At 48.5% G+C, this 56513-nt stretch carries 43 protein-coding genes and 1 tRNA gene; 30 read left to right on the top strand and 14 right to left on the bottom strand.

The window, feature by feature from the left end:
• The first annotated feature begins 137 nt into the window (after positions 1-137).
• The 10 genes from NG795_RS13600 (at position 138) to NG795_RS13555 (ending at position 13207) form a co-directional block, all read left to right on the top strand.
• A complete protein-coding gene (locus NG795_RS13600; protein WP_367289195.1) occupies positions 138-1367 on the top strand; it encodes a P-aminobenzoate N-oxygenase AurF in 1230 nt (409 codons plus the stop codon).
• Between the two features lie 31 nt (positions 1368-1398).
• Positions 1399-2448 carry a Rieske 2Fe-2S domain-containing protein gene (locus tag NG795_RS13595; RefSeq protein WP_367289194.1) on the top strand — a complete coding sequence of 350 codons (1050 nt, stop codon included), beginning with the start codon at positions 1399-1401 and terminating at the stop codon, positions 2446-2448.
• Positions 2449-2547: 99 nt separating this feature from the next.
• Positions 2548-2835, top strand: a complete 288-nt coding sequence (locus NG795_RS13590) for a 2Fe-2S iron-sulfur cluster binding domain-containing protein (RefSeq protein WP_367289193.1) — start codon at positions 2548-2550, stop codon at positions 2833-2835.
• A 5-nt stretch (positions 2836-2840) separates the two neighbouring features.
• Entirely contained in the window at positions 2841-3863 is a 1023-nt protein-coding gene (locus NG795_RS13585) for an aromatic ring-hydroxylating dioxygenase subunit alpha (protein ID WP_367289192.1), read from the top strand.
• Between the two features lie 26 nt (positions 3864-3889).
• Positions 3890-4615, top strand: coding sequence for a sterol desaturase family protein (locus NG795_RS13580; protein ID WP_367289191.1), 726 nt, complete (start codon positions 3890-3892; stop codon positions 4613-4615).
• A gap of 41 nt (positions 4616-4656) precedes the next feature.
• Positions 4657-5286: an acyl transferase gene (locus NG795_RS13575; RefSeq protein ID WP_367289190.1), complete on the top strand. Its 630-nt coding sequence runs from the start codon at positions 4657-4659 to the stop codon at positions 5284-5286.
• Positions 5287-5470: 184 nt separating this feature from the next.
• A complete protein-coding gene (locus NG795_RS13570; RefSeq protein ID WP_367289189.1) occupies positions 5471-7114 on the top strand; it encodes a GH3 family acyl-acid amido synthetase in 1644 nt (547 codons plus the stop codon).
• 103 nt (positions 7115-7217) lie between these two features.
• Positions 7218-9584, top strand: coding sequence for a CAP domain-containing protein (locus NG795_RS13565; protein WP_367289188.1), 2367 nt, complete (start codon positions 7218-7220; stop codon positions 9582-9584).
• Positions 9585-9951: 367 nt separating this feature from the next.
• Positions 9952-11082 carry a transcription termination/antitermination protein NusA gene (nusA, locus tag NG795_RS13560; RefSeq protein WP_367289187.1) on the top strand — a complete coding sequence of 377 codons (1131 nt, stop codon included), beginning with the start codon at positions 9952-9954 and terminating at the stop codon, positions 11080-11082.
• Between the two features lie 169 nt (positions 11083-11251).
• Positions 11252-13207 carry an alpha-amylase family glycosyl hydrolase gene (locus NG795_RS13555; protein ID WP_367289186.1) on the top strand — a complete coding sequence of 652 codons (1956 nt, stop codon included), beginning with the start codon at positions 11252-11254 and terminating at the stop codon, positions 13205-13207.
• A 123-nt stretch (positions 13208-13330) separates the two neighbouring features.
• On the opposite strand, the gene NG795_RS13550 is transcribed toward NG795_RS13555, so the two are convergent.
• The gene (locus tag NG795_RS13550) at positions 13331-13774 is read right to left on the bottom strand and encodes an aspartyl protease (RefSeq protein WP_367289185.1); all 444 of its coding nucleotides are present in this window, start codon (positions 13772-13774) and stop codon (positions 13331-13333) included.
• A gap of 585 nt (positions 13775-14359) precedes the next feature.
• On the opposite strand from NG795_RS13550, the gene NG795_RS13545 reads away from it, so the two are divergent.
• From NG795_RS13545 to chrA, 7 genes are all read left to right on the top strand, one after another.
• Positions 14360-16366 (top strand): AMP-dependent synthetase/ligase, encoded by a 2007-nt coding sequence (locus NG795_RS13545; RefSeq protein WP_367289184.1) that lies wholly within the window; start codon positions 14360-14362, stop codon positions 16364-16366.
• Between the two features lie 85 nt (positions 16367-16451).
• Positions 16452-16901: a YlqD family protein gene (locus tag NG795_RS13540; RefSeq protein ID WP_367289183.1), complete on the top strand. Its 450-nt coding sequence runs from the start codon at positions 16452-16454 to the stop codon at positions 16899-16901.
• Between the two features lie 346 nt (positions 16902-17247).
• On the top strand, positions 17248-18522 hold the full coding sequence (locus NG795_RS13535; RefSeq protein ID WP_367289182.1) for a dihydrolipoamide acetyltransferase family protein: 1275 nt from the start codon (positions 17248-17250) through the stop codon (positions 18520-18522).
• Positions 18523-18744: 222 nt separating this feature from the next.
• A complete protein-coding gene (locus tag NG795_RS13530) occupies positions 18745-19500 on the top strand; it encodes an ROK family protein (RefSeq protein WP_367289231.1) in 756 nt (251 codons plus the stop codon).
• A gap of 139 nt (positions 19501-19639) precedes the next feature.
• A complete protein-coding gene (locus NG795_RS13525; protein ID WP_367289181.1) occupies positions 19640-20647 on the top strand; it encodes a zinc-dependent alcohol dehydrogenase family protein in 1008 nt (335 codons plus the stop codon).
• Positions 20648-20933: 286 nt separating this feature from the next.
• Positions 20934-23102 (top strand): helix-hairpin-helix domain-containing protein, encoded by a 2169-nt coding sequence (locus NG795_RS13520; protein WP_367289180.1) that lies wholly within the window; start codon positions 20934-20936, stop codon positions 23100-23102.
• 59 nt (positions 23103-23161) lie between these two features.
• Positions 23162-24355, top strand: coding sequence for a chromate efflux transporter (gene chrA, locus NG795_RS13515; RefSeq protein ID WP_367289179.1), 1194 nt, complete (start codon positions 23162-23164; stop codon positions 24353-24355).
• 93 nt (positions 24356-24448) lie between these two features.
• Here the strand turns inward: chrA and NG795_RS13510 are convergent, their stop codons facing one another.
• The 3 genes from NG795_RS13510 to lepA form a co-directional block, all read right to left on the bottom strand.
• Complete coding sequence (locus NG795_RS13510; RefSeq protein WP_367289178.1) at positions 24449-25828, bottom strand: UDP-glucose dehydrogenase family protein; 1380 nt, start codon at positions 25826-25828, stop codon at positions 24449-24451.
• A gap of 290 nt (positions 25829-26118) precedes the next feature.
• Positions 26119-27051 (bottom strand): UDP-glucuronic acid decarboxylase family protein, encoded by a 933-nt coding sequence (locus tag NG795_RS13505; RefSeq protein ID WP_367289177.1) that lies wholly within the window; start codon positions 27049-27051, stop codon positions 26119-26121.
• Between the two features lie 166 nt (positions 27052-27217).
• Positions 27218-29029 (bottom strand): translation elongation factor 4, encoded by a 1812-nt coding sequence (gene lepA / locus NG795_RS13500; RefSeq protein WP_367289176.1) that lies wholly within the window; start codon positions 29027-29029, stop codon positions 27218-27220.
• 635 nt (positions 29030-29664) lie between these two features.
• Between lepA and NG795_RS13495 the strand changes: the two genes are divergently transcribed.
• From NG795_RS13495 to NG795_RS13470, 6 genes are all read left to right on the top strand, one after another.
• Entirely contained in the window at positions 29665-29895 is a 231-nt protein-coding gene (locus NG795_RS13495; protein ID WP_261208161.1) for a hypothetical protein, read from the top strand.
• Between the two features lie 118 nt (positions 29896-30013).
• Positions 30014-31852, top strand: coding sequence for a PAS domain-containing sensor histidine kinase (locus tag NG795_RS13490; protein ID WP_367289175.1), 1839 nt, complete (start codon positions 30014-30016; stop codon positions 31850-31852).
• Between the two features lie 497 nt (positions 31853-32349).
• On the top strand, positions 32350-33711 hold the full coding sequence (locus NG795_RS13485) for a GAF domain-containing sensor histidine kinase (protein ID WP_367289174.1): 1362 nt from the start codon (positions 32350-32352) through the stop codon (positions 33709-33711).
• 618 nt (positions 33712-34329) lie between these two features.
• The gene (locus NG795_RS13480; protein WP_367289173.1) at positions 34330-34980 is read left to right on the top strand and encodes a DUF3386 domain-containing protein; all 651 of its coding nucleotides are present in this window, start codon (positions 34330-34332) and stop codon (positions 34978-34980) included.
• Positions 34981-35187: 207 nt separating this feature from the next.
• Entirely contained in the window at positions 35188-35427 is a 240-nt protein-coding gene (locus NG795_RS13475) for a NifU family protein (protein WP_367289172.1), read from the top strand.
• Positions 35428-35548: 121 nt separating this feature from the next.
• Positions 35549-37783: a glycoside hydrolase gene (locus NG795_RS13470; RefSeq protein WP_367289171.1), complete on the top strand. Its 2235-nt coding sequence runs from the start codon at positions 35549-35551 to the stop codon at positions 37781-37783.
• A 264-nt stretch (positions 37784-38047) separates the two neighbouring features.
• Here the strand turns inward: NG795_RS13470 and NG795_RS13465 are convergent, their stop codons facing one another.
• From NG795_RS13465 to NG795_RS13455, 3 genes are all read right to left on the bottom strand, one after another.
• A complete protein-coding gene (locus NG795_RS13465) occupies positions 38048-38791 on the bottom strand; it encodes an LmeA family phospholipid-binding protein (protein WP_367289170.1) in 744 nt (247 codons plus the stop codon).
• Between the two features lie 224 nt (positions 38792-39015).
• The gene (locus NG795_RS13460) at positions 39016-39864 is read right to left on the bottom strand and encodes a hypothetical protein (protein WP_367289169.1); all 849 of its coding nucleotides are present in this window, start codon (positions 39862-39864) and stop codon (positions 39016-39018) included.
• 258 nt (positions 39865-40122) lie between these two features.
• Entirely contained in the window at positions 40123-41016 is an 894-nt protein-coding gene (locus NG795_RS13455; RefSeq protein WP_367289168.1) for a hypothetical protein, read from the bottom strand.
• Between the two features lie 370 nt (positions 41017-41386).
• Between NG795_RS13455 and NG795_RS13450 the strand changes: the two genes are divergently transcribed.
• Complete coding sequence (locus NG795_RS13450; RefSeq protein WP_367289167.1) at positions 41387-43744, top strand: glycoside hydrolase family 31 protein; 2358 nt, start codon at positions 41387-41389, stop codon at positions 43742-43744.
• A 553-nt stretch (positions 43745-44297) separates the two neighbouring features.
• On the opposite strand, the gene NG795_RS13445 is transcribed toward NG795_RS13450, so the two are convergent.
• On the bottom strand, positions 44298-44441 hold the full coding sequence (locus NG795_RS13445) for a hypothetical protein (protein ID WP_367289166.1): 144 nt from the start codon (positions 44439-44441) through the stop codon (positions 44298-44300).
• A 143-nt stretch (positions 44442-44584) separates the two neighbouring features.
• Here NG795_RS13445 and NG795_RS13440 point away from each other — a divergent pair, with 143 nt between their 5' ends.
• The 4 genes from NG795_RS13440 (at position 44585) to NG795_RS13425 (ending at position 50755) form a co-directional block, all read left to right on the top strand.
• Positions 44585-47719 (top strand): CHAT domain-containing protein, encoded by a 3135-nt coding sequence (locus tag NG795_RS13440; RefSeq protein ID WP_367289165.1) that lies wholly within the window; start codon positions 44585-44587, stop codon positions 47717-47719.
• Positions 47716-48171 (top strand): hypothetical protein, encoded by a 456-nt coding sequence (locus NG795_RS13435; RefSeq protein ID WP_367289164.1) that lies wholly within the window; start codon positions 47716-47718, stop codon positions 48169-48171. The genes NG795_RS13440 and NG795_RS13435 overlap by 4 nt, the downstream gene beginning before the upstream one ends.
• A gap of 139 nt (positions 48172-48310) precedes the next feature.
• Entirely contained in the window at positions 48311-49600 is a 1290-nt protein-coding gene (locus NG795_RS13430; RefSeq protein WP_367289163.1) for a hypothetical protein, read from the top strand.
• A 375-nt stretch (positions 49601-49975) separates the two neighbouring features.
• The gene (locus tag NG795_RS13425; protein WP_367289162.1) at positions 49976-50755 is read left to right on the top strand and encodes a hypothetical protein; all 780 of its coding nucleotides are present in this window, start codon (positions 49976-49978) and stop codon (positions 50753-50755) included.
• Here the strand turns inward: NG795_RS13425 and NG795_RS13420 are convergent.
• From NG795_RS13420 to psbX, 4 genes are all read right to left on the bottom strand, one after another.
• On the bottom strand, positions 50752-51279 hold the full coding sequence (locus tag NG795_RS13420) for a TolB family protein (RefSeq protein WP_367289161.1): 528 nt from the start codon (positions 51277-51279) through the stop codon (positions 50752-50754). The genes NG795_RS13425 and NG795_RS13420 overlap by 4 nt on opposite strands.
• A gap of 47 nt (positions 51280-51326) precedes the next feature.
• The gene (locus NG795_RS13415; RefSeq protein ID WP_367289160.1) at positions 51327-51899 is read right to left on the bottom strand and encodes a TolB family protein; all 573 of its coding nucleotides are present in this window, start codon (positions 51897-51899) and stop codon (positions 51327-51329) included.
• Between the two features lie 140 nt (positions 51900-52039).
• Positions 52040-52849: a Ycf66 family protein gene (locus NG795_RS13410; protein ID WP_367289159.1), complete on the bottom strand. Its 810-nt coding sequence runs from the start codon at positions 52847-52849 to the stop codon at positions 52040-52042.
• 217 nt (positions 52850-53066) lie between these two features.
• Positions 53067-53186 carry a photosystem II reaction center X protein gene (psbX, locus tag NG795_RS13405; protein ID WP_254564417.1) on the bottom strand — a complete coding sequence of 40 codons (120 nt, stop codon included), beginning with the start codon at positions 53184-53186 and terminating at the stop codon, positions 53067-53069.
• Positions 53187-53388: 202 nt separating this feature from the next.
• Here psbX and NG795_RS13400 point away from each other — a divergent pair, with 202 nt between their 5' ends.
• Positions 53389-53673 carry a YggT family protein gene (locus tag NG795_RS13400; protein ID WP_367289230.1) on the top strand — a complete coding sequence of 95 codons (285 nt, stop codon included), beginning with the start codon at positions 53389-53391 and terminating at the stop codon, positions 53671-53673.
• Between the two features lie 244 nt (positions 53674-53917).
• Here NG795_RS13400 and accC read toward each other — a convergent pair whose 3' ends face one another.
• Positions 53918-55267, bottom strand: a complete 1350-nt coding sequence (accC, locus tag NG795_RS13395; RefSeq protein WP_367289158.1) for an acetyl-CoA carboxylase biotin carboxylase subunit — start codon at positions 55265-55267, stop codon at positions 53918-53920.
• A 265-nt stretch (positions 55268-55532) separates the two neighbouring features.
• On the opposite strand from accC, the gene NG795_RS13390 reads away from it, so the two are divergent.
• Positions 55533-55613, top strand: a tRNA-Leu gene (locus tag NG795_RS13390).
• A 188-nt stretch (positions 55614-55801) separates the two neighbouring features.
• On the opposite strand, the gene NG795_RS13385 is transcribed toward NG795_RS13390, so the two are convergent.
• On the bottom strand, positions 55802-56143 hold the full coding sequence (locus tag NG795_RS13385; RefSeq protein ID WP_367289157.1) for a DUF805 domain-containing protein: 342 nt from the start codon (positions 56141-56143) through the stop codon (positions 55802-55804).
• Positions 56144-56513: the final 370 nt, after the last annotated feature.

Raw genomic sequence — 56513 nt, 5'->3', positions numbered from 1 at the left:
TTCTCTTATCTTAGTTCGTAGTAACGACTTCAGTCGTTCTCTTATCTTAGTTCGTAGTAACGACTTCAGTCGTTCTCTTATCTTAGTTCGTAGTAACGACTTCAGTCGTTCTCCCCCATCCCCCATTCATCCAAATTATGAACAACATTTTCAACGAACCCAAACCCAACACCCTCCTAGAACACGAAAAAATCTACCGAAAACTCCAACTCAACTACCACCGCAATCAACAACAAGACCAAACCGCATCCATCGACCAAGCCGCCGGCAAATTCTCCTATCCCAATTGCCAACAAGAATACTGGAACCCCGAAGAATTTTCCCTCCTCTACGGAACCCCCCTCTGGGACCAATCCACCCCCACCCAAAAGCTTATCCTCAATCACCTCTACTGGGTCGCTTACTACTCCCAAATCATCTCCGCAGAAATTGCTACAATCCTGTTTAATCAAACCAGCGCCGCTGGATTATATGCTCAGGAAGACTTTCGCTTAGTCTGCGATATGCTAGATTTAGAATCCGCCCAAGAACGGGCACATATTAATGCCTTTAAAACCATTTCAGAACAAGTAGAAGCAGCATTATTTGGCAAACGCATCTTCACTTACCCCATGCGCGGACCCTACACCGAAACAATGGTTCACGCCGATACCAATGCTTTAAAAACCTGGTGGAAACAACTCCAACTCCGCTACTTTGGAATGCTCTCTTCCGGGAATACATTTCTAGCTTGTCAATACTTTACCGTGCGCGGACTGCGAACCTTAAACGGAAAATTGGTCCAGCATAAGTTAAGCCAATATTACCAACATCACCCAGACCAAGAAAATGCTCCAATCCCGGCTAAAATCTCTTATTATCATTTTTTAGATGAGAGCTTTCATTTTAATAGTTCAACCCTGCTATCCCATGAAGTAGTTAACTGTTTGAAAAAGCCCACCCCATTTGAGGCGTTTGTCGCCAACCTGGGATTGCGCGGATGCCAGAAAGACCACGCTAATTTTTCCGTAGCGATTAATGGGATATTTTGGTACGACCCGGCCCTCTATTCGGCGATTTATGAACTGTTGCGATCGCCCGTCTTTGCCATGAGTGACCCGGATGCCAAACAGATGATGCAAGAGTGCTTTACCAAGGAAACTGAAGGACTCCATCGCAGCTATCAAACCCATCAAGAGGCAAGGGCATCCTATCAATTCTATCTCGAAAAAGTGGACTATGCCTGGAAAAGTAACCGTGAAATGTCTATTATGGCAGCAACTTCGATTCCTCGCTATCTAGCCACGCAGAAAAAAGCGCTCTCTCGGCGTTTTTCGGCCCCTTTTACCCATCCTCAGCGTCCTTTATTGCAAGTTGCTTTAGATTAACATTTATCCCTCTCATCCCCCTTAAAATCCCATGAATTCCCGGCAGAATCAAAACACCCAACCTCGAACCGAGATGCAAATCTTTAATAACTGGGATGTGGTTGCCAAAGGATGGTACATTGCTTGTCCCAGTGAAGAACTGCCCCGAAATAAACCTAAATCCTTGGAAGTCTGCGGACAGCAAGTTGTTATTTTTCGCGATGAAGATGGCAAAGTCCGCGCCTTAGATGCCTATTGTCCCCATCTTGGAACTGACTTAGGAATTGGGCGAGTGGATGGGAATTTAATCCGCTGTTTTTTCCATCATTGGGCGTTTGATGGAGAGGGAAACTGTCAGGATATTCCCTGTCAATCCAGCATTCCGGAAAAAGCCCGATTACAATCTTATGCCACTGATGAAAAATATGGCATGATTTGGGTTTATCCCGATACAAAGGCCCCGGAAGGGGTAGCAGAATTCGATGAACTTAAGGGAAAACAAGTGATTGCTGTTCGCGATCGCCCGTTTGAACGCACCTGCCATCATCACATTTGCATGATGAATGGGATTGATGCTCAACATCTGCAAACGGTGCATAAAGTTAATATTAATATGAAACTGACGTTAGAGGAAAATGAATCCGGTAGTCTGATGGATTTTACCCTCAGTGGGGAATTTCCGAATACCACCCCGCGAGAACAACTAGCGCGGAAATTTTTAGGGGAAAATTATGCCTATAGCATGAGATATCAGAATGCTTGTTTGGGGCTGTTAACCACAATGAAAAATGTTAAATTGCTTCCACCCTTGCACATGATTTATGCTTATCTTCCCGTTGAACCGGGGAAAATTAAGGTGCAAAATATTTATGTAGCCGCCCGTCGTCCGGGAATTTGGGGTTGGGTTGTTACCTACTTTTTATTGTTTTGTACGAAGATGCTTTATTTATTTTTAAAGGGGGAAGATGGGAAGATTTATGACAATATCCGGTACAATCCGAATGCTTTGCTGAGTATCGATCGCCCGTTGGTGGAGTATATGAAATATGTAGAGCGATTAACGCCTTCGGTTTGGTCAAAAGTTCGGGTTGAGAGGGAATAAAAGGTTGTTTGGGGTGGGATTAGCAGGAGGCAGAGCCTCCAATTGAGCATTCCCTGGCAGAGCCTGGGAACGAGGAAATAAACTAAAGGATGGGTTTTTATGAAGTGTTGTTTTGTGAGATTTCCAGGGACCAATTATCCAGCGATCGCCTTACCTCAGCATGACAATTTGGCTAATTATTTGACCGTGCAGAATTCAACGATTTTGTTTGGATGTCGGACGGGAATTTGTGGGACTTGCTTGTGTGTGATTGAGGGAGATATTCCCCCGGCTAATTTGGAGGAAAGAGAGGTTTTAGAAATTTTAGCTCCGGGAAATCCGCAAGCGCGGTTAGCTTGTCAAGTGGATGTGACGAATGATATTGCGATCGCCCCTTTTGAGGAATAGCAATTATGGGATTTGAAGACTTTTGGTATGTGGTGGCCCTCAGTGATCAACTGAAACCCAAAACAGTGCTTTCTCGCACGATTTTGGGCGAATGGTTGGCTATTTTTCGGGATGAACTGGGGGACGTGGTGGCATTACGCGATCGCTGTATGCACCGCAATAGTCGTCTCTCTCGTGGCAAAGTCTGCGATGGGATGCTGCATTGTCCCTATCATGGATGGGTTTATGATAAATCGGGTCAAGTCGTAGCAGTTCCTGCGGAAGGAGAACAGTTTAAAAACCTTGCCTCTCGTCGGACTCATTCTTATCCCACTCAAGAAAAAGACGGCTATATTTATGTCCGATTAGCAGAGAATCCTAATCTCAATCTTGAGCCTTTTCCCATGCCTTATTACGGCAAACCGGGATGGGAAACTGTGCGCGTAATTAACCGATTTCGCAACAATGTCACTAATTGTGCTGAAAACTTTATTGATATCCCTCATACCGCCTCGGTGCATCCTGGAGTTTTTCGTAAACCCCAGCAAAAACAGTTAGAAATGACCGTGGAACGCCGGGATGGTTCGGTGTTTGTCACCTATCGGAATGAAACCACCAATTTGGGATGGTATTCCCGGTTTTTAAATCCTCAAGGCGGGGAAATTTCCCATACAGACCAGTTTTCTATGCCGAATGTGACCAGTGTGGAATATAAGTTTGGAGAAAACCGTCGGTTTTTTATTACCAGTCAGTCGATTCCCGAAGCAGAAGATTCCACGTTAGTTTATACCGATGTGACTTTTAATTATGGCATTTGGAACAAAATCGCCCGTCCTTTTGTGCGCTGGACTGCCCAATATATTATTAAGCAAGATATAGAAATTTTGCGGATTCAGCAAGAGGTGATTGAGAAATATGGCACTCAATTTGCCAATACTCCAGCGGATACCATTCATGTCTTTGTCGAATCCATTCGCAAGGCCATTTCAGCCGGGGAAGACCCGAGATTACTTCCCCAAAAATCCGTAACCGTTAACTTTTGGGTTTAGGGTTTATCCACTACATCAGGAGATTTATGGCTATTTTTATCGCATTTGGCACTTTGGTAATTTTGACGGTAATCCGAACAGAACACTGGGCAAAATTCAAGGAAAAATCTTGGCAAGATTGGCTGCTAGATGGAATTGGCTTATGTTTTCAAGGCATTTTAATTCCGCTATTGCAATTGGTTCTGATTTATCAAGTCTATCAGTATTTTATCCCCGACAGTCGCGGAATGTTTACCTTACATCCTCTCCTCGCATTTTGCCTAAGTTTTGCCGGGGTGGATTACCTGTATTATTGGAATCATCGCTTCCTGCATAGTCGCTGGTTGTGGAGGTTGCATCTGGTTCATCATACCATGACTGACCGGCAAGTTCTCGGGACTTCTCGCAATACTTTATGGACCAGTTTTTTAATCGTTTACCTCTGGATTCATGCTCTATTTATCTATTCGCTACAAGACCCGACTGCCTATATTATTGGGGTAAGTTTGACCTCAATTTTAGATTTATGGCGGCATAGTGAAATCGAACCTTTACCAGGCACGATGTTGCATCGCTTGCTCTCCCCTTGGTTGATTTTACCAATAGATCATGCATGGCATCATGCTAGGGAGTCTGCTGGGGTCAATTATGGAGCAAATTTAAAACTATGGGACCGATTACATGGCACAAATCATGACAGTAACAAGGCACCGAATGCTTTGGGAATCTCTACGGATTTAACCTTAGTTCAAAAGTTAATCTGGCCGTTTTAATCTATGGTTTTAGCCGCGTTTAATTTATAAAATTAACTTCAATGACCTTACTCAGTTTGATTCTTTCCTTCTTTCCAGCGATCGTCATGGGAATGACCGCAGCATCTTTTCTGTGGATTTGTTTCTATCCGGGCATTTTAGGGATTTTTGCTTTACTGTTTTCTTTGTATGGATTTCCGGTAATGGTTTATCGGATTCATGATTATTTTTATCCCCTAAAAGAAGGAATTTCTTATTTGAAAGGGCCAGATTATTCTCCTTGGTGGGGAGGGCATCAAATTCAGGCGATTTATATTACATTTCCTGCGATTGAATCCGTCTTAAGACTGATTCCCGGGGCTTTTTCCCTGTGGTTGAGATTGTGGGGGGCAAAAATTGGGCGCGGGATTTATTGGATGCCAATTTTAGAACTGGCCGATCGCGCATTATTAGAAGTAGGCGATCGCACCATTGTCGGTCATCGAGTTGGGATTTACAGTCATGTGATTAAACCCAAACATAACAACTTAATGCTATATGTAAAATCCGTCAAAATTGGCAATAATGTGTTTGTCGGTTCTGGGACACATTTCGGTCCGGGAGTCACCATCGCCGATGGCGCTTATCTTCCCATTGCCACCCATCTTTATCCCAATACTAAAATCACTCCCCGCCATGATTCCCCTAATTAAATTTATATAAAAGGCGGATTATAGGAAAATTAGGCTGTATAAATAATGAGTTGATAATGATGGGGGTTTCCTTCAGGACTTTAGCCCATTAAAATTTTCTTGATGGGGGCCAAATAATCCTAAATTTTTGCATTGTCAATTATCTCCAATTGTTGATTCAGCCCATTGTCATTGGATAACCAGAATGCGTTCTATTATCAAACTTTTTTGTTTTCTGCTCGGGGTGTATGCCCATAAATTTTCCCAAGCCTTACAAATTCCTCGGAGGTCTCAGCGGGCCGTCCAACAACAAATTTATCGAAATTTTCTATGCAGTGATTATGGTAAATCCCTGGATTTAACCTCCGATCCAAAAGCTTCCTTAAATCAGCAATGGAATCAGATTCCGATTGTAGACTATGAGGATATTAAAGCCTGGATAGAACACGCTAATCCCACATCCAACTTGGAACTGGAGGAACCCGATAACCAGACTTCCTTGCCGGGAAAGTCTCTGACTCCTGAACCAATTTTATTTTATGAAAAAACCTCGGGGAGTCGGGGACCCGCTAAATGGATTCCCTATACTCAATCCCTGCGTTCTAGCTTCAACTCCATGTTTTGTGTGTGGGTGCATGACCTGATTCAGAATGGACCTAAATTTGAGACGGGGAAGTTTTATTTTTGTATTTCCCCCCAACTAAAAGACCCCCAAGCTATCACGGAAATATCTGGGGGTTTGGCGGATGATTCTGAATATTTAGATGGGTGGTTGCGGGCTTTACTCAGTTTGGTATTAGTTGCACCGCCTCGATTGAAACACCTACAAAACCCCGATGAATTCAAAGAACAGTTAAGTTTAGAACTGTTATGCGAAGACCGCTTAGAAGCCATTTCCATTTGGAGTCCCAGCTTTCTGAAAGTGCTGTTAGATTATATGGAAACCCATCGCGAGTCACTCATCGAGAAATTAGGTCAGAAAATCTCTCGCCAACGCGCCCAACAGTTGAGGTTATCGCCGATTCCCTGGACTGAAATTTGGCCGAAACTGAAACTGATTTCCTGTTGGGATAGTAGTCACTCGCGGGAACAGGCGGAATTTCTGCGAAAACTGTTTCCCGGGGTGATGGTACAGGGGAAAGGATTGCTGGCAACAGAAGCGCCGATGACAATTCCCTTGATTGCAGCCCAGGGATTTGTTCCCCTGATCAATGAAGTGTTTTTTGAATTTGAGGATGATCACCAAAAGATTTATAAACTCCATGAGATTAAACAGGGGGAAGAATATACTCTGATTATTTCTCAAAAAGGGGGGTTGTATCGTTATCGGATCGGCGATCGCATTCGAGTCACCCATTTTTATCACAAAACCCCCTGTTTAGAATTCCTAGGACGCGATCGCAGCATCAGCGATTTAGTCGGGGAAAAGCTCTCCGAAACCTTTGTCCAAACCGTCCTCGAAGACTTATGCTTAAAAACCACCTTTTTCAAAACCCTCGTCCCCGTGACCCAGCCCGTTGCCCATTATCTATTGTTACTGGATGAAGCCCAAGACCCACCGGAGGCGATCGCCCAACGGTTAGATCGTGAACTCATGCGATCGCCCCATTATCGCCATGCCCGCTTATTAGGACAACTCGCCCCTCCCCGCGTCTTCATCTCCAAAAAAATCCCCCACGCCTTAATCCGATATCAGACCCAATCCGGCAAAAAATGGGGGGATCTCAAACCTGAAATTTTGGCAACGGCACCCATTGAAAGCCAACTCTTGCAGGAATTAGAAACCCTAGCCAATTCCCGTTTGATTCCCGAGGTCCCCTCGGACTTCCAACTTTGTCGGTCCTTTTAGAACCCCACTCACCCCAGCCATTCTCCTTTGGCATTTCTATAGAAAACGCGCCATTATGATTTGATGGATTATAAGGCAAGCAAGCCCAAAGGAGAAAAATGAGATGACAACCAACTCTGAATTTATCAATCAGGTTGTAGCGCTAGTCAATCAACGACGCGCCCTCGCCAATTTGCCGCCCGTGGCCCTTGATTCTCAATTGAATCGAGCCGCCCAAATCCATGCCGAAGATATGGCGGATAACGACTTTTTCAGTCTCACCGGCTCAGATGGCTCCACAACAGTCAGCCGGTTGGGCGCAGTGGGATACCGCTTTAGTAACTTCCAGGAGAATATCGCGGCGGCCCTTCCCACCCCAGAACAAGTCGTCGAAAATTGGTTCAACGATCCCGGACAGCGAGACACCCTCCTCAAACCCGGAGTTGATAATATCGGCGTTGGTTATTTCTTCCTAGAAAACGATACCGGCAACTTTAACGCGAACCATTACTGGAGTTTAGTCGTTGCCGCCCGTGCCGCAGGTAGTAATATTGTGGGATTCAATTTCCCTAACGCCCTCCAAGGCAGCGTCGGTGACGATACCATTTTTGGATCCGTTAGCAACGACACCATTTTTGGTAATGCCGGGAACGACCGAATCTTTGGCCGCGTTGGGGAAGATATCCTCTTTGGGAACGCAGGGAACGATCAACTCTTTGGGGAAGAAGGGAACGATACCCTCTTCGGGGGTCAAGGGGAGGACTTCCTCGATGCTGGACCCGGAAACGATTTTCTCTCCGGAGATGAGGGCAACGATACCCTCACCAGTGAGTCCGGATTCAATATTTTTGAAGGGGGTAGCGGCAACGATCTCCTCGGTGGCGGCATCAACAATGACACCATTGCTGGTGGCGACGGAGATGATCTCGTCTATGCTGGAGCCGGTGAAGATAATGTGATCGGGCAAGCCGGTAATGACATCATCTTTGGCAATGTGGGGAATGACATCCTCAATGGCGGCAGCGCTAACGATACCCTTTACGGGGGCCAAGATGACGATACCCTCTACGGCGAAAGTGGGGACGACCTCATGTACGGCGACAAGGGGAACGACCAACTCTTTGGTGGGGATGGCAACGACCAACTCTTTGGCGGTGAAGGCAACGATACCGTCTTCGGCAATGACGGGAATGATGCCATCTTTGGTAATCAAGGAGATGATACCCTCGCCGGGGGTGATGGTGCTGATACCATCTATGGGGGACAAGATAACGATCAACTCTTTGGGGATGACGACAACGATCTGCTCTTTGGGGACCTCGGTAACGATACCGTGATTGGGGGTGCAGGCAACGATAGCATCTATGGCGGCGAAGGTAACGATCAACTTAGTGGTCAAGAAGGGGAGGACAACATCTTTGGCAACCAGGGCCGCGATACCCTGCGAGGCGGTGTAGGGAACGATACCCTCTTTGGCGGCAAGGGGGAAGACCTGTTATTTGGGGAAGCAGACGAGGATTTCCTCTCTGGGGATTTAGGAAACGATACCCTGTTTGGTGGGACCGGAAATGATACCCTCCTCGGCGAAACTGGGGAGGATTTATTATTTGGCGAAGGAGGCAACGATACCTTAATTGGCAATGAGGGCCGTGATACCCTCTTAGGCGATGAGGGCAATGACTTCCTAGAAGGAGGTGCCGAAAACGATAGTTTACTCGGCGGCATTGGCAACGACACCATTTTGGGGAATGAAGGAGAAGATATCCTCTATGGCGGCGATGGTAATGACCAAATGCGCGGGGGTCAGGAGAATGACATCTTATTTGGAGAAGCAGGCAACGATACCCTCGTTGGCGATGAAGGCAACGATACTCTAATTGCTGGGGATGGGGAGAATGTACTGGATGGTGGTATCGACAACGACAGTCTCATCGGGGGTGCCGGTAACGATACCATCAACGGCGGGGACGGTGCAGATACCATTGTTGCCACCGGAGGCAGCAACGTGATCAACGGCGATGCCGGAAACGATAGTATATTAGGCGCTGCCGGTAGCGATACCATCAACGGTGGTGCTGGGGAGGATCTCGTCAATGGTGGCGATGGGGATGATGTCCTCACGGGAGATGCCGGGAACGATTTCCTCATCGGCGGCAATGGCAATGACACCATTCTCGGTGGTGAAGGCAGCGACACCCTCGATGGGGGTGCTGGGGAAGTTGTGGTTTATACCGGAGGCGCAGGCAGGGACTTCTTTGTATTGCGTCCCGGAGTCACTGCCACCATTACGGATTTTGAGGATGGACAAGATAAGTTTATTCTCACTGGCGGTCTAACAGTCAGTGACTTACTCATTTCTGCACCCATTGGAGAGTCGCCCAGCGACACGACTATTGTCCTGGCGAAGGATACCTCGGTGGTCATTGCTCTCCTCGAAGGCATCGATCCCGCGATCCGCAACCTGATTATTACAACGGGCGATTTTGTCTAAGGTTAATTGTCGTTGGTCATTGGTCATTGGTCATTGGTCTTATCTTGATGGGGGGGATGGGGGAGTTGTTCAACGTCCCGACTTCAGTCGTTACCGCGTGATGAAAGCGGATGCTTTCGTCAGGCCCCAATGTCAGGCGCTCTCTCCAGTTCCCCAGCAGGCAAGGCGGTAGACCCTCAGATTGCTCGTGTTATGGCATCCGCCATAACACGAGAGCAACGACTAAAGTCGTTACTACAAATAATCTCCCCCCTCTCCTCAATCTCCCCACCCTTCCCAGGGAATGATTAGAAAAAAGAGTGAGCTTTTCAGGTAAAATTCCCTAAGCGCAGAGCTACTTGGAACAGCGTTGTAGGAGGTGTTCTCAATGTCGATGGTCAGTCTTCCCGGACTCCGATCGCTGCTTGATACGATGAGTCAACAGCGCTCTTTGCCGCCCCTTGCGGTCCAGGCAGCGCTGAAAGCTGCATTACTGAAAGGATATGAGCGCTATCGTCGGACCCAAGTCCGCAATGATGAGGATTTTCCCGAAGACTACTTTGAAAATTTTGCGGTCAAACTTGACCTGAAAGCTGAAGGGTTTCGGGTGACTGCGACGAAGACGGTGGTGGAGACGGTGGAGGATAGCGATCGCGAAATTCCCCTGGATTTGGCGATTAAAAAGGGCGCAAAAGTCAAACTTGGCGATCGCGTGATTGTGGATGTGACTCCCAATCAAGGAGATTTCGGTCGTCTGGCGGCGTTACAAACCAAAACGGTCCTCACCCAAAAGTTGCAAGAACAGCAGTGCAAATACATTCAAGAGACGTTTGCCGATCGCAAGGGGACCGTTCTTGTGGGTAAGGTCCTCAAAAGTGATGCTCGTGGGGTCGTCTTGGGAGTCAGCGGAGGTGCGGGTCATCCCCTGGTGGAAGCGGAACTTCCCAAATATGAGAAGCTACCCAATGATGACTATCAAGAGGGTGCTCAGTTGAAGGTTTATCTAAAAAAAGTCTTCGATCGCCCTAGTTCTAAACCCATGTTACGGGTGTCCCGCGCCACCAGTTATCTGGTTTCCGGTTTGTTTAGCGATCGCGTTCCAGAAATTCGACAGGCGATCGTTGAAATTAAAGGAGTCGCCCGAGATTCCATCCCCACGAAACCCGATATCGCCCCCCGTACTAAAATCGCGGTCCATTCTCTGGATCCGGAAGTTGATCCGGTGGCAGCTTGTATCGGTAAACTAGGGGAACATCTCAATGCGATCGCCCAGGAAATCCCTGGGGAAAAAATCGAAGTGATTCCCTGGTCCGAAGACCCCGCCACCTATATTGCTAATGCTTTAGCTCCCGCACAAGTGGAAGGGGCGATCGCCCTCGATGTGGAGAATCAATCCGCTGAAGTGCTCGTTCCTCTGGATCAGTTGGCAGTCGCCCTCGGACCCGACGACCAAAATCTCCAACTCGCTTCCCGTCTCACCGAGTGGAAAATCACCCTCAAACCCCTCCCAGAACCCTAGAGCTTCATCCCCTCTAGGCAATCCCCCCCCGAGGCATCCTTGTGGCGTCAGTTTTTGTTCCTTCAGATAGATGACTGACCCGAGTTCGGGGGGTATGATTCAGGTGGTATTCAGGCAACTTTTATACACTTAATTATCCACCTGTCCCAAGGGTGTTCTCACACAACCTATGCAGCCGACTTCCAGTTCCAAAGAAGAATCTCTCACATTAGGCTCCTCGCCCTCGAATATTGACGCCTCCACCGGGGCTGAAGTCGCGAGCCAAAAAGACGAAGAAGGAAACGAATTTGAGTTTCTCTTCACCCGTGCCATTGAATTTCGTCAAGAAACCATTTATTTCATCGTCGTAGACCGATTTTATGATGGCGACCCCACCAATAGCGAAGGACCGAATCCCGAACTCTTCGACCCCTCTGGAGAAGATTGGGGCAAATACTGGGGCGGCGATTTACAAGGTATCATTGAGAAATTAGACTATCTTAAATCTCTTGGCATCACCGCTATATGGTTAACTCCCCTGTTTGAACAAGTTGAAGCCTTATTTGTCGAACAAGCGGCCATTCACGGCTATTGGACCCGAGATTTTAAACGTCTTAATCCTCGATTTATTGCCCCAGATGATAACCCCTCCCTCAACGCTACCCAAGATAGTCGCGATACAGTTTTTGACAAACTAATTGATGAGTTACACAAACGAGACATGAAACTAATTCTCGATATTGTGTGTAACCATAGTAACCCGGATTTTAGCGGGGTTAAGGGTGAACTTTATGATGATGGGGTAAAAATTGCCGATTTTAATGATGATAAAGAGAGCTGGTATCATCATTATGGGGAAGTGACCAACTGGGAAGATGAATGGCAGGTGCAGAACTGCGAATTAGCGGGGTTGGCTACCTTCAACGAAAACAATATCACCTATCGAAACTACATCAAATCTGCCATTAAACAATGGCTCGATCGCGGTGTGGATGCCTTGCGAGTGGATACGGTTAAACATATGCCAAGCTGGTTTTGGCAGGAGTTTAACGCCGATATCCAGTCTCATAAACCTGATGTATTTATCTTTGGGGAATGGATTTATAACCATCCTAACGACGAGCGATCGGTCAGCTTTGCCAATGAATCGGGAATGACCATTCTGGACTTTGGTTTAGCCACAGCGATTCGAGAAGTATTGGCAGTGGGTGCCGCCCCCGGATTTCAAATGATCCAGTCGATTTTTGACCAGGATCATAAATATAATACCGCTACGGAACTGATTACCTTTGTTGATAATCATGATATGCATCGGTTCCAAACCTTAAACCCGGACCCGGACGCCTTACGCTTGGGGATTAATTTAATTATGACTTGCCGGGGAATTCCCTGCATCTATTACGGGACCGAGCAGTATCTGCATAACGATACCAATGGGGATAGCAACCCTTACGGCAATAACGACCCCTACAACCGTCCCATGATGGAAAACTGGGATACAGATACTCCGATTTATCGGGATATTCGCTTACTCTCCGGGGTGCGTCGTCTGAATCCGGCTGTTTCCCTGGGCAGTCAATGGAGTAAATATCTCACGTCGGATGTGTATGCCTATGTGCGCAGGTATCGCGATTCAGTTTGTTTTGTGGCGATGAATCGTGGGGAAGCAACCACCATTGATGTGCACACGGATTTACCTGATGGTGAACATACCTGCATTTTGACGCGGCGCAAACTGGAAGTGCAGGATGGAATGTTACATCAGTTAGAACTAGGCGCTAAAGAGGCAGTCATCATCAGTCATGTTGGAGAACGGATTAAGGGGACCGTCTTAGTGCGAGCGCATTTGAATGGACTTTCCACCAGCGTGGGTCAATATGTTGTGGTTACGGGAGATTGTCCAGAATTGGGGAATTGGGATATTCACAAAGCCTATCCTCTGGAGTATATCAACTCGAATACCTGGTTTGCCGAAATCCCCTTTGAGGAAAGTGCCGGAAAGGCGATCGCCTATAAATATGCGATCGTGTATAAAGACGAACATGGCAACGATGCCGCACTCCCCACCCGAGAAAACATCGTCTGTCGTCGCTGGTTATTAGCCGATGAAGGCACAGTGAAATGGGTGGACAAGTGGGCAAATTGAGGGAATAAATAGGGGGCCAATTAGCTCGGGATACTGTATCAATTAGAAACCCAGTTTCTTGGCCCTTGAATCTCAGCCGGTCCTAATCAGGGGGTGTTTTTAAATCTCCCTCTGTTATGGCAACTATAAAATTGTTAAATAGGTGTCAGTTGGACCAATAGGCAAGGGTTTGAGAGTTTGATTTTTTAAGTCTATTTCTAACCCCAAAGATTCTAAGGGAATTCGGCCTAAAAGGGCGTCTCTTCCTGCGGGTAACTCTAAGCAGTCAAAGGTTCCTTCTCGGTCAAACATGGAGAGGGGGGCATCTTGGAAAAGTCGGGCTTTGCGAATGTCGGTTGCAGTAGCAACGTCTACTTCTTTGAGGAGTTTTAGTCCGAGTTTGGCAATGGCATCGGGCGGTAAACACAAGGTTGTTGCCCGGGTATCTACTAAAACATTCGGTAGAGTGAGGGACCGAATTTGGTCGGTCGGAATTACCCCATAGTCTGCTCGAATTTGGTCGGCGCGATTGATGATTCTTAGAGTGGTAAAAATTTTTCCCCTGTTCTTTTGATTCTCTTCAGACATTTGGGCCTCCCCCTCAACAGTTGGAGTAATTTCTTGATTGAGTATAGCTTGGAGTTGGATTGTAAGGGCTAGAAACCGGGTTTTTTACAAGGTCTTTGGTAAATTGCGTTAAATTTTGGCAAAAACCCGGTTTCTGGTAGCTTGAAGTTGGATGGTGGGGGTTAGAAACCGGGTTTTTTACAGAGTCTTTGATAAGTTGCGTTAAATTTGGGCAAAAACCCGGTTTCTGGTAGCTTGAAGTTGGATGGTGGGGGTTAGAAACCGGGTTTTTTACAAGGTCTTTGGTAAATTGCGTTAAATTTGGGCAAAAACCCGGTTTCTGGTAGCTTGAAGTTGGATGGTGGGGGTTAGAAACCGGGTTTTTTACAAGGTCTTTGGTAAATTGCGTTAAATTTGGGCAAAAACCCGGTTTCTGGGTTGGGTGATTTTAGTCGGAGTCTGGAAAAGCGCCCCACTGTTCCCACATCTGTTCCAAGTTTTGGGGTGTTCCAGTTGGCAAACTGTCCCCCTGTACCTATGTCGGATCAAACAGACTCAGAAATACTAAACTCGTAGAGACATCTTTATTCTTGGAGGTTAAGAGCGATGAGTCAGATTGCTTATTCAACCGATACCACTATCACCGATCGCGAACGGGGGTATTTACAACTTCCCCCGGATTATACGGCGATTCAATCTATGGCGGAAGTGTGGCCCCTAGCCCGATCGCAGTTTGGCAAGACCCTGGCGTTATGTGACCCTCATGCTAAACCTGTGGTTGAGTTGACCTTTGGTCAATTATGCGAGCAAATTCAGCAGTTTGCTGCTGGGGTACAATCTTTGGGATTACCGGCGATCGCCGATCATCTCCCCCCCCGAGTCGCCCTCTTTTCTAACGATAGTCCCCGCTGGATGATTGCGGACCAAGGACTGTTGACGGCAGGTGCAGCGGATGTGGTGCGCGGTTCTGATGCCGATCGCGAGGAATTGCTGTTTATTCTCCAAAATAGCGGCAGTATCGGTCTAGTGGTGGAAAATCTCGCCCTACTCAAAAAACTCCGCCCTCAACTCGATGACTTACCCATCCAGTGGATTATCTATCTCTCCGATGAACCCCTGCCCACCGATGATACCCTGCCTGTAAAAATTTTATCCTATCAACAGGTGATGGCAAAAGGGGCCAGTTCTCCATTGCAACCCGTCACCCTCACCCGGGAGACTCTGGCAACCTTAATCTACACCTCCGGGACCACGGGTAAACCCAAAGGGGTGATGCTGAGTCACGGTAACCTATTGCATCAAATCGAGAACCTACCAACAATTTTGCAACCGGAACCGGGCGATCGCGTCATTACCATTCTCCCTACTTGGCACAGTTTTGGGCGCATGGGTCAATACTTTCTCCTCTCCCGAGGGTGCAGTCAGTTCTACACCAATATTCGCTATCTCAAAGCCGATTTAAAAGAATATCACCCCAAATATACTTTTGGTGTTCCCAGACTTTGGGAATCCATTTATGAAGGGGTACAGAAGCAATTTCGGGAACAACCTGCTAATCGCCAAAAATTGGTCAACACCTTTTTTGGGTTCTCTCAAAGCTATATAGAAGCGGGTCGGGTTTTGCATGGATTGCAGTTGCAACTCGAACCCGCTTCCGGGAGTGAAAAACTCCTCGCAGCAATTAAACGGGCGGTATTTTGGCCCCTCCATGCTTTGGGCGATCGCCTGGTTTATAATAAAGTCCGCCAAGCAACCGGGGGCCAACTTAAATATGTCATTAGTGGCGGCGGGTCCCTCGCTATGCATATCGAAAATTTCTTTGAAATAATCGGCATTGATGTCCTGGTGGGGTATGGATTAACCGAAACCACCCCAGTCTTGACCGCGCGCAGGCATTGGCAGAATCTGCGCGGTTCTGCGGGTCGTCCCATTCCCTACACCGAACTGCGCATCGTTCACCCCGAAACCCGCAAACCCCTACAAACCGGGGAACGGGGTTTAGTCTTGGCGCGGGGTCCTCAAATTATGCAGGGGTACTACCAAAATCCTGAAGCGACAACCAAGGCGATCGACCCCGACGGATGGTTTGATACCGGGGATTTAGGGTGGTTGACTCCCGGCAATGATTTAGTTCTCACGGGTCGCGCCAAAGATACCATTGTTTTGACCAATGGGGAAAATATCGAACCCCAACCGATTGAGGATGCCTGTATCCGCAGTGCTTATATTGACCAAATGATGCTTGTGGGTCAGGACCAAAAGTGCCTCGGGGCCTTGATTGTGCCGAATTTTGAAGCCCTGCAACAGTGGGCCGAATCCCAAAACCTGACCCTGCGTCTGCCGGAGAATGTTTCTCAAGGCAATCCTCCCCCCGCATCGGGAACCCGAGAAATCGACCTGTCTAGTCCCGAAATTGATAACCTGTTCCGCCAGGAGTTAAATCGGGAGGTGAAAAACCGTCCAGGATATCGTCCCGATGACCGCATTGGACCCTTCTCCCTGTTGAGTGAGCCCTTTACGATGGAGAATGGAATGCTCACCCAAACCCTGAAAATGAAACGGCCCGTGATTACCGAACGTTACGGCGATCGCATTGATAAAATGTTCGTTTGATCCAGATTAGCCTCGTGGCGTGGTAGCATAACGGGGCTAATTTTAAACCAATTTTCCACTTAACCCTTAATCTAGGTCACCTAATATGGATGTCTCTAACTCGAAATTACTGCTGAAGCGCAATACCATTATCAAAGCCATAGTTACCCCGCGCTGGAAAGAAGAAGTTCAGCAGCAACTCCAAGGACAAATCAATCAAATTGATATGCAACTCCAGCAGCTCGAAATGCAAGCGCAGCAAATGATTGGCGAACTGCAAAAGCAGAGCATTCAACCCCCCGGACCGCAAGTCCAGCAACAAATGGAGTCGGTGAAAATGCAGGCTAATCAACGACAAAGAGAAATGCTGGATCAGAAAAATCAAATTCTCCAAAATCTGCAACAAGTCCAAACTCTGGAAATGGGACAAGAAGTCGCCAGCGGACAAATGGATAGTTTTTTCTATCTGGAACGCGGGGATGATTTAATCAAAAAAATGCAGGTAGAAGTCGTCTTGCGCGATGGCGTCGTTGAGGAAATTCGCGGCGATTTGTAGTTGGTCATTGGTCATTTATCCTCGTCCTCGTGACGTGGCTCTGCCGCGTCATGCACTCTTGGCGGCTCTGCCGCCTGTACATTTGGTAAGGAGTTAAAGCTGTCACAGGTACAATAGCCAGCGATTAGCGCCTCATGATCCAGCACTGGAGGCAGAGCCTCCAGAATGCGTGACGCGGCAGAGCCACGTCACGAGGATGGGGGGATGGGGGAGATGGGGAGGATGAGGATATAGTTGAGGCTGTATCCTATCGGTTGCAAATCAGGGTGGATTTTCTCGGGGGACGGATCAAGGTAGAATAAAAACTTGCTTTATTTTAGTTTTGAGCGTCGAAAAGAAGCTACCTATGATTAACGAAGTGTTCATGCCTGCTCTGAGTTCCACGATGACCGAAGGCAAAATTGTCTCTTGGGAAAAAGCGCCGGGGGACAAAGTGGAGAAGGGCGAAACGGTGGTGGTGGTGGAGTCTGACAAAGCAGACATGGATGTAGAGTCCTTCTATGAAGGATATCTCGCTACGATCCTCGTCCAAGCGGGGGAAGCGGCCCCCGTGGGTGCGCCGATCGCTTTGTTAGCCGAAACGGAAGCTGAAATCGAACAGGCGAAGCAGCAAGGGGCGAACCTCAGCAACAAATCGGCTCAACCTGCCGCCCCTGCTCAGTCTACTCCCTCCCCTGCACCGGAACCCGCAATGGCTACGGAGGGATCGACCACCAGTCGTCAAAATGGCCGCACGGTTGCCTCTCCTCGGGCCAAAAAATTGGCGAAGGAATTCAAAGTGGACTTGGCAACTCTCTCCGGCAGTGGTCCTTTTGGGCGGATTGTGGCGGAAGATGTAGAAGCGGCAGCAGGTAAGGCCCCAGCAGCGACTGCCACCCCACCCCAACCCACGGTAGCAGCACCCCCGAGAATTCCCACCCAGGCAGTCCCAGCGGCCCCCGCAGCATCAGGAGATGTAGTCCCCTTCAATACCCTGCAAAATGCGGTAGTCCGGAATATGGTGGCGTCATTACAGGTGCCGATTTTCCATGTGGGCTATACGATTACCACGGATAAGTTAGACAAGCTCTACAAACAGATTAAGTCCAAAGGGGTAACCATGACTGCACTGCTGGCAAAAGCAGTGGCCCTCACGTTACAGAAACATCCCTTAGTCAATGCCAGTTGTGTCGAGGGCGGCATCCAACATCATGGCAATATCAATATTGCCGTTGCGGTAGCAATGGGAGATGGCGGGTTAATTACGCCGGTTCTGCAAAATGCCGACCAAATGGATATTTACTCCCTCTCTCGCACTTGGAAAGATTTGGTGGAACGTGCCCGAGTCAAACAGTTGCAACCGGCGGAGTATAATAGCGGGACTTTTACTCTGTCCAATTTGGGAATGTATGGGGTTGATAGTTTTGATGCGATTCTGCCTCCGGGTCAGGGTTCGATTCTCGCTATTGGTGGGGCAAAAAATCAAGTGGTTGCCACGGATGATGGCATGATGGGGGTCCGGCGACAAATGCGGGTGAATATTACCTGTGACCACCGGATTATCTATGGTGCCGATGCTGCGGCGTTCCTGCAAGATTTAGCGAAGCTGATTGAAACGGATACTCAGTCTCTCACGATGTAAGGATTGGGTGGGGGAAGAGTTGCAACAACCTGCGGGGGTTCAAACCCCCGCTTAACAGAATCAAGTCGTCTAAAGACGACTAAAAGTCTTCTTCAGTGGGGTTTTTAGTTTTTAGTCGGTTAAAACCGACTTTAGCTATGAGGCGGGGGTTTGAACCCCCGCCGGAGTTGAGAAGGGTGCAAGATGTCAGTCAGACTTCTTCAGTCCTCATCCTATAGTGTAATGGTGAATCAAGTGGAATCCATAAAAACTCTAGCGGTTGATATTGGCGGTAGTGGCACAAAGACCATTATTTTAGATGCAGCAGGGGAAGCGGTGACCAAGCGCAACCGCGTTCCCACTCCGGATCCTGCTAAACCGCAACCTGTGATTGAGGCGATCGCCACTTTAGCGAAAGAACAAGGTGAGTTTCATCGGGTTTCGGTGGGATTTCCGGGGGTGGTTCGTAATGGAATCGTCTACACTGCCGTGAACCTGGACCCGGATTGGGTCGAGTTTAATCTCGCCGAAGCGCTGACGAACGTCTTGGAAAAACCTGTGCGGGTTTGCAATGATGCGGATATCCAGGGTTTAGGTGCAATTTCTGGAATAGGAGTCGAACTCACGATTACCCTGGGGACCGGGTTTGGTAGTGCCTTATTTGTGAATGGAGCACTGGTGCCGAATTTGGAACTCGGACATCATCCCTTCCGCAAAGGTGATACCTACGAGGAACAATTGGGACGTGCGGCATTGGATAAAATTGGGGACAAACGGTGGAATCGCCGATTGGAAAAAGCGATCGCCAATTTAGAACATTTGTTTAATTACGATCGCCTCTACATTGGTGGCGGTGAAGCGAAAAAAATCACCTTTGATTTACCCCCCAATGTCACCATTGTTCCTAATATCAGCGGGTTATTAGGGGGAATTGCCTTATGGCGGGAACTACCCAGTGAGGTAATCAGGCGATCTCCTTCTCCCTCTCCCTCGATTTAGGTCAAAATTTGGTAATTAGACCGAATGTAGGTCAAGTGAGGAAGCGGTCAGTAGGGTAAGTTATCTTCATCTTACCCTATCATTCTTACCCAAATCAAGTCTCAGTCATTCAATCAAACAAACTCTTGAGGAAACAACTATGAAAGCAGTGGTCATGACTGGATTAGGCGCAGCAGCGGATGTCTTGAAAGTGCATGATATTCCGGGTCCGCAATTAGAAGGCGATCGGGATATTTTAGTCCGCCTTCATGCTGCCGGTGTCAACCCCATCGATACTAAAATCCGTAAACGCGGAACCTTTCATCCGGACCTCACCCCGGATATCCTCGGATGTGATGGCGCGGGAGTCGTCGAGGCGATCGCCTCCGGTGTTCAAACCCTCAACGTGGGAGATGAAGTATATTTTTGTAATGGCGGATTGGGTGGACCTCACGGTAACTATGCCGAATATATTGCGATCGATGAACGATTTGTCGCCAAAAAACCCACCTCTCTGAGCTTTGTAGAAGCAGCAGCAGCACCCCTAGTCCTAATTACCGCCTGGGAAGCACTCTACGACCGCGCCGGTCTACAACCGGGCCAAAAAGTGCTAATTCAGGCAGGTGCAGGGGGTGTCGGCCATGTTGCCATCCAACTGGCCAAACTCAAAGGTGCCTCAGTCGCCACCACCGTCAGTACCCCGGAAAAAGCCGAATTTGTCCGCCAATTGGGGGCCGATTTAGTCATTTTATATAAACAACAAAATGTCATCGAGACTGTGATGAATTGGACCAATGGGGAAGGTGCAGACATCGGATTTGATACGGTCGGTGACAAAACCTTCTTTGAAACCGCTGAAGCAGTCCGCTTATATGGGGATGTGGTCACTATTTTAGAACCCAATCCAGAACATGGCACGTTAAAAACTTCTCGACTCCGCAATCAACGCATCAGTTTTGAATTAATGCTGACTCCGATGTTACAAAATCGGATTACAGAACAAGAAGACCAAGCCAAAATGTTACAGCAATGTGCGCGGTTATTTGATGAAGGCAAGTTAAAGATTCATGTAGGTAAAACCTTCCCCCTAGAACAAGCCGTAGCGGCCCATGAGTTATTAGAAACAGGCTCCATGCAAGGAAAAATTGTCATAACAATGAATAATTAATCCGCTCGTAGTAACGACTTCAGTCGTTCTTATCTTTGTTCGTAGTAACGACTTCAGTCGTTTTTATCTTTGTTCGTAGTAACGACTTCAGTCGTTCTTATCTTTGTTCGTAGTAACGACTTCAGTCGTTCTTATCTTTGTTCGTAGTAACGACTTCAGTCGTTTCTTCCTAAGATGGGTATAACGAATGAATTCGTTACTACAAACTCGGAAACGAATGAATTCGTTACTACAAACTCGGGAAATGTGTTTATAAATTATTTTTAATTTTAATAAAAAATGCAAGATGAAGAGAATCATTTTATTTTTAATAATTTTTCTACCTTTAATCTTTAACTCGATAAATTCACTCCCCGCCAATGCAGAAACTACCTTTTTAAATCCTAATCCAGAGACTCGGGAACGCATCACCCTAGAGCAATTACAACAACGGATTAACTCCCCGATTATCTCTGAAGGAGTGCGGACCATTGACTTGCGGGAATTCCTGATTGATTTAACCCCGAGTAATGCAGAATTTAGAGACCGATTTTACCCTTTGCTACAAAATCAACTGAATCGGTCCGGAACCCCCATCGCCTTGGATTTATCCTATTCCATCATTCAGGGAGACTTTGATGGAAATGAGTTGGGATTGAGGGCACCGCTTTATGGAGAGGCATTTTTACCCTTATTCTCAGAACAAGAGCGATCGCAATTACAACGAGATCGCACCCGTTTGGCAAGGTTGAGTCAACTTTCGCGATCGCTGCTGGGGGTTCCTCCGGAACAAGTAGAAATTACCCTCTTCCAAGAACCGATTAAACTGGTTCACACTCATTTCATGGGAGAGGTCCATTTTAACCATAGTTTCTTCCTCAATCGCGTTGAAGCAATGGGAGCAATTTTTGATAAATTAGCCGATTGGTCCGAAACTCGATTTAGTAAACTCAGCAATTTTGCCGGAGCAAATTTTGGATCAGAAGCACGATTTCAGGGAAGCATCTTTTTTCAAGACATAGGATTTAATCAAGGGTTATTTCAAGGGATGGCTAATTTTAAAGCGACGCGGTTTGAGGGAACGGGAAATTTTAATCAAGTCCAGTTTAAACAAGACTCAAATTTTACCCGATCGCAGTGGAATCGCAATGCAGACTTTAGTGGTTGCCAATGGGACAACCCCGCTTTATTTGACCGCGCCAAGTTTGCTGAATCTCTATTTTTAACGGAAACAACGTTCCGCAATTTAGCCAGTTTTCGAGAAACCGCATTTAATCAATCTATCAATTTGCGGGAAGCGAGTCTGCGCGATCGCCTCGCCTTTAGTGACACAACTTTTGCAAATTCTGCTTCTATCAATGTCGCCGGATTGCGCTTTGATTCGGAATCCGCTAGAATTACCGGCGACCCCGGACAAATTGGTAAAAAACTCTCCCTCCCCAGTCTGCCGGGAAATGAAACACTTCTGCGTCAATTAGTCCGAAATTTTCGCCAACAAGAACAAATTGCCGATGCCAATCAGATGGAATATCTCACCGAACATCTCCGCCAAGAGAATCTATTTCATCAATTAATCAAAATCAATATTAATACCGCCTCTCCACAACAATTAATCAAACTCGGATTGTCAGAAAATCAATCCGATGCCATCGTCCGGAGTCAAAAAGAGCGCATTTTTGGTAGTCTGAGTGAAGTCTTAAATTTACCAGAAATTGACCTAGCAACTTATATCCAGTTACGCGATCGCGCCGTTGCAGGCGAACCCCTTTCCCTTCCGGGATGGATGCGAACGGCCATCCATTGCTTAGGATTAAGTGCATTGCTACTGCTGACCCGCTACGGGACCAGTTTTTGGCTCATTTTTGGCGTCGGATTAGTGGCGATCGCCTATTTCAGTCTCTTATTTTGGTTCGTTGATCGCTATCGCCGCATCCTTCCCAAACCCATCATTCCCACCGCCTTTGAAACCCCTTGGATGCTATCCACTTGCCTAGGATTAGCCAGTATTGGACTATTCGCCATCATTCGCACCAGTAACGAGCCCTTATTAACCCTAACCTGCTTAGGAATTCTGATTATACCCATCCCCACTATTTTAATAGCAATTCTTTACAAAAAAGGCCGCTATCATAACCTCATCGACTCCAGCTATTTCGTAGAAGATACCGGAATGCGTCAACTCCGCTTGGCGATCGGACGTTTACCCATCATTCCCCGCTTTCCCGCCATGAGAGAACGCTACCTCCCCCTCCTCTGGAACCGCCGCTGGAACTGGCTGAATTACTACGATTTCAGCCTCAATAACCTCCTAAAATTTGGCTTCAATGACATCCGCCTCAGAGACGAACATCTCCCCGGCATCATCTCCAGTTTAGTCTGGTATCAATGGACCCTCGGCCTCCTCTATCTCAGCCTCTTACTCTGGACCCTCTCCCGAACCATCCCCGGCTTAAACCTCCTCATTTACCTCAAATAATCTCCGTCCCCATCTCCTCTCTTCCTTCCGTGAAAATCAGTGAAATCAGTGGTTAAAATATGAACCTTTCTCCCCTCTCAGAACTCCTTCAAGTCTTCCTCAAACTTGGCATCATTGGATTTGGAGGTCCAGCGGCACATATTGCTATGATGGAAGATGAAGTGGTCCATCGGCGGCAATGGTTAACCCAAGAACAATTTCTGGACCTGGTAGGTGCGACTAATTTAATTCCCGGACCCAATTCGACAGAAATGGCGATTCATATTGGCTATATTTATGCCGGGGGATGGGGATTAATTGTTGCCGGAACTTGTTTTGTGATCCCGGCAGTTTTAATGACGGCAGCTTTGGCGTGGGGATATGTCCAATTTGGAGAATTACCCCAAGTTTATCCCTTGTTATATGGCATCAAACCGGCGGTTTTAGCCGTGATTTTTACCGCATTGTGGCGCTTGGGTAAAAAGGCGGTGAAGTCTCGGGAACTGTTGATGATTGCGATCGCCACCGGGATTGCAGTCTGGTTCGGTGTGAATGAAGTGTTTGCCTTGTTGTTAGGCGGACTCTTCGGTGCAGTTTGGCTGAATTGGCGTGATCAACCGACTTTAAGCGCATGGCTTTTCGGGTTGTTTTTATCCCAAACTCCCAGCAGTTTATCTCCGGTTCCCTCTCTGACTGCCGAACCCGTTCCCTTGTGGAAATTGGGGTTATTTTTTCTAAAAGTCGGGAGCGTTTTATATGGGAGTGGCTATGTTTTAATTGCCTTTTTACAGGGTCAATTAGTGGATGAATTTGGATGGTTGACTCAGCAACAGCTATTAGATGCAGTGGCAATGGGTCAAGTTACGCCAGGTCCTTTGCTAACCACGGCAACTTTCATCGGGTATGTGATTGGCGGATTTCCCGGTGCGATTGTCTCGACTTTGGGGATTACCTTGCCATCGTTTCTGTTTGTGTTAATTCTAAATCCCTGGATTCCGCGCTTGCGATCGAGCAAATGGACTTCAGCGTTTTTAGATGCAATTAATGTGAGTGCCGTGGCACTTATGGCGGTGGTGACGGTTCAATTAGCGGTGAGCACTCTGGGGATTAATTTTATCGGGATCCCCCTAGGGACTGCGCTGCTTGGGATAGATTGGATTGCGGCATTGATTGCGGTTATCGCGGCTATTTTTGCCTTGGTTTGGCGCATCAATGCCGCTTGGTTAGTATTCGGAGGTGCGATCGCCGGTTGGCTAGTCCATCTTCTCGTTTAATATTCCCAACCCCATAAGATAAGATGAGCAGTCGTCTTTAGACGACTTAAGCTATTAGGCGGGGGTTTTAACCCCCGCTGGGTCTGGTGTTACTTAAGACCGGCCAATTCCCACATAGCGGAATCCAGCTTTTTGCAGCATTTCGCGATCGAGGAAATTACGACCATCAATCATGACCGGATGATTCATCAATTGCGCCATTTTCTCATAGTTCAAACTTTGGAATTGCTTCCAATCTGTGACCAAAACTAAGGCATCGCAACCATCGGCCAAGCGTTCGGGGTCGGTTTCGACCAATACCCCAGTCAATCCCTGACCTATCCCTGTTTGGGAAACAATGGGGTCATAAGCTTTCACTTTTGCACCCAAACGATTGAGTTGTTCAATTAAATTCAAAGCCGGTGCATCGCGCATATCGTCCGTATCAGGTTTGAAGGTTAAACCTAACAATCCCACAGTTTTACCTTTGAGAATTTTCAGTTCATGCTGCAATTTTTCAATGGCAATTTGACGCTGACGTTTGTTGACTTCGATCGCCGCTTTGAGCAACTGAGCATCATAGCCATAGTCATCGGCAGTATGCACCATTGCCGACACATCTTTGGGGAAACAGGAACCCCCCCAACCGATGCCTGCTTGTAAGAACTTGGTACCAATGCGGGAGTCGAGACCCATGCCTTTGGCGACTTGGACCACATCGGCACCGACGCGATCGCAAACGTTGGCAATTTCGTTGATAAAGCTAATTTTTGTCGCTAAAAATGCATTAGCGGCATATTTAATCATTTCTGCCGAACTAATGTCCGTCAAAACCACCGGAACCGGGGGTAAAGAAGCATCTTCGGCAAACTTGCGCTGGATGATGGGTTGATAGAGTTCTTCCATCATTTTGAGTGCGCGGGGATTGTTGCTCCCCAGGACGATGCGATCGGGATTAAAAGTGTCATAAACCGCTGACCCTTCCCGCAGAAATTCGGGATTACTGACCACATCAAATTCCACCCCCAGTTTTTTAGCAGTTTCGTCTTTACTGCCTTCCTGTTGATGCCGTTCGCTGACGCCATCGAGGACAATCATCCGTACCCAGTCACCGGACCCGATGGGAACGGTGGATTTATTGACGATGACTTTATACCCTTTATCCAGATGAGCACCGATGCCTCGCGCGACGGCTTCTACATAGCGGGTATCGCTTTCTCCGGTGGGGAGGGGAGGAGTACCCACCGCAATGAATAAAATCTCACCGTGGGAAACGCCATATTCTAAGTCCGTGGTGAATTCTAAGCGTCCGGCTTCTGAGGCTTCCTGCATAATTTCAGACAGTCCCGGTTCATAAATTGGGGACCGTCCAGATTTCATGAGTTTGACTTTTTCTTCGTTATTGTCCACACAGATCACATGATGACCTGTGTATGCTAAACAAGCGCCGGTGACTAAGCCAACGTATCCGGTACCAATAACACAAACGCGCATATAAGGTATCTCCTGCTTTCTTTATAGAAGTCTGTCCCATGAAGAGGGGGAAAATCTTTTGGAATGGATGGGGGGAGGAAGGCTAGGGAATCCCTAATTTTGTCCCCCTTTGATTTCATCCTAACTTTCAATTCTAGGCGATCGCGTATTTTGGCTTCCCTGCTCCTTCATTCTCTCCAATTTTTGTATGCGGCACCCTGAAGTAATCGCGATTATACTCTATCCCATGCGGGGCAATATTTCCACTCCCGAGCGAGATGATTCTCCTCGGGAGAGATTACCCCTTGGGATTATTTAGATATCAGGCGATCGCGAAAATCTTCTATGGTCAATCTTAACCCTTCATCCACATGAACTTGTGGCTCCCATCCCAGCCAAGTCTTCGCCAGGGTGATATCCGGTTGCCGTTGGCGAGGATCATCTTGCGGAAGGGGCTTAAATTGAATGTCCGCGTCCGGATTCACCATTTTCTGGATTTTTTCCGCCAGTTGTAAAATGGTGTATTCATCCGGATTCCCCAAATTTATGGGACCGATATGTTCTCCATTCATCAACCGCATTAACCCTTCTACTAAGTCAGAAACATAGCAGAAACTCCGGGTTTGGGAACCATCTCCATACACGGTTAAGGGAATCCCTCGCAAGGCTTGCACAACAAAATTGCTCACCACTCGTCCATCATTTTCTAACATTCTGGACCCGAACGTATTAAAAATTCGAGCAACCCGAATATCTACATTATTTTGACGATGGTAATCAAAACAAAGGGTTTCTGCCACTCGTTTTCCTTCGTCGTAACAACTCCGAATTCCAATCGTATTGACATTTCCGCGATAGTCTTCAGTTTGAGGATGCACGTCCGGGTCCCCATAGACTTCGGAGGTAGAAGCCATTAAAAGTCTCGCCTTAACTCGCTTGGCGAGCCCCAACATATTCATCGTGCCAATGACGTTGGTTTTAATGGTTTTTACTGGGTTGTACTGATAGTGAACCGGCGATGCCGGACAAGCTAAATGATAGATTTGCTCAACTTCTAACCGAATCGGTTCTGTCACATCATGGCGAATCAGTTCAAAATAGGGATTTCCCAACCATTTACTGATATTTCGCTTATCACCTGTAAAAAAGTTATCTAGGCAGAGGACATCATGCCCTTGTTCCATTAACCGATCGATGAGATGGGAACCGATAAAACCAGCACCCCCTGTAACCAATATTCTCATACTTTTAAGCTACTTAGAGTTAGAAAGGACAAAGCCATCGGAGCAAAACCGGGCATCCCGTTAATTTCTTTCTTAAAATAACAAAAAAAGCGCCATTTTCGGCGCTTTTGAAGCAAAGTTAATTAAAACTTTACGTTTTGTTATAAAACTTTTAAAGCTCCCGGGTTTAACCCCGATCGAGCTTGAGGACAGCCATAAATGCTTCCTGGGGGACATCCACGGTCCCGATCGCCTTCAGGCGCTTCTTACCCTTGGCTTGCTTTTTCAGCAGTTTCTTCTTCCGGGAGATGTCCCCGCCATAACATTTTGCCAACACATCCTTCCGCAGGGCGGGAATATTTTCGCTGGCAATCACCCGAGACCCAATCGAGGCTTGGAGTGGGACCTTAAATTGATGGCGGGGGATCAACTCTTTGAGTTTTTCCACCAAGGCACGGCCCATGACATAAGCTTTATCCCGATGAACAATCATCGCCAGGGCATCCACGAGGTCGTTTTTAATCAAAATATCCATCCGCACTAACGGATTCTCCCGGTAGCCGATGACGTGATATTCCATACTGGCATACCCGCGCGATCGCGACTTCATCTGGTCAAAAAAGTCCGTCACCACCTCCGCCAAAGGCAACTCATACACCAACGTGGTCCGGTCCGGGGTCAGGTACTTCATATCCGTAAAGTCCCCGCGCCGAGTCTGGCAGAGTTCCATCAAAGCCCCCACGTAGGTTTCCGGGGTAATCATCTCCACCCGCACGTAAGGCTCCTCGATTTTTTCCCGTTCTTGAGGACCGGGCAAAAGACTGGGATTATCAACGTACACCTTTTCCCCGTTGATTTTGGTGACCAGATAAACCACCGAGGGGGCCGTGGTGATTAAATCCAGGTCATACTCCCGTTCTAGGCGTTCCTGGACGATTTCCATGTGCAGCAATCCCAGGAATCCGCAGCGGAACCCAAACCCCATCGCGCTGGAGGTTTCCGGTTCATAAGAGAGGGCGGCATCATTGAGTTTGAGCCGTTGCAGGGCTTCGCGCAGGTCCTCAAATTGGTCTGCATCGGTGGGAAATAGGCCACAGAAGACCATTGGATTCGCTTCGGTGTAGCCCGGTAGGGGGGTTTCTGCCGGTTCTTTGGCCAAGGTAATGGTATCGCCAACCCGGGCATCTTCGACGGTTTTGATGGCGGCGGCGAGATAGCCCACTTCCCCGGCGTGAAGTTCATCTAGGGGTTGTTGGGTGGGGCAGAGGACGCCAATTTCATCGGCATCATATTCCTTACCGGCAACCATGAGTCGGACCCGATCGCCTTTTTTGAGGGTCCCATCCATCACTCGAAAATAGGCGATCGCCCCGCGATAGGCATCGTAATAACTATCGAAAATCAAGGCGCGCAGGGGGGCATCCACCGTATCTTTAGGCGCGGGGATCCGATTGACGATCGCCTCCAAAATCTCATCCACCCCAATCCCCTCTTTCGCGGAAGCAAGAATGGCATTGGAGCAATCTAACCCAATGATTTGCTCAATTTCATTTTTAACCCGTTCCGGTTCTGCTCCGGGCAGGTCAATTTTATTCAAAACTGGAATAATCGCTAAATCATATTCCAGGGCCAGATAAAGGTTAGCCAGGGTTTGGGCCTCGACCCCTTGGGAAGCATCCACCACCAACAGCGCCCCTTCACAAGCAGCCAGGGACCGGGAGACTTCGTAGGAAAAGTCCACGTGCCCCGGGGTATCGATTAAATTGAGGACATATTTTTCCCCATCTTTTGCCTGATAGTTCATCCGGGCCGCTTGCAGCTTAATCGTGATGCCGCGCTCCCGTTCCAGTTCCATGTTATCGAGGAACTGTTGCTTCATGGCCCGTTTTTCCACTGTGCCGGTCACCTGGAGGAGACGGTCAGCCAAGGTGGATTTTCCGTGGTCGATATGAGCAATGATTGAAAAGTTACGAATACGAGATACAGGAACGTCGGTCATACGCTTTTGTCAGTTATCGGCGCGATAGGCGGAGGATGCAATGGGCAAGATGGGTTTAACAAGGGTCGTCACCCCCGGTCACTCAGACCCCGGCGATTCCCTTGCCCTCACCCTATTTCTTAACACATTTTAATACTTTTCGGGTGCAGACGGTCCCACGCTGAGGAGTTTCCCCATTGGCGATCGGACGATCGCATTTCCACCCTGATAATTGACAGGATTTGATTCTGTGATAGCATCGAGGCTCAAAACCCACTAACGCCCATTGCAAGCCGGTTTGCTGGAATAAACCACTCAATTGCTCAAGGATGAGCCAGCAAGCAGCAGGTTAGGGACTTGAAGAGAGCCGAAGCCTTGCTGAAGTTCGTTATAAACCCGATGTTAACGAGCCTTGAAAATCATCCGGTGATCCCACAAGATGGCTTAATCTCAGTAGATAGATTGGAAGCAGCATCGTACAATAGAAAGGATGACATCCCAGGGATTCTCCGGTTTTGATGCACCCGAGTTCTCCTGCGGTTGTTCACTGCCGACTCACCAGCGCCCTATGGAGTGCGCGGAACTTGAATTTTGAATCCGCACTCTTTCACCAGAGCCGTGTCACCTTATCCCCAAGTTTAGAAATTTACAACTGTATGAACGATCAGGCTGTGCAATATAGTCGCAACCCCGAAAAAGTAGAGATTTCGATCCATATCGATCCCGAACTGCTCGATCGCGTCAGTCATTTGACCAACGATCCGAGCAAAGTCATTGAAACAGCGCTGCGACAATGGTTACGCGGGGACACCAGCCGCGATGATGAATTGACCCGCAATTTGACCCGCAATCCCCCGGTTCCCCCCCGTGGAGAGTGGAATGATTGAGACTCCCTGCATCTTCCCATCTGGGCGGTGATCCATTGCCTTTCGGTTGTGGATCTGCAAAAGTAGTGGGTTTTGAAGCCCTGTTGATGCCCTATTCGGTGATGACTTTTCCCGTGCTGTGAATGACTCTACACCCCCAGCTTATCCAGGGTCCAATGATTCTAGTTGGTTGCGATCGCTAGGAGCTCAACTGGCATTTACTCAAGATGCCTCGGGTTTATATCGAGGATTTTATTGGTCAAATGCTGAGAATTACGGGTTAAATCCCCAGGAAATCGTCGGCACTTTCGTCGGAGAGCATTTTAAACCCTTAAGCATCACCCCTTATTTAGAGCGGGTGGAGCGGGTGTTAACCTCCCGGATTCCTGAACGGTTTAGCTATCCGTTTCGCTATGGCGATCAATACTTTTTATTTGAACTGGCGATCAGTCCGATTTTTCCGCCTCAAGGAGAACCGAGGGAAGTGTTGGTGATCGGACGGTTACTGCCAAACGCCCTACTCTGGGGACCGGACGAGCGATCGGGCAATCCCCAGGCGATCGCCTCGAATCACTTAGATCTACATCAAAAATTCCTCAGTAGCATTGTCAGCAGTATTCGCCGGACTTTGCCTCCGGGTTCGGAACTCTATCAAAAACTTCTGGGGGAAATGGCGCGCAAGATCCGGCGCACTCTGGATCTCAATACGATCTGGAACGAAACCGTTAACGGTTTGGGGTTGGCATTGGGGGTCAGCCGTTGTCTGATCTGTCCCTATCAGCCGGGAAACCCGAAAGTCCGGGTGGTGGCAGAGTACATCATTCCACCGTTACCGCCTCTAAAAGGTCGGGACCTCTATCTGGCGGAGCATCCTGATTTGCATCAGGTGTTGCTAACTCAAACGGCGGTGATTGTGGGTCCTTCCGAGGCGATCGCCTCAGAACCAGAGTCGATGTTAGTGGTGGCGACGAGCTACCAAGATCGCCCCAATGCCTTAATTTGTCTCGATCGCCCCGGCATTCTCCCGGAGCAACCGCTTGATGCAAATGCCGATGAATCGGCACAACTGATGCTGCTGCGTCCCTGGAGTATGGCAGAAATTGAGTTAGTCCAGGAACTCGCCGAACAAGTCGGCACGGCGATCGCTCATGCCACCCTCTATCAAGAATTAGAAGAAGCGCGTCAAAAAGCCGAGGAAATTTCCCGCATCAAAAGTCAGTTTCTCGCCAATACCTCCCACGAACTGCGGACCCCCCTCAATGGCATCATCGGGTTCCTCAAGTTAATCGTGGATGATATGGCAGAAGATGAAGAAGAAAAGCAGGAATTTATTAAAGAAGCTTATCGCAGTGCCGTCCATCTGCTCAATTTAATTAATGATGTTTTGGATATTGCCAAAATTGAAGCGGGCAAGATGGAACTCGATTTAGTTCCGGTGAAACTGGATGAACTATTAACCGGAATTGAAAATCATGCTCGCGCTCACGGAAAGCAAAAAAATTTAAGTTTCCAAGTTTATAAACCCCGCACGGAAGATGAAATTATTCTCTATGGAAACTATCAACGGTTGTTACAGGTTCTCTTCAATTTAGTGGGAAATGCCATTAAGTTTACTCATGAAGGGGGAATCACAATTACCGCTGAAATTAGCGAATACCCGGTATTTTTTCAAGACCAAGAATTTCCCGGGATGGTCTCTATTGCCGTGGCTGACACCGGCATCGGCGTTTCTCTTGATCAACAAGATAAACTGTTTCAATCGTTTTCTCAAGTGGATGGGGAACGCACCCGGCAATATGGGGGGACTGGATTAGGACTGGCGATTTCCCAAAGGCTGATCGAAGCAATGGGAGGAGAGGTTAATTTCTATAGCATGGGTGAGGGACTCGGTTCGACGGTGACTTTTACCGTCTTGCTTTATCAAAAACCCGTGATGATTTTTACCCCAAACTCCGAGTCCCTTGATTTATTGCTTTAAGGGGTTGATGGCGAGATTCCCCAAAAAACAGCACTCTCAATTATTGCCATGATTTCGGGGGAGGGGGATGAAATCTTGTCCCGAAAGAGGAAGGGGTTTGTGGATGGCGAGAGGGGCGATCGCGTAAGGTACGAGGTTAAAGACTTCACGCTATCTTTACACCATCCCCCGGAGGTTGAGAAGACTCAACCCTAATCAATTCCGTAATTATACGGTTGACAGAAGAGTATTATTAAATTATCTTTCCTAAAGATTTTATAAAGATACAGCAAGACACTGGTCAAGGAGAGAAAGATCGTGCAAGAATTCCAGTGGACTTGAATATATACCGCTTTCGGGTAGCCAGTTTGCAGGTTGACTCGGCAGGCGCTTCTTTCTCCTGGATTTGACTGAACAATCCTCCCAAAGCGATTAGGATCAATACTGACGAGTCTTTAATGATGATGAGAAATATGATGTAACGTTCGGCTAGTTCAGCCGATTAGGGGAAGGGTGCCATGTCTGAGAAACAATCGAAAAAATCACAACAGCTACTACTACAAATCGCTAAAAGTATCCATCGCACCTCGAATCTGGAACGAATTTGGCAGCAAACTGCCCGAGATTTAGGGAGTGGATTGGGTGCAAGCCGTTGTATTATTTATTCCTATCAGGAGGAGAATCAGCCTTTAAAGGTGGTGGCTGAGTATCAACAACAGGCAATGCCTTCGATGTTGGGATGGGAAGTCAGACTAGAGGAATGTCCAGAAATTGGCAGGGCGATCGCCACCCTGGAACCTGTCCTAGTGGATACCACCCTACCCCAAGAAAATGGTGAACGGTATTCAACATTGATTGTCCCCACAGCTTATGAAGATCGACCGAATGGGGCGATCGTCTTGTATCACCAACTCCATAAATCGAAGCTTCATCGAGAGCATTGTCCCCTCCTGTGGAGAGAAGCCGAAATCGAATTAGTCCAAGAAGTCGCCAAGCAAGCGGGCAGCGCGATCGCCTCCGCCACCCTCTACCACCAACTCCAAGAAGCCCGACAACAAGCCCAAGAAGCCGCCCGCCTCAAACATGATTTTTTGGGCAAAATTTCCCACGAATTCCGCACTCCCCTCAACCATATCATCGGATTTCTGCAACTGATTCTCGATGATATGGTTGACGATACCGAAGAACAACGGGAATTTATTCATGAAGCTCACCATAGCGCCCTCCACTTCCTCCACATGATTAATGACGTTTTGGATTTCAATAAACCCAAAACCCTTCCCCTTATAGAACTAGAACTCCCTCCCACTAACTTACATAAGCTTTTAAAAAATCTCGAACGCTGTGCCTTCAATCAAATTGAATCTAAACAGCTCACCTTTAAAATTACCCAACCCTCTAATTCCCGCAATCTTTTCTTACAAGGAAATGAAAAGCAGATCCTTCAAGTCATGTTAAATCTCCTGGGAAATGCGATTAAATTTACCCATCAAGGCGGCATTACCATAGAAGCCGAACCCATCACTCACAAAGTTACCGCAGAAGATGGAGACTATCCCAATCGAGTAGAAATTCGCATTTCCGATACGGGAATTGGCGTTCCCCTAGAATATCAATCGCGACTCTTTGAACCGTTCTTTCGAGTTCATGAAGCCTATACCAGTCCTTACCCCGGAACAGGTCTAGGTCTAGCCCTATCCAAAAAAATTATCGAAGGAATCGGCGGTGAAATTCACTTTTATAGTATGGGGGAAGGACTCGGCTCAACCGTCACCGTGAATCTGCCCCTAGCCGCCCCCTGCTTAAGTTCTAAATCCGCCCCAGAGATTAGTCCCTGCCTGAACCACAAAATCATTCCTATCCGAGAAGATTGCGGATAGTACAGGGGTGGAGTACAGTCTTAGACCCCAGGAACGAGAAACCGGGTTTTTGGCCCCCTTTTGCTCTTCTACAATGTTTGTAGTAACGACTTCAGTCGTTACCGCGTGACGAAAGCTTACGCTTTCGTCACGCCCCATTATTTGAGTCAGTTCGAGTCCCCAAACCGGCGATGAACCCGCTGATGGTGCCTGTCATGGCCGCGGCCATGACAGGCGGCAACGACTAAAGTCGTTACTACGAACAGGATCCGGAATCCATGTTGGTAGTAACGACTTCAGTCGTTACCGCGTGACGAAAGCATGAGCTTTCGTCACGCCCAGTTGAAGGAATCAGTTCCAGTCCTCAAACCGGCGATGAACCCGCGATTGCTGCCTGTCATGGCAGAGGCCATGACAGGCGGTAACGACTAAAGTCGTTACTACAAACAGGATACGCAATCCGATTGTGATATTTCTATAAAAATTACACAGAGGAAGTCTGGGAAGGCAGGCTAAGGAGAAAATCGACTTTAGGTCTGGGCGCACCCCAGAGGGCCAGTCCCTGGACAGCGATCCCACAACCCACCCAGTCAGCTTGTACCCTAAAAGGAGGTCAACATTAAAAAACAAAGGGCAAACATGACAGAACAAGCTAATCCCCGGGATTTATTCCGCGCCGCCTACGAAAACCGTTACACCTGGGACTCGAACTTTCCAGGTTATCAGGCCGAACTCCAAGTCAAACAGGGAGAAGAAACCTATACCGGCCAAATTCACATTAAAGGTGACCTCACCGTAGAAGTCAGCGGAATCGACAACGAAGAGGTGCAACAAAGCGTCTATACCCAATTGCGGGATATCGTCACCCACCGCAAACGCAGCAAATTTGAGGATGCTCATGGCAAAAACAGCTTTAGTGCCGGGGAATCCGATGACACCGATGCCATAGAAATCCTGGTCAAAGGCGATGCGATGGGGTCCAACTACAAAATCCGAGGGACGGAAATCTGCCAAGTCAGCCGAGTCATGGGCCGTATGGCGTTTACCATTGATACCGCAGAAAGTCTGGATAGCGGAGAAGGCTACGTTGCCACCCGCTATCATGTAGTCTTCCGCAACGCTCAAACCAATGACCTCATCCGAGAACTCGACTTTGAGGACACTTACGAACAATTTGGAGATTATTACCTGATGACCCATCAAGTCATCCACTCCAAAGAAAATGAGACGGTAACCACCACAGAGTTTAAATTCTCCAGCATTAAACTCTTAGAACCGGCAATGGTTTAAATCCCAAAAACTCAGGGGTCTGGGGTGGCCCAGATTCCGGACCCCCAGACTGGGTGAACCTCCCCCCTCGGTGAAAATCCGTGAAATCTGTGGTTGACCTCCAAAATTCCCTCTCTTCCTAGACGCGATCGCCCTCGCCCTATCCCAGCCTTTCCCCAGAACCGTTAAAATTTGGACAGGACCGTAAATGTACAACCAGGAGAATTTATGTCTGCATTGGCACTCACTGCGGAAAATGTCGAAACTGTATTAGATGAACTGCGCCCCTACTTGATGGCGGATGGCGGAAATGTCGAACTCGTAGAACTGGAGGGTCCAATTGTCAAGCTGCGACTCCAAGGAGCCTGCGGATCCTGCCCCAGTTCTGCGATGACTTTAAGAATGGGGATCGAACGCAAATTGCGCGAATCCATTCCTGAGATTGCTGAAGTGGAACAAGTGCTGTAAGTTCAGAAGGAATTGACGATCGCGGGTCGGTTTAGAATGTTCACCGCAAGCAGTCTGTGCGACGAACTCTTCCACCCTGACCGGCGATCGCCATCTCCTGTCCTCATCACTTCTTCTTACTATGCCTCACCCGCTCTATGTTGCTTTTATTTGGCATCAGCATCAGCCCCTCTATAAAAGCCGAATTGGGGGTCAGTATCGATTGCCTTGGGTCCGTCTGCACGGCACGAAAGATTATTTAGATTTAGTGCTGATTTTGAATCGGTATCCTAAACTCCGTCAAACGGTGAACTTAGTACCGTCCTTGATTTTACAGCTAGAAGATTATATCGAAGGCACGGCATTCGATCCCTACCTGACTGCCGCCCTCACTCCAGAAACCCAACTCACCCTGGAACAGAAACATTTTATTGTCGAGCATTTCTTTGATGGGAACCATCGCACCTTAATTGATCCCCATCCCCGGTATGCTGAATTGTACGCTCAACGGCAGGGCCAGGGCCGGGGATGGTGTTTGGAACATTGGGGCGATCGCGAGTATGGCGATTTGCTGGCATGGCACAATCTCGCCTGGATCGACCCGATTTTTTGGGATGACCCCGAGATTGAAGCGTGGCTAAAACAAGGTCGGAATTTCACCCTGAGCGATCGCCAGCGCATCTATTCCAAGCAACGGGAAATTATCAGCAAAATTATCCCCCAACATCGTCAGATGCAGGAAGCGGGACAGTTGGAGGTGATTACGTCCCCTTATACTCATCCCATTTTACCCTTACTGGCGGATACCAATGCCGGTCGAGTGGCAATTCCCAATATGGAATTACCCCAGCATCGCTTCCAATGGTCGGAAGATATTCCCCGGCACTTAAGCAAAGCTTGGACGATGTATCAAGAACGTTTCGGCCAGAATCCGCGTGGGTTATGGCCTTCGGAACAGGCGGTCAGTCCGGAGATTTTACCCTATATTGCCGAACAAGGGTTTAAATGGATCTGTTCCGATGAAGCGGTGTTAGGCTGGACTTTGCAGCATTTTTTCCATCGAGATGGCGCGGGGAATCTGTTTGAACCGGAATATTTGTATCGTCCTTATCGGTTGGAAACACCGCAAGGGGATTTATCGATTGTATTCCGGGATCACCGCTTATCGGATTTGATTGGGTTTACTTATGGTGCGATGGAACCGAGGCGGGCGGCATCGGATTTGGTGGGACATTTAGAGGCGATCGGTTATTCCCTGAAACAGCGACAAGCATCGGGTCCGGACAGTGGGTTAGAACAGCCTTGGTTAGTGACGATCGCCCTGGATGGAGAAAACTGCTGGGAATTTTATAACCGCGATGGCGAACCGTTCTTAAATTCCCTCTATGAGAAACTCAGTCATCATGGGGAAATTGAGTTGGTCACAGTGGCGGAGTTTATCGAGAAGTTTCCTCCCACAGCGACGCTTCCCAGTGCGCGGTTACATAGTGGATCTTGGGTGGATGGCAGTCTCACAACCTGGATTGGCGACCCCGCCAAAAATAAAGCCTGGGATTTGTTAGAACCGGCGCGGCAAATGCTGGCCCAACATCCAGAAGCCACGGAAGAAGCTAATCCAGAAGCATGGGAAGCATTGTATGCTGCCGAAGGTTCGGATTGGTTCTGGTGGTTTGGGGAAGGTCATTCTTCTAACCAGGATGCGATGTTTGATCAGTTGTTCCGGGAACATATTGCGGCGCTCTATCAAGCACTTGGTGAGCCAGTTCCCGAGAATGTCTTACGTCCGGTGGAAGACCATGAACAAGAAGGCGATCGGCGTCCTCAAAGTTTCATTCATCCGATTATTGATGGCATCGGAGACGAACAGGACTGGGATAAAGCGGGTCGCATCGAAGTGGGCGGTGCCCGAGGAACTATGCATCGCAGCAGCGCCATTCAACGGGTTTGGTATGGGGTAGATCACCTCCATTTCTATCTGCGAATTGATTTTAAAACGGGGACAGAAATCGGCAAAGATTGCCCTCCTGAACTAAATTTATTGTGGTACTATCCCGGTCACCCGATGAGTATCAGTCCCATGCCGTTAGCACAAGGCCCCGATCGCGAACCCTTTAACCACCTGTTCCACCATCATCTCGGCATTAACTTAGTGAGTCAATCGGTGTGGTTCCAGGAAGCCCGGGACCATCATCAGTGGCATCCCCGCAAGGGTCGCGCCCAAGTCGCCTTAAATAAATGCCTAGAAATCGCCATTCCCTGGGCCGATTTACCCACGGATCCGGATTGGACCCTCCATTTAATGCTGGTCTTATCTAACGGAGGTCGATTCCAGGATGGGGTCACAGAGGATCATTTAATTCCCATTCAAATGCCGTAATTTCTATCGCGAGTCTTGCCGCAATTGGACAATTCTGGAGACAATTTCGGCAAGATGTTCCCACTCCTTCCTTTCAGGGTTTGAATGATTTATATCCCTCTTCTCCCCCGTACAGCAATAAAAAAAATTCTTTATTCTCCCTCTCCTTTTAGAAGAGGGAAAATAAGGAAAGGTGGGAAGGGGGTTAGGTCAATGGGAATGATCGACCTAACATGATATTAAACTGACTCTTTACCTCAGAATCTTTAATTCCATAGAATGGATTTAGTTGCTAGGAATTTCCTCAATATAAGCTTGAGCCTCTAAGTGAATTTGACCTGGAACAATCCTTAAACCGCGCAACCGGACCGACATTCCCGAAGATAGCTCAAAATTAGAAATATTGAGCAGATATTCGCATTTTTTTAATAACTCAGCGGTCATTTGCGGGGAGAGTTCATTGCCATCCAGGTACTCAATTTCCTCTAAACGTGCCCCGGTTCCATCGGCTTGCACCTTGGGGATAGCAGTAAATTCTACCTGACGAGTTTCTCCAGTTTCCCGAAACAATACGCCGATACTGAGTCGGATTTTTCCCTCACCGGGAAGGCTAAACTCAACCTGGTGAGCGTCCAAAGTCAGGGGGTTTCCATCCACGGTAACCGGAAAATTTTGGAGTGTTTCTTGAATATAATCCGAATCAAAGGCCCCGTTAATATCCTGTTCATTCAAAACCACCGCAACGGTGGCTTCTGTGGGTTCTTGTAATTTAACATTTCCGATGGCGGCCAAGAGAGGATTGACGGATATTTTCCCGGTTTTTATATCCAGTTTTTCCATTCTAAGCTCTTGTTTCATCACCATCCCTTCCCCGGAAATTTCCACGGATTCTAATTCACCTTTCATCAAATTAGCAGATTCAGAATGAACGGAAACATCCAGGGTTTGAAAATCATCGAATTGACTGGAAATCGCTAATTTTGCTGCCGCATTAATAGCGCGATCTTGCAGGGACTCTTCTTCGATCATGGGGTTGATCTCTCAGTAATTATAGGGGGTATATTCAATGTAGGCGATCGCCTCGTTTCTGAGTTCTCTCTATTGGGTTAATTTAACGCCTCTTTTAAATCTCTCCGCAGAGTTAGGTAGAAATTAGCTAAACCCATTCAGAATCCCCAGCATTTCAAGAGACCTCTTGCAGAATTCTACAAGAGGTCTCTCTCAGATTTATTTCAGTTTAGCCAGAGGTGAGCTTACTCTTGTTCACCAATCTGATAAACGTTTTCAGCCAGCATAACGGGACGGTTTCCAAACTCCTCAGCGAAGAGTTTTTGCATCTCGGGAGTCCACCCTCTGGTATTCAAATCTCTCTCCATGTCTGCCATCACGAAGGGACGAACTTCACCCGTCACGACGATATCCTCTCCGGCATTAACGCGGTTAGCTTCCAGGGGAAGTAACACCAGGATATCTCCGCCACCGATTAAGCTATCCTGTTGTAATAACATGGCATTGAAGGTAAAATATTCATTGAGTTCACCTTCGACAGCAATGGTTTCTCCGTAAAACTGTGCTGGATTGTCTGCAATCTGGCTCGGATCCGGGGATAAGGCAACGGATTCGGCGACAATCACAGGTCTCTGGTCATATTCGACATACTGATCCGGATTCCAGAAATCCCAGCCAAAATCTTTCTCCAGTTCAGCAACTCGCATTTGTCGCACTTCACCTGTCACCTGAAGGGAGATATTTTCATTCTCAGGGGGGACAATTGGTTGTCCGGTATTGTTAACCACTAAGACTTCTGAACCGCCAAAGAATAAAAAGCCATCCCGAGTTAGTTTAAAAGCATTCTCATCGATGCTTTCTTGAAAATCTCCTCGAATTGTCACCGTCTGTCCATAAAATTCTTCCGGGGAACCGGCAACGTCTTCAAGGGTAATTACGGAAGAATTAGTGGGAGAGGTTCCCATTTGGGCTTCAGCTTTTCTGGGTAAACCGGGAACTAAGGTGGCGGTCATCACGGCTAAGGCGATCGCCACTCCCATCGGGTTTCCCGTTCGGCTGTTCTTTTTCTTGGTGGGGGTTAAATTCTTAAGCATATTGAGCGAACCTCATCGAATAGTCGGATAGTTTTAAAGGGGGCCTTCTTTCTTTTAAAGTCAGTCCACTTCAGGGAGAAATCAGCCCGTTTTAATTAAAGGTAGACTTTCCTCTAGTTTAGGGAGAAATTTTTGATTGTGCCTCTGTCTTTAGAGGCGTTATTTCTCGCGGTAGGGGCAATTATATTAATTACCCCTACCGCAGCTAATTCAGGATTGATTGAGACTTCCAGGATGGCCTAATTTCCTGATAATGCCTTATTCAACCGTAGGGTAGATTCCATCAGCAACTAACACGAGACTGTTGCTATACTGATCTTGCATCCGTTGTTGCAGCTCGGCATCCCAGTTTAAATTATACTCACTTTGCAAGGCAGCCAGATCAAAGGGACGTACTTCACCCGTGACCACAATATCTTGATTCTCGGGGAGGATTTGCAATTCGTCAGCATTGATCACCAGTACCTCGTCATTATTGAACGTAAAAGCATTGGGAGCTAACTGTTCATTAAATTGGCCCTCGATCGCAATGGGGCGATTGTAGAAGAGGTCGGGATTCTCAGAAACTTGCTCCGGGGTGGGAGACAGTGCCAGGGATTCCGCCACGATCGCCGGTTGATTCTCATACTCGGTATATAACTGCGGATCTAAGTTCAATCCGTAGGCTGTATTGATGTCCACCAGGCGGAATTGACGGACTTCTCCCGTTGCTTGGACCTGCATCTCATCGGCATTGGGAATCGCAAAGGGCTCGCCACTTGAATTGATAACCAGAATTCCCTCTCCCGTTAAAAAGCGGTCATCATCCATTAAAAAGGTATCACTAGAGGTAGCGATTTCTTTCACATCTCCACGCACCGTCACCATTTGACCCATAAAGTTTTCTGGGTTAGAGGAGATACTTTCTGTAGTGGCCGCCATCTGTTCCCCCGGCATTGCCGTGGTTTCTTGACCCGGGGTCATTGCGATCGGTTCTCTTCCGGGTCCGGGTGCCGTGGTGGTGGGGGTTTGGTACTCTGTGGTGGTGGGGGTTTGGTACTCGGTCTCCTCCAATGCTTGGTTATCTTGCTGACAAGCCGGTAACAATAAGGCAAACAGTCCCAACGCTAGAGCACTGGTCCGAACGCCGCCTTTTTTGTTCTTAATAATCATAAATTTTTTTGCTCCTAATTTACTGAATGACCCTTTCATCGAAGAAATAGCTGAATTAATTTCTGGCAATTCTCGATTTGAAGGTTTGCACTGGCTAGTTTGTTTGTTATCTGACTTCTATAATAAGAAAAATAACCCGGTGATCGCCTCTACCTAGAGGGCAATTTTACCCTCTATCCAATTAGGTACTAAACTGAGCAAAAATGCCTTATCCTTTATTCCTAGGGGCGACTCTGATTTAAATATCGGGTCATAAAAGTGGCTGGATTTAAACCTAACTTAGTTCACCCTAGCCAAATTCAAAAAATTTTATAGAATAAAAGGATGCCATAGAGCTTGCTTAGGTCTTTGAATTTAAACTTAAATTAATATGCCCCAATATTTTGGAAAACTTCCCACAACAGAACAACCTTGGACCAGCCTCCAGTCTGTGCAATCTGTCAAAGAACTTGAGAACCACATTTATTTCAATTGTGGCAGTCAAACCCTGGTGATTAATGCTGTTGCACCGAATCTCATCCGGGTGCGAATGTCCCCGACTGGATCACTTTCTCTCCCGCGATCGTGGGCGGTAACTCAGGAGGAGAATTGGCCTGCGGTGGAATTAAGCATACAGCAACATCCAGACTCGACAGAAATCATCACGGACCGGATGCGGGTGGCGATCGCACACCATCCCTGTCGCCTCACTTGTTTTGACCCTCACGATCAACCCTTTGCCCAAGATAGCGACCCGGGAATTAGCTGGCGGCAAGGGGCCGTTGCCAACTGGAAACACATCGAAGCGGGGGAACATTTCTATGGATTTGGAGAACGCACGGGACTCTTAGACCAGCGATCGCAAGTCCGGACCAACTGGACCACCGATGCCCTAGATTATGATATCCTCACCGATGAAATGTATCAGGCCATTCCCTTCTTCATGGCCCTGCGTCCTGGCCTCGGTTATGGCATCTTTTTCAACACCACCTTTTGGAGTCAATTTGATTTAGGCGCATCCCAACCGGGGGTCTGGAGCATGGAAACCCGAGGCGGTGAGCTAGACTATTATATCATTTATGGTCCTGAACCCTCAGAAATTCTAGCCACTTATACTCAGCTAACGGGGCGGATGCCTATGCCGCCCAAATGGGCGCTGGGTTATCACCAATGCCGCTGGAGTTACGACTCAGAAACCGAAGTGCGAGAATTGGCCCAAACCTTTCGCGATCGCCGGATTCCCTGCGATGTCATCCACCTAGATATCGACTATATGCGCGGATATCGCGTCTTTACCTGGGGTCCGAAACGCTTCCCAGACCCGGCCCAACTCATTGCCGATTTGCGTGAGAATGGGTTCAAAACCGTCACCATTATCGACCCCGGGGTGAAATACGAACCCGAGGGAGATTACGCCGTATTCGATGAAGGACAAGACCGAGACTATTTCGTTCGCAACCCCGATGGGTCAATCTTTCACGGGTATGTTTGGCCGGATAAAGCCGTATTCCCCGATTTCCTCAATCCTGATGTCAGACAATGGTGGGGAGACTGGCACAAAACCCTCACGGATATAGGAGTGGCCGGAATTTGGAACGATATGAACGAACCGGCGATCGAAAACCGTCCCTTTGGAGATGACGGCCATAAAATTTGGTTTCCCTTAGACGCACTCCAAGGACCCGCAGAGGAACGCGCCACCCATTTAGAAGTGCATAATCTCTATGGTCAGATGATGGCGCAGTCCTGTTATCAAGGGTTGCGGCAACATCGACCGAATCAGCGTTCCTTTGTGCTAACGCGATCGGGATTTGCCGGAATTCAACGCTGGTCATCCGTCTGGATGGGGGACAATCAATCCCTCTGGGAACATTTGGAGATGTCCCTACCCATGTTATGTAATATGGGCTTATCCGGCGTCGCGTTCGTCGGCTGTGATATCGGCGGATTTGCTGGAAATGCCACCGCTGAATTGTTTGCCCGATGGATGCAGGTGGGAATGCTCTATCCCTTGATGCGGGCGCATTCAGCCTTAAATACAGCCCGTCATGAACCCTGGGTTTTTGGCGATCGCGTTGAACGAATCTGTCGAGATTACATCGAATTACGCTATCAATTGCTTCCTTACCTATATAGCTTGTTCTGGGAAGCCGCAACCACCGGAGCCCCAATTTTACGGCCTTTACTGTATCATTTCCCCTACGACCCCCAAACCTATCAAATTCAGGATCAAGTGATGCTGGGTCCGTCCCTCATGGCCGCCCCAGTGTATCGTCCCGGCGTCCAATGTCGGGCGGTTTACTTGCCGTCCGGAGTTTGGTATAATTGGTGGACCGGAGAACAACACCAAGGACCAGGATATATTTTGGCCGATGCACCCTTGGAACGAATGCCGCTGTTTGTTCCCGCCGGGGCGATCGTCCCAATGGGTCCGGTGATGCAACATACCGACGAACGTCCCCTAGATTCTCTGCGGGTTCGAGTCTGGCCCGTAACCGGGTTGGAAACCTTGCACAAGACCTTTGTGCTATACGAAGATGATGGTCAGAGTTTCGACTATGAAACCGGCAGTCAAGGGATGACAACTTATACCTTGCAGCAGTCTGCACAAGAACTCGTCTTCAATATTTCCGCCCGAACCGGAAATTGGACCCCTCCCCCCCGAGAGGTGGTGATTGAGGTCCTCGGATTTGGGGAACAGCGCTTTATGGATGATGGAGGCGATCGGCAGTTACGATTCTTACTCTAACGGCAATTAATGTAAATGTAGGGGCGATTCGCGAATCGCCCCTACATTAATTGGGTGTACTTGTAGGGGCGCAATGCTTGCGCCCTAGGGGCTTCGAGCATCGAAGCCCCTACAAGAAACCTAGAGGCGATCGCCCGTTACTCTAAGGGCACTTAAGCATGAGCTCAGAACTTCCCCATATTTTGAAAAACCCCCCTAAATATGGACTGGCGATTCTCGAATCGCCCCTACATTAATTGGGACTGGCGATTCGCGAATCGCCCCTACATTAATTGGGTGTATTTGTAGGGGCGCAATGCTTGCGCCCTAGGGGCTTCGATGCTCGAAGCCCCTACAAGAAACCTAGAGGCGATCGCCCGTTACTCTAAGGGCACTTAAGCATGAGCTCAGAACTTCCCCATATTTTGAAAAACCACCCTAAATATGGACTGGCGATTCTCGAATCGCGCCTACATTAATTGGGACTGGCGATTCGCGAATCGCCCCTACATTCATTTGATGTATTTGTAGGGGCGCAATGCTTGCGCCCTAGGGGCTTCGAGCATCGAAGCCCCTACAAGAAACTATAGAGGCGATCGCCCGTTACAATTCTGACTCTAACGGCACTTAAATGAACTTCCCCATATCCTCTATCCTCGTGAGGGGGCTTCAGCCGCGTCACGAGGATGTAGGGGCGATTCGCGAATCGCCAGTCCATATTTGCCTAAGTCCTGTTTTCATCAAAGGATAACAATTCAGGGCTTAAAAAATCGGCGAGAGGGGCGGACCTGCGGTACAGTGGGAAAGAGTCGCCCCAACGGCTTTGCTCCTGGTTGATTATTCATTGTTCATTGCTCTAGGATGTTAGGTAGACTTTGGCATTGGTTGAAATCCACGATCGCCCGGTGGTTGGGATGGCGACGAACTCCCGCCCCCCCTGCGCCACCGCCGCTGAATCCCCTCAGTGATACTCAATATGAACAATTCTTTCTGAAACTGCTCGATGGAGTGGCTCAGGGATGGGATTCTGGACAAGTGTTGGACCATCTAGGCGATCGCCTGAATGACCGCTTTTTTCACAATTGGCTGATGCGCTTTAACCGCGATCGCCTTCTGGGTTCCCCCCGTCCTCACCGGAAACTCGCCTCGCGGATGGTGCAGTTGGGGGAAGTCGGCTGTGGGAAAATCGGCGAGTTGGCTCATCAGTCCGGTACCCAGAAATTGGCTCAACCGCCATCCCCCCTGACTGAGGCGGAGTTTGAGTCTTTGTTCCCTGAGTTGTTGCAACAGCGATACCAGGGATGTGAGGCAGTGCGGGAGTGGTTGCAAGAGTTGGAATCTCGGGCGCAGGAGAGGGATTGGTTGGACTGGTTGGAGAAGGCGGAAGAGACTTGGTTGGCGAATCCCCCAGAGGCGCGGTTTGTTCAGGCGTTGCAGGAGTTTGGCAATCTGGGAGAGTTCCCCCTAGCACAACGGGTGGGGGATTTAGGACAACAATTGCGGGAGCGTTTGAGGGTTAACCAGCCTCCCCGGTTGCTGTCGGAGACTGGGGGAATGACATCTCCAGTGGTACATCAAGCAGAGACTGGGAACACTTCAGGAGAGATGGAGAAAAGTCAGGAACGTATGACATTTGAGAATCCGGAAGCAGAAGCGGCATTTGTACGGATACTTGAGCTATTTAACGCTCGTGATTATGAGGCGGCTGTGAGGTTAGCCAATGAGGCACTTGAATCCTTTCCAAATGAGTGGGTGTTGTGGCTGGGTCATGGCCTTCCGCTATATAACTTAGGTCGCCATGAGGAAGCTGTTGCCAGTCATGACCGCACCCTTGCTCTCAATCCTAACTCCGCAATAGCCTGGTCTAACCGGGGCAGTGCGCTGGATAACTTAGGTCGCCATGAGGAGGCTGTTGGCAGTTATGACCGCGCCCTTCTCCTCAATCCTAACTCTGCAAATGCCTGGGCGAACCGGGGCTATGCACTGTCTGAATTAGATTGCCATGAGGAGGCTGTTGGCAGTTATGACCGCGCCCTTGCCCTCAATCCTAACTTGGCAAAAGCCTGGACTGACCGGGGCAATGCGCTGTATAACTTAGGTCGCCATGAGGAGGCTGTTGCCAGTCATGATTGCGCCCTTGTCCTCAATCCTAACAATGCAACAGCCTGGACTAACCGAGGCATTGCTGCCGGAGAATACCGAGGATGCTTCTATTCCGTCACCCTCACCCTGCCCCTTCACCTGCAAAACCCCGCCCTCAACCAACCGGGGTATAAGGGAAGGTTAGCCAGCTATGAAGAAGGGTTGAAACATTGTCCCCCCCACCGTGACCCAGAAGGGGCGGGATTGTTGAATTACAATATAGGTCTCGCCCATTATTTGCAAGGTCGCCGGGACGCGAACCCTTATCCATTCTGGCGAAAAGCGATCGCCCCCTACAACGCCGCCCTCGACACCCTCAGCGAAACCCACTCCCCCGAACTGCGACTCAAAGCCCTGCGAGACTTGAGCCGTGTCCTCTTTGAACTGGGTCAATCTGAGGAAGCAGCGGAACTACGTCGTCAGGGGTCTGACCTGTTGCGCCGCTTGATTCAACAAACCCCCAGTCCGGGGAAACAACGACTACTGGCCCTGGAGTTTATGGGTTTGCAACAGTTGACCGTTGATCTGGAATGCCAAGCCGGAAATCCCGTTGCTGCCCTGATGCTGGCGGAACAAGGCAAAAATAGCTGTTTGCGCTGGTGGCTGTCGGGTTGGATGGAGGAGATTCCCAGTCCTGACTTCCCCAGTCTACAACAGTATCTCTGCCCAGAGAAGACCGCAGCGGTTTACTGGCACATCAGTCCCTCCGCCCTCACTACGTTCCTGCTCAAACCCAACCAAGACCCTATCCCCCTCCTCGCTTCAGACGAGAGTGAAGCGTCTTTCCCCAGACTGCGACAATTGCGGGAATGGGAGGACTGGACGGACAACTGGAAACGGGACTATCAAGACTATCGCAGCGACAAATCGGAGTCGGATTCTCCCAGCCGAGACCATCCCTGGCGTCTGGATATGGTCTCTCGCCTGCAACAGTTGGGGGAGATTTTGCGGATTGAGGCCCTGCTGGCTGAGTTGGCGGATGAGGAGATTGACCATCTGATTTTACTGCCCCACCGGGACTTGCACCTGTTCCCCCTGGAAGCCTTATTCCCCCCCAACTACAGTCTCATCCGGCTTCCCAGCGCTCAGGTGGGGATGACCCTGGCGCAACATCCGTTGCCCTCCATCACCTCCGAGGCTCCCCTGCTGTTGGTGGGATATCCCGACAGTCAGGGATTCTCGCCTCTGGAATTTGCCGAGGTGGAGGCGGAAAGCCTCAGTCTGCGGTTTGAGCGGGTGCGGCCCCTGTGTGGTCGCCAAGTCCGTCAAGGGTCCCTCTGCGACGAACTGCGAAAAGGGGAGTATCGGCTGATGCACTTTACCGGACATGGGGGCTACGATTTTGACGCGCCGGACCAATCCTGGTTAGCCTTGTCCGGGGAGGAGTTTTTGCGGGTTCGGGAGTTGCTGAATCTGCCTCTGTCGGGTTATCGTTTAGTCAGTTTGGCGGCTTGTGAAACAGCCATAACCGGCCAGAAATCGATTACCACGGACTATGTGGGTCTCAGCAGTGGCTGGCTGATGGCGGGGGTGTCTATGCTGTTGAGTACGCTCTGGACAGTGGAATCCGCAGCCAGTATGGTGTTGACCCTGAAGTTCTATGAGCAGGTTCTGGCGGGAGTCCCGGAACCCCTGGCCCTAGCACAGGCAAAACATTGGTTATCCCACTGTGATGTTGCCCAGTTACGGGAGTTCTACCAGGCGGAACTGGAACGGTATAAACCGGATGATGTGCGAGTTCGTCCTTTCCTCCTCGACCAACTGGATTTCCTCGCTGAAAGAGACCCCAACGCTCAACCCTATAGTCATCCTTATTATTGGGCCGCATTTACGTTAACTGGAGATATGACATGATGAAACCTCTCACTTGCGTCACACTCAAGGCTTTTCTGGCGGCGGTTTGTTCTCTGAAGGCGTCTCTTCCTGATTCGGTTCAGAAGGAGATTAGGACCGTTGCTCAGAAAGGGGAGTATGATCGGTTAGATGCGATCGCCCGCAACTGTTCTCAGTTAACTCCCGCCTATCTTAAAGCCCGCCGACTGTTACATCACCCCAGTCAAGAACGCAAAATGGGGGGAGATTTTCCACCCGATGACACGCCGGAACCCTTCAATACAGAAACGGAGAATTTCGCTCGGAATGTTGATGAATTGAAGGATATGCAGGAGTTATTGGACGCGATTGAGGCAGAAATGACGAAAACTGGCGCGGATGGGTCCAAGGTTCCGAAGAAGATTGAGCAGATTCTGGAGGCTGAGGACTCTGTTGCGATCGCCCGTCAATTTTTCCCCTCCTGCTTCTTTTAACTCTCAGGACTTACGCATTAACCGTAAATGTAGAGGCGATTCGCGAATCGCCTCTACATTTACGGTTTAGTGTTAAAAATTGCGTAAGTCCTAACTCTGCTTGTTGCCCCCGCCTAGCCCCGATTTGGACTCATGTTGTATGGATGAACAAGAACTACGATTTCTCACTCTCGACTGGTTTCTCTACGATTTGTCGGAAGAGTCATCGGAAACCGTCGCCTCTAAGGAGTTCCCCCCCGGAGACCGCGACGAGCCCCTCGATGGTTATATTAGACATCAGAAAATTCAAGACAGTCAGATGGTTCAAATTGACTTTTCCGGGGAGAAGTCGAAGGAGGTCAAATCGCTTCAGGAACTGGCAAAGATCCAACAAACAATTCGTGACTATAGTAATAACTATAGTAATAAATCGGACAAAACCTCCCTGGGAAAACTGGGGTCAAGTTGGCTGGTTTGGGGACAATTAATGTCCGAAAATCAATCCCCGTTGAGTCTGGCTCAAGCTATTTGTCAGCAGTTAAAGTTTGAGGAAACTTCTCCCAATTGGCAAGTAGATTTATTTGCGGAAGGTCCTCTGTTAGGGGCGACCCTGTATGAACTGTGGTGTCCCCCCCAGGGACAAGGAGAGGGGGAGAGCTATCATTTGTTAATTTGTTTATTTGATAGTCTCTGGCGAAAAGAAGCCCTCCAAAAGCGAGTGGGATATCTTTTGAAGCATTGCCAGTATTTGTTTTTATACCGCCATAAAGTAGTCTGGGCATTTCAGCAAAGTCGGCACTTGCGGGAGTCGTTACAAAAGCCATCCCGTCTCGTGCCCCAGGTGACCAATCAGAGTTTAGCCCTCCTGGAACAGTCAACGGTCAATTTGACGGAATTACAAGACCATTTGCGCGAAAATTTGAAGGTTTTGGCCCGGTATGCAACCCAGATTAATTATTTGCAGGAACAACGCTACCCCATTGAAATTAATTTAGAGAATTATCGCCAACGGGTTCTCAAATTAGCAACATTATCAGCGGAAAACAGTCCAAAACCCCTAGGCGAAAAGGCCGGAGAATGTCAAGGTCAAGGGAGTTCCTTGTTGTTTGATAAATTTAGTCAATTTGCTCAGGACAAATATCTCCGGCAAATTGAGGGAGATTATAGCAGTTTAAGTCCAGGATTGTTGATAGTTGAAAATTCAATTAAAGCCGTTGAAAGCCTGAATCAGATAGAACAAACCCGCAGCGATCGCCGTCTGAATACAACCCTCACCATCGCCAGTGTAGGGGTTGCCACCAGTGCAGTAGTGGCAACGGTGGTGGTAGCTGAACCGCCCCAGAATCGGCATCAGCTAGAGTTTCAAATCACCACAATTGTGGGCAGTTTGATAGTAGGCGGATTGATGAGCATCCTAGCTTGGAAGTTGTTAGACTGGAATCGCAAATAAGGGCATTCGGAGAGTGTGAGTTTCTCCAGGTTTTAGGGTCAAAAAAGAGCAGTTGATGAGATTTCTTGCAACATTCTCAACACCGGCGGGGGTTCAAACGATTGGCGGCCTCATAGCTAAAGTCGGTTAAAAACCGACTGCAAGTCTTATCCCTGGGTGTTTTCAGTCGGTTTCAACCGACTTTAGCTGTTAGGCGGGGGTTTGAACCCCCGCCGGTTGTTGCAACTTGGCAAGGGGAGGGGACCGGAGGACCCCACCCTAACCATCCTCTTGCTGGGACCGGAAGTATGGCAAATCCCCCTTGAACGTAAAAAACCTGCTCTTGATAGCCGTAAAATTTTAATCACAGTCTCAATCTGCCCTGCTCAATTTACCATGTCTGACTTACACCATCCCAATCCGGCCCTTCCCGGCATCGAACTGCTAGAACAAAAAATTAGCCGATTGCCGATTAAAAAATTCAAGTGGGATCCCACGAATTCCCTCGGGTCTTATTTAGAAATGTCCGTGGATATGGTGAATATCGAGGAGGTGATCAAGCTAAGTAAAGCCTTTATTTTAGATAAAAATCTGGCGGGAATCACGGTCCTGTTCAAACAGTTTTGGCAACGGTTTGAACAGGAGGTTAATCAGTTACATACAAAAAATTTTAAAATCGATCCGTTTCATGGGTTTAATCAATCAGCAACTTTATTTGTTCAAGAAGTGTATGTGGAATTAAAGGATATCCAGACCACGATTCGCAAGTTAGAACCCGTATGGACCGAGATAGAACAGACCAACGCTGTTTTATTATCGGAGGTGATTCGGGTAAAAGAACGGCAATTGTTGGAAGTCGTGGAGAGTCCTGTCCAGGAACCTGTAACCTTGCCACCGTTGATGGGTAAGAAAGATGAAATTAAAAGAGGGAAAGCAATTCGCAACCAGGCAATAAGCTATTTTCAGGGGTCGGAGTTATGCAAGGATTGGTCCCCGTTCTTGCGATCGCGCTTGGATGTTGTGATTGCTGAGATGGATACTGCTTCCTGGTGGATTGAGAATGAACATCGTCTGGTGCGCGGGATTTTGTTGAAAGTTAGTCAGTCTTTGGATGAGTTGTTGTTTGAAGGATTGCAACAACTGGCGGGTGTTGCTACTGGAGAAGAATCGCGTTAACGCGGGGTGATCGGGATGTCTAGGGGTTGACCCGATCGCGCATCGAGAATCATGAGATCCCATTGTCCGTTGGCGCTGGATTCAAAGGCGATGGTACTGCCATCGGCGCTGATGACGGGATTGCGAACTTCTGCTTTAAAATTTTCCGTGAGGTTGCGTAACTGACGGGTTTCGCGATCGTGAAGGTAAATATTGGATTGTCCCTGACGGGTTCCGGCAAAGACAATATAACGCCCATCTTCCGAGATGCCTGGGTGGGAGGCGAGGATATCCAGTTGGTTTAATCCCGGAATATCGACGAGGCGGCGAGTGTTCCCATCAAACAGGTAGACATCTTGTCGTCCCTGGCGATCGGAGACAAAGGTAATAAAACGTCCCGAGATTTGCGGGGTGATATCATCACTGGGGCTATTTAAACTCCGTCCTGAAGGATCGAAGGTAAAGTTCAGCAAACGCGGATAGGTGGTGCAGCTACTCAAAAGACTGACCAGGGAAACCATTGGAATTAACAGAAAGCGCTTCACAATTTCACTGTTTTTTAATGTGAATTACCCTGAGACAAAATTTAAAATTACTGCGGTCCGGTTAGGGAAAAACCCGAGGGAACGCCATCAATGAGGTCTAATTCAATACTCGGTCCGCGATCGAGGACTTCGATATCCCACTGACCGCGACCGCCACTTTCAAAGACGATATAACGACCGTCGGGGCTAATTTTGGGATTGCGAATCCACCCTTGATAGGGTTGGTAAATGACTTGTGAACCTCGGGTGATGCGATCGTACAAAATCACCGAGGACCGGCCTTGGTTGCTGGTGAGGTAGACGATATAACGGGCGGTGTTGCTGATGCTGGGACTATCGGCGATCGCATTTTGCCGGTTCAACCCCGGTAAATCGGCAAACTGGCGATTTTGTAAGTCATATAGCAAGATATTTCGACTGCCATTGCGATTGGAGACAAAGGCTAAAAAGCGCCCATTGGCACTCAAGGACGGCTGTTCGTCGGTATAGCGACTATTGATAGAAGTTGGCCCAATGGGGATATTGGTGGGGTTGCATCCGACTAAAAAGCTGCCAAAACTTAACCCAAAAATTAGGGTTAGGCCGTGGCGGAGGAGGTTTTTTGGAGCGAATCTGTTCACCTTGGTTTTTCCCAGTTGAGGACAGGGACGCCACAATTTGGGGGGGAATGGCACGGAGGGAATCAATTAACAAAGGGTCAATTAACAAAGGGGCGATCGCCATCAATTGCCCCCGATCGCCCATTTCTGTCCCCGATTGTTTAATAATCGAAATTCCCTGTATTATCTTGCTCGTGATCGTCCTCTTCTATAGGGTCGATCGGTTGATAATCTACATAATCACTCGGTGCCGGTTCTTCTTCCGGTACAGGGGGTCTGCGGGTCCGTTCCTCCGGGGGAGGAGTCCGCGAGGGTCTTGCACCTGGGGGTCTTCTACTCCCTGAAGTTCCTGCACTGGATGGCGGACGTCGAGAGGTTCTTTCCTCCGTTGTATCCACCGTTGCCTCCCATTCCGGATAGGAAGGACCACTGGGGGGACGTTCCGTTGGACGGGGACGACGCACACGGGAACTGGGACTGGGGCGATCGCCAGGGGCTCGGCGACTGGGTGGCCGTCTGGGGGCCTCATCCGCATAATAGGGATTGCGAGCCGCTCTGGGGTCCTGAGTCCCTTTGATCCGGCGTCGGGTGGGATTTTCCTCGTAGTCGGATTCGATTTCGTCGAGTTCCGCATCCACTCGGTAGACACTACTGACGGGACGCTCCTCATCTACAATTCGCCCCGATTGGCGCTTCGCCTGATTGGTGGTGACACCGCGCAAGCGAATATTGTCAAAGGCAAAGTAGATTGCTGACCCTCCCAGCAGAATCTGACCAAACTGCATAATCGGGTCAAAGCGCCATCCGTAAAAGAACAGAATGCCGCCACAAAGTAACCCGACTGCTGCAAAAAACAGATCCGTATCTCGCGATAGTTCGGGACGCCATGAGCGGACAGCATAGAGTCCGGCCCCACCGATGGCGATCGCGATTCCGACGATACTCGCTAAGTTGAGACTAAAATTTACCATCTGCTCTCTCCTTCATCTTTTTTATGTTAGCGAGTATCCCGCTAAATCTCCACCCACTCCTGATTCGCTTGGATTGTGATCAGCATAAGTTCGGCTTTTGTCCTTCGTCAGTTGCCCTTCCCAGTCAGGGAAGAAACCTCAGCGTATAGAGAACACCTCACCTTCATCAGTGGGTTGGCGATCGCCCTACGCTGAGGTTTCCATCCAGTTCGCCGGTTTAGAACCGTTGCACTTTATCTTTCTGGCTGATGAAAATCAGAGCAGCAGTGGCGGGGATCACGATCAGGACTGCACCCCAGAAGAGGCTCCAAAACAGGTTGGCGAGTGATGGCGTCATAGTGTCTCCTTAAACAAGATTTACATTTCTATCATTTTATTAAACCGTTACCGCGTTGAGAAGTCCAGTTTCTTCCAATTCCAAAACTCCATGACTCAGGGACTCAGGGGGAGAACCAACCGCAAGGGGCAACACCAAGGGGCAGGGATTGAAATACAATAGACTTAACAAGGCTGTAACAAAACTTAAATTTTTACTCATGATGACATCGGTTGCGATCGCCAGTTGGATCATTGGCCCCCTCTTAGTCATAATGACCCTATGCTTCATCTTCCGGATTATCCTAACCTGGTATCCCCAAATCGAACTCACTAAATTTCCCTGGATCCTGATTGCCCTCCCCACCGAACCCTTCCTAGCCCCCACCCGCAAACTCATCCCCCCCCTAGGCGGTGTAGACATCACCCCCATTATCTGGGTCGGCATCATCAGTCTCCTCCGAGAAATCCTCCTGGGTCAGCAGGGATTGCTGAGGATGATGATGTAGGGAGAAGGGGTGGATAGGGAGGATGGGGGAGAAGGGGTGGATAGGGAGGATGGGGGAGAAGGGGTGGATGGTGGGTTGCCGAATCCGGCGGGGGATTTATCCCCCGCCTCATAGCTAAAGTCGGTTAAAAACCGACTAGGAACCTTATCCTAAAAGCATTTCAGTCGGTTTCAACCGACTTTAGCTGTTAGGCGGGGGTTTTAACCCCCGACGGTTGTCGCAACTCCCCCATCTCCCCCAAACCTCAACCCTTCGACATCATCTGTTCCACAAAATTGGTATAAACATCCCCTTGAATAAAATCGGGATGTTCCAGAATCTTCTGATGGAAAGGAATCGTAGTCGGGACCCCGGTGATGGCGCATTCCCGGAGTGCTCGTCTCATCCGCTTAAGGGCCGAAGGGCGATCGCAACCCCAGACAATCAACTTCCCAATCAACGAATCATAGTAAGCCGGAATATCATAATCCGTGTACACATGGGAATCCATCCGCACCCCCGGACCACCTGGAGGTAAAAACCCATTAATTCGTCCGGGACAAGGGCGAAAATTGAGATCGGGGTCTTCCGCATTAATCCGACATTCGATCGCATGACCCCGTAACTGCACATCGTCCTGACTCAGACGCAGCTTTTCCCCTTGAGCAATCCGAATCTGTTCCGCAATCAAATCCAACCCTGTAATCATCTCCGTCACTGGGTGTTCAACCTGGATCCGAGTATTCATTTCCATAAAATAGAAATGACCCGAGTAATCCAGTAGAAACTCAATCGTTCCCGCACCCGTATAATTAATCGACTTCGCCGCCTTCACCGCCGCCTTACCCATTTTCTGGCGTAAGCTAGGGGTTAGGGCCGGACTGGGGGCTTCTTCCAACAGTTTTTGGTGACGGCGCTGAATCGAGCATTCCCGTTCCCCCAAATGGATCACATTGCCATGAGCATCCGCCAGGATTTGGAACTCAATATGGCGAGGGCGTTCGATAAATTTTTCTAAATAAACCCCAGGATTCCCAAACGCCGCTTCTGCTTCCCCTTGCGCCGCTGCAAACAGTTTCGGGAGTTCACTCTCTTCCCGGACTAAGCGCATCCCCCGTCCGCCACCCCCAGCAGTTGCCTTAATAATCACCGGATAGCCGATTTTCTTGGCAATTTCCCGAGCATCTTTTTCATTGCTAATTAACCCATCGCTTCCCGGAACCGTCGGCACCCCAGCCTTTTGCATGGTTTCCTTTGCCGTAGACTTATCCCCCATTGCGCGCATCGCCTCGGGAGTCGGTCCGATAAAACTAATCTGATGATCCGCACAGATTTCGGCAAACCGCGCATTTTCCGACAAAAACCCATAACCCGGGTGAATCGCTGTCGCGTTCATGGTTAAAGCAGCAGAGATGATATTGGGAATATTCAGATAGCTTTTGGCGCTGGGGGGTTCGCCAATGCAAACCGCCTCATCTGCTAGTTGGACATGGAGCGCATGACGGTCAATCGTGGAGTGTACCGCAACCGTGGCAATCCCCATCTCCTCACAGGTCCGGAGAATCCGAAGGGCGATTTCGCCGCGATTGGCAATGAGAACTTTGGAGAATTGCATGGGCCTGCGGTTGCTCAACTCGTAAAAATCAATAAAGGATGACCGAATCCTGTGGGTGTCCCGGATTCAGCCGCATAGAAGATATGCCAACTCCAAATCCTATCATGTATCGGATAATACGAGTTTGCCTCGAAAGCAGCAAGAGGCTGAAACCCTTGTTATTGGGGGAATTTGGACAATTTGAAAAAAATCTTTCAAAATTGTGAACATTTTTGAAAAAAGTATGGTAAGTTAACTAGAGATGAGCTAAGATAGTTCATTGCCTGCGGATGTGGCGGAATTGGTATACGCGCACGTTTGAGGGGCGTGTGGCTTTGCCTTGCGAGTTCGAGTCTCGCCATCCGCATTAAATCTGAAAAGGGGTTACAACTTTTATGTTGTAACCCCTTTTGCTTTGGTGGCAATGGGAAAATTAGGGCCTTGGTTGAGCGCCGAGGTTTTAACAAAATGACCGAAATAGGAAAGATGATTGAAGCTGGCACTCCATCCGTTCTCCGAGGTGGAATCCGATTTTAGAGTGGGGATGAGAAAGGTTCATCGGGATTTGGGGTCGAGTCCGTATTCATTTACTCCAGGGGTTCCGTCTTCTAGAGTAAAAATGAAATTGGCGATCGGGACAATAAGCCACCATCCGCTATGATTCGTGTCATGCATTCTCCGAACACTCACGGCAATGGTGGGAATAAACACCGCCAGTTGATAAATAGCCGTCAGTACACTCTGATCGGTATTGGTTATTCCTCCGAGTACCTCCTCAATTATTGCTAATAAGAATCCAACGATGAAGTTGAACAAGACAAACATCCAATATTCTTTGCGTCTTGCTCGTCCATTGAATACGGCATAGTTCTTCCATACTTTCAGATACCAATTCATATCGTTTTGACCTCCCATAACCCCCATTAAAAAGAGTGGGACATCCGCTGGGGGTGCAGATCCCCAATTGATGAGATGACCCTTGGAGCAAATCAAGCCATGAAGCCATCCCTTTCTCCAGAAAGATCCCAAGCTTTTCGCGCCCTACAGGGATGAATGCAGTAGTCTGTCCTACTCAAGTCGGTTGACTCATTCTTATTTACTCTATCCAAAGACGAGTTAAAAGATTCTATATATTTTGTTAAGTTTTTCCAGGTCAACTCGTCAAATGTTACTGGTGGGAACGGATCAATTTTTTTCTTTTTTGCAGAGTATTATTACTTAGCCGCTTGATGGACAAGAAGAAGACTGAATTTGGTTTCCCCCTTTG

The sequence above is a fragment of the Laspinema palackyanum D2c genome (genome assembly GCF_025370875.1).
GTDB classification, from domain to species: domain Bacteria; phylum Cyanobacteriota; class Cyanobacteriia; order Cyanobacteriales; family Laspinemataceae; genus Laspinema; species Laspinema palackyanum.
This window is presented reverse-complemented; position numbering and strand designations above follow the sequence as displayed.

Excerpts from the sequence above, each read along its gene's own strand:
- NG795_RS13520 (WP_367289180.1), top strand. The coding sequence starts at position 20,934 with ATGAAGAGAATCATTTTATTTTTAATAATTTTTCTACCTTTAATCTTT.
- NG795_RS13445 (WP_367289166.1), bottom strand. The coding sequence starts at position 44,441 with ATGGACTGGCGATTCGCGAATCGCCCCTACATCCTCGTGACGCGGCTG.
- NG795_RS13555 (WP_367289186.1), top strand. The coding sequence starts at position 11,252 with ATGCAGCCGACTTCCAGTTCCAAAGAAGAATCTCTCACATTAGGCTCC.
- NG795_RS13450 (WP_367289167.1), top strand. The coding sequence starts at position 41,387 with ATGCCCCAATATTTTGGAAAACTTCCCACAACAGAACAACCTTGGACC.
- NG795_RS13525 (WP_367289181.1), top strand. The coding sequence starts at position 19,640 with ATGAAAGCAGTGGTCATGACTGGATTAGGCGCAGCAGCGGATGTCTTG.
- NG795_RS13400 (WP_367289230.1), top strand. The coding sequence starts at position 53,389 with ATGACATCGGTTGCGATCGCCAGTTGGATCATTGGCCCCCTCTTAGTC.
- NG795_RS13430 (WP_367289163.1), top strand. The coding sequence starts at position 48,311 with ATGGATGAACAAGAACTACGATTTCTCACTCTCGACTGGTTTCTCTAC.
- psbX (WP_254564417.1), bottom strand. The coding sequence starts at position 53,186 with ATGACGCCATCACTCGCCAACCTGTTTTGGAGCCTCTTCTGGGGTGCA.
- NG795_RS13435 (WP_367289164.1), top strand. The coding sequence starts at position 47,716 with ATGATGAAACCTCTCACTTGCGTCACACTCAAGGCTTTTCTGGCGGCG.
- NG795_RS13585 (WP_367289192.1), top strand. The coding sequence starts at position 2,841 with ATGGGATTTGAAGACTTTTGGTATGTGGTGGCCCTCAGTGATCAACTG.
- NG795_RS13595 (WP_367289194.1), top strand. The coding sequence starts at position 1,399 with ATGAATTCCCGGCAGAATCAAAACACCCAACCTCGAACCGAGATGCAA.
- NG795_RS13540 (WP_367289183.1), top strand. The coding sequence starts at position 16,452 with ATGGATGTCTCTAACTCGAAATTACTGCTGAAGCGCAATACCATTATC.
- NG795_RS13495 (WP_261208161.1), top strand. The coding sequence starts at position 29,665 with ATGAACGATCAGGCTGTGCAATATAGTCGCAACCCCGAAAAAGTAGAG.
- NG795_RS13580 (WP_367289191.1), top strand. The coding sequence starts at position 3,890 with ATGGCTATTTTTATCGCATTTGGCACTTTGGTAATTTTGACGGTAATC.
- NG795_RS13530 (WP_367289231.1), top strand. The coding sequence starts at position 18,745 with ATGGTGAATCAAGTGGAATCCATAAAAACTCTAGCGGTTGATATTGGC.
- lepA (WP_367289176.1), bottom strand. The coding sequence starts at position 29,029 with ATGACCGACGTTCCTGTATCTCGTATTCGTAACTTTTCAATCATTGCT.
- NG795_RS13600 (WP_367289195.1), top strand. The coding sequence starts at position 138 with ATGAACAACATTTTCAACGAACCCAAACCCAACACCCTCCTAGAACAC.
- NG795_RS13565 (WP_367289188.1), top strand. The coding sequence starts at position 7,218 with ATGACAACCAACTCTGAATTTATCAATCAGGTTGTAGCGCTAGTCAAT.
- NG795_RS13455 (WP_367289168.1), bottom strand. The coding sequence starts at position 41,016 with ATGATTATTAAGAACAAAAAAGGCGGCGTTCGGACCAGTGCTCTAGCG.
- NG795_RS13575 (WP_367289190.1), top strand. The coding sequence starts at position 4,657 with ATGACCTTACTCAGTTTGATTCTTTCCTTCTTTCCAGCGATCGTCATG.
- NG795_RS13505 (WP_367289177.1), bottom strand. The coding sequence starts at position 27,051 with ATGAGAATATTGGTTACAGGGGGTGCTGGTTTTATCGGTTCCCATCTC.
- NG795_RS13485 (WP_367289174.1), top strand. The coding sequence starts at position 32,350 with ATGTCTGAGAAACAATCGAAAAAATCACAACAGCTACTACTACAAATC.
- accC (WP_367289158.1), bottom strand. The coding sequence starts at position 55,267 with ATGCAATTCTCCAAAGTTCTCATTGCCAATCGCGGCGAAATCGCCCTT.
- NG795_RS13535 (WP_367289182.1), top strand. The coding sequence starts at position 17,248 with ATGATTAACGAAGTGTTCATGCCTGCTCTGAGTTCCACGATGACCGAA.
- NG795_RS13465 (WP_367289170.1), bottom strand. The coding sequence starts at position 38,791 with ATGATCGAAGAAGAGTCCCTGCAAGATCGCGCTATTAATGCGGCAGCA.
- NG795_RS13410 (WP_367289159.1), bottom strand. The coding sequence starts at position 52,849 with ATGGTAAATTTTAGTCTCAACTTAGCGAGTATCGTCGGAATCGCGATC.
- NG795_RS13570 (WP_367289189.1), top strand. The coding sequence starts at position 5,471 with ATGCGTTCTATTATCAAACTTTTTTGTTTTCTGCTCGGGGTGTATGCC.
- NG795_RS13440 (WP_367289165.1), top strand. The coding sequence starts at position 44,585 with ATGTTAGGTAGACTTTGGCATTGGTTGAAATCCACGATCGCCCGGTGG.
- nusA (WP_367289187.1), top strand. The coding sequence starts at position 9,952 with ATGTCGATGGTCAGTCTTCCCGGACTCCGATCGCTGCTTGATACGATG.
- NG795_RS13385 (WP_367289157.1), bottom strand. The coding sequence starts at position 56,143 with ATGAATTGGTATCTGAAAGTATGGAAGAACTATGCCGTATTCAATGGA.
- NG795_RS13550 (WP_367289185.1), bottom strand. The coding sequence starts at position 13,774 with ATGTCTGAAGAGAATCAAAAGAACAGGGGAAAAATTTTTACCACTCTA.
- NG795_RS13475 (WP_367289172.1), top strand. The coding sequence starts at position 35,188 with ATGTCTGCATTGGCACTCACTGCGGAAAATGTCGAAACTGTATTAGAT.
- chrA (WP_367289179.1), top strand. The coding sequence starts at position 23,162 with ATGAACCTTTCTCCCCTCTCAGAACTCCTTCAAGTCTTCCTCAAACTT.
- NG795_RS13590 (WP_367289193.1), top strand. The coding sequence starts at position 2,548 with ATGAAGTGTTGTTTTGTGAGATTTCCAGGGACCAATTATCCAGCGATC.
- NG795_RS13480 (WP_367289173.1), top strand. The coding sequence starts at position 34,330 with ATGACAGAACAAGCTAATCCCCGGGATTTATTCCGCGCCGCCTACGAA.
- NG795_RS13510 (WP_367289178.1), bottom strand. The coding sequence starts at position 25,828 with ATGCGCGTTTGTGTTATTGGTACCGGATACGTTGGCTTAGTCACCGGC.
- NG795_RS13545 (WP_367289184.1), top strand. The coding sequence starts at position 14,360 with ATGAGTCAGATTGCTTATTCAACCGATACCACTATCACCGATCGCGAA.
- NG795_RS13425 (WP_367289162.1), top strand. The coding sequence starts at position 49,976 with ATGTCTGACTTACACCATCCCAATCCGGCCCTTCCCGGCATCGAACTG.
- NG795_RS13470 (WP_367289171.1), top strand. The coding sequence starts at position 35,549 with ATGCCTCACCCGCTCTATGTTGCTTTTATTTGGCATCAGCATCAGCCC.
- NG795_RS13460 (WP_367289169.1), bottom strand. The coding sequence starts at position 39,864 with ATGCTTAAGAATTTAACCCCCACCAAGAAAAAGAACAGCCGAACGGGA.